This window comes from Micromonospora mirobrigensis, assembly GCF_900091555.1.
In the GTDB taxonomy this organism is placed as follows: Bacteria; Actinomycetota; Actinomycetes; order Mycobacteriales; family Micromonosporaceae; genus Micromonospora; species Micromonospora mirobrigensis.
The window spans coordinates 56,671-114,341 of the sequence record NZ_FMCX01000010.1; the positions used below are offsets into that span (position 1 = coordinate 56,671).

The 57,671-nt window shown below is 73.2% G+C and carries 47 protein-coding genes, 1 pseudogene and 1 riboswitch (2 of these 49 only partly in view); of the genes and pseudogenes, 22 read left to right on the plus strand and 26 right to left on the minus strand.

The window, feature by feature from the left end:
• The 3 genes from GA0070564_RS25700 to GA0070564_RS25710 all read right to left on the minus strand — a co-directional run.
• A protein-coding gene (locus tag GA0070564_RS25700; protein WP_141714867.1) for a hypothetical protein crosses the window boundary here: on the minus strand, positions 1–1,017 show its 5' portion. Its footprint begins 1,266 nt before the window's first position; 1,017 of the gene's 2,283 nt are visible here — the first part of the coding sequence; it begins with the start codon at positions 1,015–1,017; its stop codon lies off the left edge, out of view.
• A gap of 55 nt (positions 1,018–1,072) precedes the next feature.
• The gene (locus tag GA0070564_RS25705; protein ID WP_091614409.1) at positions 1,073–2,827 is read right to left on the minus strand and encodes a glycoside hydrolase family 3 protein; all 1,755 of its coding nucleotides are present in this window, start codon (positions 2,825–2,827) and stop codon (positions 1,073–1,075) included.
• Between the two features lie 63 nt (positions 2,828–2,890).
• The gene (locus GA0070564_RS25710; RefSeq protein ID WP_091614414.1) at positions 2,891–3,382 is read right to left on the minus strand and encodes a DUF3145 domain-containing protein; all 492 of its coding nucleotides are present in this window, start codon (positions 3,380–3,382) and stop codon (positions 2,891–2,893) included.
• Positions 3,383–3,698: 316 nt separating this feature from the next.
• Between GA0070564_RS25710 and GA0070564_RS25715 the strand changes: the two genes are divergently transcribed.
• Positions 3,699–4,028, plus strand: coding sequence for a hypothetical protein (locus tag GA0070564_RS25715; protein ID WP_091614417.1), 330 nt, complete (start codon positions 3,699–3,701; stop codon positions 4,026–4,028).
• A gap of 463 nt (positions 4,029–4,491) precedes the next feature.
• Here GA0070564_RS25715 and GA0070564_RS25720 read toward each other — a convergent pair whose 3' ends face one another.
• Entirely contained in the window at positions 4,492–5,109 is a 618-nt protein-coding gene (locus GA0070564_RS25720; RefSeq protein ID WP_091614422.1) for a carbonic anhydrase, read from the minus strand.
• A gap of 148 nt (positions 5,110–5,257) precedes the next feature.
• Here GA0070564_RS25720 and GA0070564_RS25725 point away from each other — a divergent pair, with 148 nt between their 5' ends.
• The 5 genes from GA0070564_RS25725 to GA0070564_RS25745 all read left to right on the plus strand — a co-directional run bounded on the left by GA0070564_RS25725 (position 5,258) and on the right by GA0070564_RS25745 (position 11,408).
• A complete protein-coding gene (locus tag GA0070564_RS25725) occupies positions 5,258–6,223 on the plus strand; it encodes an alpha/beta fold hydrolase (RefSeq protein WP_091614716.1) in 966 nt (321 codons plus the stop codon).
• Positions 6,224–6,273: 50 nt separating this feature from the next.
• Complete coding sequence (locus GA0070564_RS25730) at positions 6,274–8,385, plus strand: HelD family protein (RefSeq protein ID WP_091614426.1); 2,112 nt, start codon at positions 6,274–6,276, stop codon at positions 8,383–8,385.
• A gap of 105 nt (positions 8,386–8,490) precedes the next feature.
• On the plus strand, positions 8,491–9,405 hold the full coding sequence (locus tag GA0070564_RS25735; RefSeq protein ID WP_091614719.1) for a cation diffusion facilitator family transporter: 915 nt from the start codon (positions 8,491–8,493) through the stop codon (positions 9,403–9,405).
• Between the two features lie 153 nt (positions 9,406–9,558).
• A riboswitch (cyclic di-AMP (ydaO/yuaA leader) is annotated at positions 9,559–9,690 on the plus strand.
• A gap of 4 nt (positions 9,691–9,694) precedes the next feature.
• The gene (locus GA0070564_RS25740; RefSeq protein WP_091614429.1) at positions 9,695–10,804 is read left to right on the plus strand and encodes a coiled-coil domain-containing protein; all 1,110 of its coding nucleotides are present in this window, start codon (positions 9,695–9,697) and stop codon (positions 10,802–10,804) included.
• 121 nt (positions 10,805–10,925) lie between these two features.
• Positions 10,926–11,408: a hypothetical protein gene (locus GA0070564_RS25745; RefSeq protein WP_091614432.1), complete on the plus strand. Its 483-nt coding sequence runs from the start codon at positions 10,926–10,928 to the stop codon at positions 11,406–11,408.
• Positions 11,409–11,418: 10 nt separating this feature from the next.
• On the opposite strand, the gene GA0070564_RS25750 is transcribed toward GA0070564_RS25745, so the two are convergent.
• On the minus strand, positions 11,419–11,883 hold the full coding sequence (locus GA0070564_RS25750) for a hypothetical protein (RefSeq protein ID WP_091614436.1): 465 nt from the start codon (positions 11,881–11,883) through the stop codon (positions 11,419–11,421).
• A gap of 89 nt (positions 11,884–11,972) precedes the next feature.
• Positions 11,973–12,335 (minus strand): STAS domain-containing protein, encoded by a 363-nt coding sequence (locus tag GA0070564_RS25755; RefSeq protein ID WP_091614439.1) that lies wholly within the window; start codon positions 12,333–12,335, stop codon positions 11,973–11,975.
• 453 nt (positions 12,336–12,788) lie between these two features.
• On the opposite strand from GA0070564_RS25755, the gene GA0070564_RS25760 reads away from it, so the two are divergent.
• Positions 12,789–13,196, plus strand: coding sequence for a hypothetical protein (locus GA0070564_RS25760; RefSeq protein ID WP_091614443.1), 408 nt, complete (start codon positions 12,789–12,791; stop codon positions 13,194–13,196).
• 70 nt (positions 13,197–13,266) lie between these two features.
• On the opposite strand, the gene GA0070564_RS25765 is transcribed toward GA0070564_RS25760, so the two are convergent.
• Positions 13,267–15,981 (minus strand): cellulose binding domain-containing protein, encoded by a 2,715-nt coding sequence (locus GA0070564_RS25765; RefSeq protein ID WP_091614446.1) that lies wholly within the window; start codon positions 15,979–15,981, stop codon positions 13,267–13,269.
• 259 nt (positions 15,982–16,240) lie between these two features.
• Here GA0070564_RS25765 and GA0070564_RS25770 point away from each other — a divergent pair, with 259 nt between their 5' ends.
• Genes GA0070564_RS25770 through GA0070564_RS25780 form a run of 3 tightly spaced genes read left to right on the plus strand, consistent with a single transcriptional unit; the run spans position 16,241 to position 18,030 of the window.
• Positions 16,241–16,927, plus strand: coding sequence for a BON domain-containing protein (locus GA0070564_RS25770; RefSeq protein ID WP_091614451.1), 687 nt, complete (start codon positions 16,241–16,243; stop codon positions 16,925–16,927).
• Between the two features lie 60 nt (positions 16,928–16,987).
• On the plus strand, positions 16,988–17,485 hold the full coding sequence (locus GA0070564_RS25775; protein ID WP_091614456.1) for a redoxin domain-containing protein: 498 nt from the start codon (positions 16,988–16,990) through the stop codon (positions 17,483–17,485).
• A complete protein-coding gene (locus tag GA0070564_RS25780) occupies positions 17,482–18,030 on the plus strand; it encodes a DsbA family protein (protein ID WP_091614461.1) in 549 nt (182 codons plus the stop codon). The genes GA0070564_RS25775 and GA0070564_RS25780 overlap by 4 nt, the downstream gene beginning before the upstream one ends.
• Positions 18,031–18,050: 20 nt before the next feature.
• Here GA0070564_RS25780 and GA0070564_RS25785 read toward each other — a convergent pair whose 3' ends face one another.
• The gene (locus GA0070564_RS25785; RefSeq protein ID WP_091614465.1) at positions 18,051–20,783 is read right to left on the minus strand and encodes a helix-turn-helix transcriptional regulator; all 2,733 of its coding nucleotides are present in this window, start codon (positions 20,781–20,783) and stop codon (positions 18,051–18,053) included.
• Between the two features lie 208 nt (positions 20,784–20,991).
• On the opposite strand from GA0070564_RS25785, the gene GA0070564_RS25790 reads away from it, so the two are divergent.
• Positions 20,992–21,423 carry an SRPBCC family protein gene (locus GA0070564_RS25790; protein ID WP_425412536.1) on the plus strand — a complete coding sequence of 144 codons (432 nt, stop codon included), beginning with the start codon at positions 20,992–20,994 and terminating at the stop codon, positions 21,421–21,423.
• On the plus strand, positions 21,420–22,583 hold the full coding sequence (locus GA0070564_RS25795; protein ID WP_091614474.1) for a zinc-dependent alcohol dehydrogenase: 1,164 nt from the start codon (positions 21,420–21,422) through the stop codon (positions 22,581–22,583). The genes GA0070564_RS25790 and GA0070564_RS25795 overlap by 4 nt, the downstream gene beginning before the upstream one ends.
• A 1,043-nt stretch (positions 22,584–23,626) precedes the next feature.
• Here the strand turns inward: GA0070564_RS25795 and GA0070564_RS30035 are convergent.
• From GA0070564_RS30035 to GA0070564_RS25810, 3 genes and pseudogenes are all read right to left on the minus strand, one after another.
• Positions 23,627–24,286, minus strand: a pseudogene (locus GA0070564_RS30035) (hypothetical protein); the annotation flags it as partial.
• 80 nt (positions 24,287–24,366) lie between these two features.
• Positions 24,367–24,627 carry a hypothetical protein gene (locus GA0070564_RS25805; protein WP_091614482.1) on the minus strand — a complete coding sequence of 87 codons (261 nt, stop codon included), beginning with the start codon at positions 24,625–24,627 and terminating at the stop codon, positions 24,367–24,369.
• Positions 24,627–24,824 (minus strand): hypothetical protein, encoded by a 198-nt coding sequence (locus tag GA0070564_RS25810; RefSeq protein WP_091614485.1) that lies wholly within the window; start codon positions 24,822–24,824, stop codon positions 24,627–24,629. Before GA0070564_RS25810 ends, GA0070564_RS25805 begins: the two co-directional genes overlap by 1 nt.
• A 199-nt stretch (positions 24,825–25,023) precedes the next feature.
• On the opposite strand from GA0070564_RS25810, the gene GA0070564_RS25815 reads away from it, so the two are divergent.
• The 4 genes from GA0070564_RS25815 (at position 25,024) to serS (ending at position 29,780) form a co-directional block, all read left to right on the plus strand.
• Positions 25,024–25,992, plus strand: coding sequence for a helix-turn-helix transcriptional regulator (locus GA0070564_RS25815; protein ID WP_091614490.1), 969 nt, complete (start codon positions 25,024–25,026; stop codon positions 25,990–25,992).
• A gap of 93 nt (positions 25,993–26,085) precedes the next feature.
• Positions 26,086–27,270: a saccharopine dehydrogenase family protein gene (locus GA0070564_RS25820; RefSeq protein WP_091614493.1), complete on the plus strand. Its 1,185-nt coding sequence runs from the start codon at positions 26,086–26,088 to the stop codon at positions 27,268–27,270.
• Between the two features lie 46 nt (positions 27,271–27,316).
• A complete protein-coding gene (locus GA0070564_RS25825) occupies positions 27,317–28,381 on the plus strand; it encodes a DNA polymerase III subunit beta family protein (RefSeq protein ID WP_091614722.1) in 1,065 nt (354 codons plus the stop codon).
• 115 nt (positions 28,382–28,496) lie between these two features.
• The gene (serS, locus tag GA0070564_RS25830) at positions 28,497–29,780 is read left to right on the plus strand and encodes a serine--tRNA ligase (RefSeq protein WP_091614496.1); all 1,284 of its coding nucleotides are present in this window, start codon (positions 28,497–28,499) and stop codon (positions 29,778–29,780) included.
• Here the strand turns inward: serS and GA0070564_RS25835 are convergent.
• The 4 genes from GA0070564_RS25835 to GA0070564_RS25850 all read right to left on the minus strand — a co-directional run bounded on the left by GA0070564_RS25835 (position 29,767) and on the right by GA0070564_RS25850 (position 34,508).
• Positions 29,767–30,660 (minus strand): cytochrome c biogenesis CcdA family protein, encoded by an 894-nt coding sequence (locus tag GA0070564_RS25835; protein ID WP_091614499.1) that lies wholly within the window; start codon positions 30,658–30,660, stop codon positions 29,767–29,769. The two genes, serS and GA0070564_RS25835, sit on opposite strands and share 14 nt — an antisense overlap.
• A 6-nt stretch (positions 30,661–30,666) precedes the next feature.
• Positions 30,667–31,167, minus strand: coding sequence for a TlpA family protein disulfide reductase (locus tag GA0070564_RS25840; RefSeq protein ID WP_245670250.1), 501 nt, complete (start codon positions 31,165–31,167; stop codon positions 30,667–30,669).
• A gap of 387 nt (positions 31,168–31,554) precedes the next feature.
• On the minus strand, positions 31,555–33,021 hold the full coding sequence (locus tag GA0070564_RS25845; RefSeq protein ID WP_091614503.1) for an NADH-quinone oxidoreductase subunit NuoF family protein: 1,467 nt from the start codon (positions 33,019–33,021) through the stop codon (positions 31,555–31,557).
• Positions 33,018–34,508, minus strand: coding sequence for a ferric reductase-like transmembrane domain-containing protein (locus GA0070564_RS25850; RefSeq protein WP_245670252.1), 1,491 nt, complete (start codon positions 34,506–34,508; stop codon positions 33,018–33,020). Before GA0070564_RS25850 ends, GA0070564_RS25845 begins: the two co-directional genes overlap by 4 nt.
• A 268-nt stretch (positions 34,509–34,776) precedes the next feature.
• Between GA0070564_RS25850 and GA0070564_RS25855 the strand changes: the two genes are divergently transcribed.
• On the plus strand, positions 34,777–36,222 hold the full coding sequence (locus GA0070564_RS25855; RefSeq protein WP_091614506.1) for an alpha-amylase: 1,446 nt from the start codon (positions 34,777–34,779) through the stop codon (positions 36,220–36,222).
• Positions 36,223–36,534: 312 nt separating this feature from the next.
• Positions 36,535–37,254, plus strand: coding sequence for a L,D-transpeptidase (locus tag GA0070564_RS25860; protein WP_245670254.1), 720 nt, complete (start codon positions 36,535–36,537; stop codon positions 37,252–37,254).
• Positions 37,255–37,263: 9 nt separating this feature from the next.
• Here the strand turns inward: GA0070564_RS25860 and GA0070564_RS25865 are convergent, their stop codons facing one another.
• From GA0070564_RS25865 to GA0070564_RS25880, 4 genes are read right to left on the minus strand one after another with little or no spacing between them, the layout of a single operon-like run.
• The gene (locus GA0070564_RS25865) at positions 37,264–37,887 is read right to left on the minus strand and encodes a response regulator transcription factor (RefSeq protein ID WP_091614511.1); all 624 of its coding nucleotides are present in this window, start codon (positions 37,885–37,887) and stop codon (positions 37,264–37,266) included.
• Between the two features lies 1 nt (position 37,888).
• A complete protein-coding gene (locus tag GA0070564_RS25870) occupies positions 37,889–39,013 on the minus strand; it encodes a sensor histidine kinase (RefSeq protein ID WP_245670271.1) in 1,125 nt (374 codons plus the stop codon).
• Positions 39,014–39,051: 38 nt separating this feature from the next.
• Positions 39,052–39,864, minus strand: a complete 813-nt coding sequence (locus GA0070564_RS25875; protein WP_091614517.1) for an ABC transporter permease — start codon at positions 39,862–39,864, stop codon at positions 39,052–39,054.
• 1 nt (position 39,865) lies between these two features.
• Complete coding sequence (locus tag GA0070564_RS25880) at positions 39,866–40,783, minus strand: ABC transporter ATP-binding protein (protein WP_091614522.1); 918 nt, start codon at positions 40,781–40,783, stop codon at positions 39,866–39,868.
• Positions 40,784–40,930: 147 nt separating this feature from the next.
• Here GA0070564_RS25880 and GA0070564_RS25885 point away from each other — a divergent pair, with 147 nt between their 5' ends.
• Positions 40,931–41,785 (plus strand): alpha/beta hydrolase, encoded by an 855-nt coding sequence (locus tag GA0070564_RS25885; RefSeq protein ID WP_091614526.1) that lies wholly within the window; start codon positions 40,931–40,933, stop codon positions 41,783–41,785.
• A 15-nt stretch (positions 41,786–41,800) separates the two neighbouring features.
• Here the strand turns inward: GA0070564_RS25885 and GA0070564_RS25890 are convergent, their stop codons facing one another.
• The 6 genes from GA0070564_RS25890 to GA0070564_RS25915 all read right to left on the minus strand — a co-directional run bounded on the left by GA0070564_RS25890 (position 41,801) and on the right by GA0070564_RS25915 (position 52,442).
• On the minus strand, positions 41,801–43,882 hold the full coding sequence (locus tag GA0070564_RS25890; RefSeq protein WP_245670256.1) for a DEAD/DEAH box helicase: 2,082 nt from the start codon (positions 43,880–43,882) through the stop codon (positions 41,801–41,803).
• Positions 43,883–43,907: 25 nt separating this feature from the next.
• Complete coding sequence (gene brxD / locus GA0070564_RS25895) at positions 43,908–45,209, minus strand: BREX system ATP-binding protein BrxD (RefSeq protein ID WP_091614533.1); 1,302 nt, start codon at positions 45,207–45,209, stop codon at positions 43,908–43,910.
• The gene (pglZ, locus tag GA0070564_RS25900; RefSeq protein WP_091614536.1) at positions 45,206–47,920 is read right to left on the minus strand and encodes a BREX-2 system phosphatase PglZ; all 2,715 of its coding nucleotides are present in this window, start codon (positions 47,918–47,920) and stop codon (positions 45,206–45,208) included. Before pglZ ends, brxD begins: the two co-directional genes overlap by 4 nt.
• Before the next feature lie 49 nt (positions 47,921–47,969).
• Complete coding sequence (locus tag GA0070564_RS25905) at positions 47,970–51,770, minus strand: BREX-2 system ATPase PglY family protein (RefSeq protein ID WP_245670258.1); 3,801 nt, start codon at positions 51,768–51,770, stop codon at positions 47,970–47,972.
• A gap of 106 nt (positions 51,771–51,876) precedes the next feature.
• A complete protein-coding gene (locus GA0070564_RS25910) occupies positions 51,877–52,131 on the minus strand; it encodes a hypothetical protein (RefSeq protein ID WP_091614543.1) in 255 nt (84 codons plus the stop codon).
• Positions 52,128–52,442: a DivIVA domain-containing protein gene (locus GA0070564_RS25915; RefSeq protein ID WP_091614547.1), complete on the minus strand. Its 315-nt coding sequence runs from the start codon at positions 52,440–52,442 to the stop codon at positions 52,128–52,130. Before GA0070564_RS25915 ends, GA0070564_RS25910 begins: the two co-directional genes overlap by 4 nt.
• Before the next feature lie 317 nt (positions 52,443–52,759).
• On the opposite strand from GA0070564_RS25915, the gene GA0070564_RS25920 reads away from it, so the two are divergent.
• From GA0070564_RS25920 to GA0070564_RS25930, 3 genes are all read left to right on the plus strand, one after another.
• A complete protein-coding gene (locus tag GA0070564_RS25920; protein ID WP_091614551.1) occupies positions 52,760–53,977 on the plus strand; it encodes a helix-turn-helix domain-containing protein in 1,218 nt (405 codons plus the stop codon).
• A 78-nt stretch (positions 53,978–54,055) separates the two neighbouring features.
• Positions 54,056–54,613 carry a GNAT family N-acetyltransferase gene (locus GA0070564_RS25925; protein WP_091614554.1) on the plus strand — a complete coding sequence of 186 codons (558 nt, stop codon included), beginning with the start codon at positions 54,056–54,058 and terminating at the stop codon, positions 54,611–54,613.
• A 155-nt stretch (positions 54,614–54,768) separates the two neighbouring features.
• Positions 54,769–56,073 carry a hypothetical protein gene (locus tag GA0070564_RS25930; protein WP_091614557.1) on the plus strand — a complete coding sequence of 435 codons (1,305 nt, stop codon included), beginning with the start codon at positions 54,769–54,771 and terminating at the stop codon, positions 56,071–56,073.
• Positions 56,074–56,797: 724 nt separating this feature from the next.
• Here the strand turns inward: GA0070564_RS25930 and pglX are convergent.
• Positions 56,798–57,671: the 3' end of a BREX-2 system adenine-specific DNA-methyltransferase PglX gene (gene pglX, locus GA0070564_RS25945; protein ID WP_091614570.1), read on the minus strand. It continues 2,633 nt past the right edge of the window; 874 of the gene's 3,507 nt are visible here — the last part of the coding sequence; its start codon lies off the right edge, out of view — the gene reads right to left on this strand; it ends in the stop codon at positions 56,798–56,800.

The window sequence follows — 57,671 nt, forward strand, 5'->3', positions numbered from 1 at the left end:
GGCGAGGAAGAGCGTCACGAGCACCCAGGCGCCGCGGCCCAGCGGCGGCACGCCGCCGGCCCCGGGCCGGCCGAGGACCGAGGCGACGGCCGCGATCAGCGGCAACAGCAACACCCAGCTGTACGTCATCGACGGGCTGCCCCAGACGATGAACGTGGCCTGGGTGCCGAAGAGCTGCCGCACCCCGTTCTCGAAGCCGAACTCCCCGACGGTGAACATCAGTCCGGCCGCCACCACCCCGGCCACCGGCCGGCCGGAGATCCGCCAGCCGACCACCGCCACCAGCACGGCGGCCAGCGCACACCACGCCGGCACCACCAACCGGAAGAAGACCGTCGGCAGGTCCACCCCACTGACCAGACTCGACGCCGCCATCTGGGCGAACCCGAACCAGTGGTAGTGCAGCGGCTCCCCGGCCACCTGCGGCACGTCCAACGGCACCTGGTGCGTCGCCGCCCCGGCCAGCGACAGTTGGAAGGCCAGGTCGATGTACTGCGCCTGCCCCTGCGAGGTGGGCAGGACCGGGTTGAGCCGGAGGAACGACTCGCTGAGATAGCAGGTGAAGCCGGCGATCACCGCGGCCAGCGCCCACGCCCAGCCGGTCGGCACCGGGGTCGGGTAGCTGACCCGCCAGTGCCGGCGCAGCCGGGGCGCCACCGCGTACGGCACCAGCACGGCCAGCGGCCAGCACCACAGCCAGCTCCCCGCGTCCAACGCCAGGAACGCGGCCCAGGCCCCCAACTCCAGCACCAGCCCGACCGCGGCGCCCATCGCCAGGTCCTCGACCAGGGTGTGCGGACGCGAGCGCAGCGACCGGTAGACCAGCGTGCCGGGGAGTACCACGGCCAGCGCCGCGTAGAGCGTGTACCGGAGCAGGTCGACGGCGGGGGTGCCGGTGGCGAGCAGGATCGCGGCGACGACGGCGTAGCAGGCCCACGCCGGGGCGAGGCGGAGCGCGGCGGCACGGCGTGCGGTGGTGGCCGGTGCCACCTCGTCCCCGGTGGCGAGCGTCGTCACGGGGCCGGACGCTACCAGCCGGGCCGCGGCGTCGGCGGGCACCGACCGGCGTCGGTCAGCCGGCGCAGGTGGTGGCGGGCAGGCCACTCACCGGCACCGGGGACCGGCCGGTGGGACGGGCCTTCCCGGCCAGCACGGCGGCGAGCCCGTCCATCGACGCCCGGCTGGACGAGTAGGTGGCGAGCAGCGTCGGCGACGTCGCCCCGGCCAGCAGGTACGGGGTGTCCATCGCCACCGTGACCTTCGCGTCGGCGCGCAGGTCACCGGCGCCGTCGCCGTACCCGACCAGGTGCACGACCGTGCCCCCGCTCGGCACCACCTTCACCCCGGCGGCGGTCAGCGCGCGGGTGAGCAGGGCCCGGGTGTGGTCCCGCCCGCCGGAGGAGGTGACGGTGACCGGCCCGGCGACCTTCGCCCCGCAGGTCCCTCGCAGCTGGGTGACCGCGGCGGCGGCCAGCGCGTCCGCCGCCTGCTGGTGGGCCGGCGACGCCAGCGTGCCCAGCGCCGGGGCGGGCTTGTCGGCCAGCCGGAACTTCATGGTCAGCACCCGGGTGGCCGCCTCCACCAGGCGGGCCCGGGGCAGCGAGCCGTCGCGCAGCGCGGCGAGCAGCCCGTCGTACGCCTGGGTGAGGTTCGGGGTCATCAGGATCAGGTCGTTGCCGGCCTTCAGGGCGCGGACCGCGGCCTCGCCGGGCGACCAGCGCTTCGCCGGCGCCATGTTCATCCCGTCGGTGATCACCACGCCCTTGAATCCGAGCTGGCCGCGGAGCACGTCGGTGAGCAGCTTGTGGGAGAAGGTCGCCGGGGTGCCGGGGTCGACCGCCTTGACGTCGAGGTGGGCCGACATCACCGCCATCGCCCCGGCGTCGACGCCCGCGCGGAACGGCGGGAACGCGATGCGGTCCAGCTCGGCGCGGGACTGCGGGACCACCGGGAGGTCCTTGTGCGAGTCGGCGGCGGTCAGCCCGTGCCCGGGGAAGTGCTTGACGCTGGCCGCCACGCCCGCGGACTGGAGGCCGCGGACCGCGCCGGCGACCTGGGCGCCCGAGCGCTGCGGGTCGGCGCCGAAGGAACGGGAGCCGATCACCGTGCTGCGGGTGGCCAGCACGTCGGCGACCGGCGCGAAGTCGAGGTTGATCCCCATCGCGGCCAGTTCGGAGCCGGCGGCCCGCCAGGCCGCCTCGGTCAGCTCCGGCCGGCCGGCCGCTCCGGCGGCGAGCGGGCTGGGCAGGGCGGTGACGCCGTCGGTGATCCGGGTGACCACGCCGTACTCCTGGTCGGTGCCGACCAGGAAGGGGGCGGCGCCGGCCGGCAGCCTGCCCGCGGCCGCGCGCAGCCCGGTGGTGAGCGCGTGGACCTGCCGCGGGTTGTCGACGTTGGTGGTCTCCTGGTTGCCGGAGGTCGGGTCGTCGGCGCTGAAGCCGACCAGGATCACCCCGCCCAGGCGGTACTTCGCCACCATCTCGGCGGGGGTGTCCACCCCGGCCATCGCCTGGTTGCCGGCGGCCGAGCCGGGCGAGACCTCGGTGGCCGAGCTGCCGTACGCGTAGGGCATCAGCACCTGGCCGACCAGGTCCTCGTCGGCGAGCCGGCCGACCAGCGCGGTCGCCCGCGCGGCCGGGTCGCCGGGCGACGTCGGGATCGGCGTGGGGCTGGCCGGCGCCGCGGTCGAGGGCGCCACGGTCGAGGGTGTGGCGGTCGGCTCGGCCGACCGGGGTCGCTCGGCGCCGGTGCAGCCGGAGGCGAGCAGGGCGGTCAGTGCGGCGAGCGCGACGCCGACGCGTCGCGGGGTGGTCGACACGCGGCTCATCCCACCAGCCTTCCGCGTACCGGGGCAACTCGGCCACTCCGGTGACCGCCGGAGCACCTGACTTCAGCCGACCCGGGTGAGCAAGGTCACCGGGGCACCGTCGCCGGCGTAGCGGTACGGCTCCAGTTCGGCGTCCCATGCGGTGCCGAGCGCCTTGTCCAGTGCGTGCGCCAGCGCCTCTGGGGCGCGGGCGGCGGCCATGATCGCCCGCAGCCGGTCCTCGCCGAGCTGGATGTCCCCGCCCGCCCCGACGGCGGCCCGGAACAGGCCGCGCCCCGGCACGTACATGTAGCGCTCGCCGTCGGCGCCCGGGCTGGGTTCCTCGGTCACCTCGAAACGGATCATGGGCCACTGCCGGAGGGCAGCAGCCAGCTCGGCGCCCGTCCCCGGGCGACCGGTCCACCCGCACTCGGCCCGGCGGGCGCCGGGGTCGACGGGCTGTGCCGTCCACTGCAGGTTGACCGGCGCGGCGAGGACGCGCGCGATCGCCCACTCGACGTGCGAGCACACGGCGAGCGGGGTCGAGTGGACGTATACGACGCCACGCGTTGGCACGGTGACCTCCCGGAGAGCGAGGTGCGTCTTCCCCTACGACCTCGTCACCGCGGTGGTATCCGCAACACATGATGACTCCTGTGACGGATGGTGCGCCAGAGAATCGGAAAATTCGCCGGGTGGAATGCCGGGACGGTTCACCCGGTTGAGCTGTCCGGACGGGCACGATGACCAGCCGGGTGTCGTGGTCGTGTACAGTTCAGTCGGCGGGTTGTGCCGCCGCACATCTTCGCGGGCCGAGGCTCTCGCCGGAGCGTCGCCCGCACAGCCCCCGGACGTTTCTGCGTCCTCCCGTACGTCTGCAAGGAGTACCTCCGTGGCGAGCAACACCTCTAAGACCGCGCGCGCGTCAGTCCGGGCCGGCCAGGCTGGCCAGGGTGGCGCCCTCAGCGTGCTGGGCGAGTTCAAGTACCTCATCCCGCTCAACGGCGGCAAGCACGCCTACGTGCGGAACCTGACCAACGGCAAGACCGCGCACCTGCGCACCGACTCCGAGGCCTTCGTCGAGGAGATCCGGGTGCTGGCCGCGGCCGGCCACGCGACCAAGATCCGCGCCGAGATCAACAACCTCAACGCCGCCCACCCGGGCGACGGCTGGGACGCCACCGAGAAGCGCCTCGTCGAGGCCGGCGTCTTCGAGGGCTGAGCCCTCCCCCGCGACACCACGCACCGCCCGTCGGGTCTCCCCGGCGGGCGGTGCTGGCTTTTGCGGCCCCCGCAGCCACCAGACCCACCGAAACTCTGGTCGCCTCCCGCCCTCCCCGAAGGCCGCGATGTGACGTGCACAAGGTGCACAGCACCCGAGAACCGACAGCTTGGCCGCGACGGAGCATGTCGGCCGCTGGCTTGGTCATCGGTGCTCGGCCCGGCCCGGCGCGGCTGGGGAAGAGCCGGCGACCCGCTCGGGCGGTCTGGGGCCGGTTGTCCGGATCGCAGACCTTGGACACTTACCGTTCACCACGAACAGAAACTGTCCAAGATCCGAAACGGCCCACGCGGGCGTACCCGAAAGATGCGCGACTGACGGCCGGCAGCCCAACCACGACGGGCTCGGGGGCGAGCCCCCGAACCCCCGAGCCCCCGAACGCCCGAACCTCCGCCGAAGCAGGTCAGTCGGCCAGGAGGGTGACCTCACCGCTGGCCAGGTCGTAGCGGGCGCCGACCACGGCCACCGTCCCGGCCGCCACCGGGGCCGCCAGCAGGGCGTCGCGGCGCAGCGCCTCGACCGTCCGCCGGACGTGCCGGCGGATCGCCATCGGGTGCACCTGCGGGTCGTCCACGCCGACCTCGAGCACCGCCGGGGTGATCTCGTCCACCAGGTGGGCCAGCGAGCCACCGGGGCGCCGGCCGGTGCGCAGAGCGTCGACCGCCGAGGCGACCGCGCCGCACCGCTCGTGCCCGAGCACCATCACCAGCGGCACCCCGAGCTGCCCGACGACGTACTCGATCGAGCCGCAGACCGCCCGGTCCAGCACGTGACCACCGGTGCGGATCACGCAGATCGACCCGAACGTCTGGTCGAAGATCGCCTCCAGCGGCACCCGCGAGTCGATGCAGCCGAGGACCACCGCGTACGGCTGCTGGTCGCCGGAGGCGCTGGCCGCGGCGGCGGTGACGTCGTGGCCGTGCACCGGCTGGCCGCTGACGAAGCGCCGGTTGCCGCTGAGCAGCTCGGCCAGCGCGGCGCGGGGCCTACCACCGGCCGCCGGTCCGGGTGGGGTCGGCATGGGTCAAGCGTGGTCAGCGATCCGATCCGACGCGGTACGAACGCGAATCTTCTCACCGGCACGGTTGGCGTGCTCTCATGACGGGTAGCCGGTGTTACCGCCGGGTATCCCGGTGGTGACGTTTCCGGGCGGCCCTGGGGAGGTGGCGATGCCGGAACAGGTGGAGGTCCGCCTCCCGGACGACGTACGGCTGCACGTCGAGACGTCCGGCCCGGCGGACGCCGAACTCACGGTGCTGCTGCTGCACGGCTGGACGCTGGACGGGCGGGCCTGGCACCGGCAGCTCGCCGAGCTGCGCGAACGGTACGGCGACCGGGTGCGGGTGGTGACCTACGACGCCCGGGGACACGGGCGGTCCAGTTGCATGGCGCTGCGTACGGCGACCGTGGAGCAGCTCGGCGACGACCTGGCGGCGGTGCTGGACGCGGTCGCGACCGACCGGGTGGTGCTGGTCGGGCACTCGCTCGGCGGCATGACGATCATGGAGTACGCGCACCGGCACCGCGAGCACTTCGCCGCCCGGGTCGCCGGGCTGGTCTTCGTCTCGACCACCGCCGAGGGGCACACGCACACCGCGTACGGGCTGTCGCCGCGGATCACCCGGTTGATCCGGCTGGCCGAGACCACCGGGGCCGGGGTGCTGGCGCGCTGCGGCGCGTGGCGGCCACCCCGGGCCCTGCTGCGGGCGATCCGGCCGAGCATCCGCTGGGTGCTCTTCGGTGACCGCTGCGAGCCGACCGACATCCGGCTGGTCACCTCGGCGGTGGCCCGGGCCTCGCTGCGCTCGATCGGCGGGTTCCGTGCCTCGGTGGGCACCCAGCACCGGCTGGACACGCTCGCCGAGCTGGGCCGGCTGCCGGCCGCGGCGCTGGTCGGCGACCGGGACCGGCTCACCCCGCCGCCGTGCGCCCGGTCGATCGCGGCGGCGCTGCCGACCACCGAGCTGACGGTCTGCCCGGGCGCCGGGCACATGCTGATGATGGAACGGCCCGACGAGGTCAACTCGGCCCTGCTCGGGGTGCTCGGCCAGGTGCTGGCCGCCGGGCGCTCCCGGGCCCGGCGGGCCGGAGCCCGCCGCCGTCGTGCCGGGCATGCCGTACCCTCACCCGGTTGACCTGGCGCGCGGCCCCGCGCCGCCCGCGGCCGTCCGGAGGAGCAGGTACGTTGACCGACCAGACCACCCTGGAGCAGGAGATCGCCGTCGAGCAGCGGCATCTCGACCGGGTGTACGCCCGCCTGGCCGAACTGCGGCGCTCCGCCGTCAGGGCCGAGCGGGACGGCTACCGGCTGGCCCGGGTGGGCAACTTCGGCGCGCTGGTCGAGCGGGACGCGATGGTCTTCCACGCCGCTCAGCGCCGGCACGTGCTGGACGCCGAGCACGAGGGGCTGGTCTTCGGCCGGCTGGACCTGCACGACCGGCGGGTGCTGCACGTCGGGCGGTTGGGCATCCGCGGTGAGGACGCCGAGACGCTGGTGGTGGACTGGCGGGCGCCGGCCGCCGCCGCGTTCTACCAGGCCACGCCGGCCGATCCGCGCGGCGTGGTGCGGCGGCGCACCATCCAGTCCTCGGGCGAGAAGGTGACCCGGATCGAGGACGACCTGCTCGACCCGGCCGCCGCCCCGCCGGAGATGGCGGTGGTGGGCGACGGCGCGCTGCTGGCCACCCTCTCCCGGGCGACCGGCCACGGGATGCGGGACATCGTGGCGACCATCCAGCGGGAGCAGGACGAGGCGATCCGCTCCCCCGGCTCGGACGTGACGATCGTCTCGGGCGGCCCGGGCACCGGCAAGACGGCGGTGGCCCTGCACCGGGCCGCGTACCTGCTCTATTCCGACCGCAGCCGGTACGCCGGCGGCGGCATCCTGGTGGTCGGCCCGTCCACGGTCTTCGTGGAGTACATCGCCTCGGTGCTGCCCTCGCTGGGTGAGGAGACCGCCACCCTGCACTCGCTCGGCACCCTCTTTCCCGGGATGAGCGCGACCCGTACCGACCCGCCGCAGGTGGCGGCGGTGAAGGGCTCGCTGCGGATGCGGCGGGTGCTGGAGCGGGCGGCCCGGGACGCGGTGCCGGACGGCCCCGGCGAGCTGCGGCTGCTCTACCAGGGGCAGTTGCTGCGGTTGGAGCGCCGGGAGCTGGACGGCATCCGGGACCGGACGTTGTCCCGGGGGGCGCGCCGCAACGAGGTGCGCCGGGCCGCCTTCGACGCGGTGCTGGCCGCGCTCTTCGCCCAGGCCCGCCGGCTGGGCGTGCCGCGCCTGCCGGAGCAGCCCACCTTCGAGGACGAGATCATCGAGCGGCCGGAGTTCCGGGAGTTCCTCAAGGCGTGGTGGCCGCGGCTGCACCCTCGGCACGTGCTGGGCTGGCTGGCCCGCCCGGACCGGCTGCGCCGGTACGCCGGTGGCGTGCTGTCCCGGTCGGAGACGGAGCTGCTGGTCGGGGCGTACCGGACGCTGGACGCCGAGGGGCTCACGGTGGCCGACGTGGCGCTGCTGGACGAGCTGGACGCGCTGCTCGGCAGGCCGGTGCGCCGGAAGCGGCCGAAGCGGGACCCGTACCAGCTGGCCGGTGGGGTGCGCGAGCTGAGCACCCACGCCGACCGGCAGCGGGCCGCCCGGGAGGCGGCCCGGGAGCGGCCGGAGGACTACCGCGACTTCGCGCACGTGGTGGTCGACGAGTCGCAGGACGTCTCGCCGATGCAGTGGCGGATGGTGGGCCGGCGGGGCCGGCTGGCGTCCTGGACGGTGGTCGGCGACCCGGCGCAGACGGCCTGGGCGGGTGACCCGGAGGAGCTGGACCGGGCCCGGGACCAGGCGTTGGGGCGGCGGCGCCGGCACCGGTTCACGCTGACCACCAACTACCGCAACTCGGCGGAAATCTTCGCGGTGGCGGCGGCGGAGATCCGCCGGCTGCACCCGGACCTGGCGCTGCCCACCGCGGTGCGCTCCACCGGCGTGGATCCGGTGCAGCGTTCGGTGCCGACGGCGGAGCTGCCGGCGGCGACGGTCGAGGCGGTCACCGCGCTGCTGGGCGAGGTGGAGGGGACGGTGGGCGTGATCGCGCCGGTGCCGCGCCGCGACGAGGTGGCCGGCTGGCTGGCCGGGGTGTCCGATCCGCGGTTGCAGGTGGTGAACAGCCTCCAGTCCAAGGGCATGGAGTACGACGGGGTGGTGGTGGTCGCGCCGGGCGAGATCCGGGCCGAGCCGTCCGGGGTACGCACGCTCTACGTGGCGCTGTCCCGGGCCACCCAGCGGCTGACCGTGCTCGACGCGTCCTGATCAGGCGGGCTCCGGTGCCGGTCGGGGAGCCGACCCGTCAGTTGCACATATTGCGATGTGAACATAGATTGGGCCGCGTCCGCGACGGGGACGGAGGGTGTGGGCGTGGGCGCAGGTCATGACCACCAGGGCGCGGTCAGCAACGCCGCGCACCGCCACCGTGGCCGACTCTGGGCCGCCTTCGGCCTGCTCACCGCGCTGATGGTGGTCGAGGCGGTGGCCGCCTTCGCGACCGGCTCGCTGGCGCTGCTCTCCGACGCCGGGCACATGTTCACCGACGTCCTCGGCATCGGCATGGCCCTGGCGGCGATCACCGCGACCCGCCGCGCCGCCGCCGACCCGCAGCGCACCTTCGGCCTCTACCGGCTGGAGGTGCTGGCCGCGCTGGCCAACGCCGTGCTGCTCTGCGGGGTCGCGCTCTACGTCCTGGTCGAGGCGGTCCGGCGCTTCGGCGACGCACCGCAGGTGCTGGCCGGGCCGATGCTGGTGGTGGCGGTGGCCGGCCTGCTCGCCAACCTGGTCGCCTTCGCCCTGCTGCGCCCCGGGGCCCAGGAGAGCATCAACCTGCGCGGGGCCTACCTGGAGGTGCTCGGGGACCTGCTCGGGTCGCTCGGCGTGATCGCCGCGGCGCTGCTGATCGCGCTGACCGGCTGGTGGTGGGCCGACCCGGTGGTGGCGATCGCGATCGGGGTGTTCATCCTGCCCCGCACCTGGCGGCTGGGCCGGGCCGCCGTGCGGATCCTGGTCCAGGCCGCCCCGGACCACCTCCAGGTGACCGCCGTGCACGACCGGCTGGCCGCGGTGCCCGGGGTCGCGGAGGTGCACGACCTGCACGTCTGGACGCTCACCTCGGGTATGGAGGTGGCGTCGGCACACCTGACCATGGCGCCCGGCGCCGAGGTGGGGACGGTGCTGCGGGCCGCCCGGGTGGCGCTGCACGAGGACTTCCGGATCGACCACGCGACGTTGCAGGTCGAACCCGGAGCGTCAGAGGGCGCCTGCGGTTCGATCGAGTGGTGATTAGCGCAGGCTTAATTCTTCCCGGCTATCGTGGCCTTATGCCCCATTTGCAACTCTTGCCCCGCGCGTCGCGGGGAGCCGCGCCGAGTGCGGCCGTCGGCACGCCGGTAGGCTCGGCCACGGCCTCCGCCGGGCGGCGCCCTCCGGCGCCTGCGGCGGCCGCCGCCTAATCGCCCGCCATGGCGAGCCGGGGAACCACGTCCGTGGGGTGCATCCGCGTCAGCGGTAGGGATCTTCCGTCCCGAACCCGTCAGCTAACCCGGTCGGCGGCTGACGGAAGGACATGTGCATGCCAGTAGTGGGCCCCGTACGACGTACCGCCGCCCGGGTGGCGGCCCTGATGGTGGCGACGCTCGCCCTCGGCGCCGGCGTCGACCCGGTCACCCCCGCCCTCGCCGCCCCCGCCGTCGGCCCGCTCGCCGCCGCTGCCGCCGCCAAGGCGCCCAACGGCGACGACGAGGGCGGCACCGAGAAGCTGCGCGAGCAACTCGACGCCGCCAGCAAGGGCTGGATCGACGCCCGGACCGCGCTGGCCCGCTCCACCAAACGGCAGAAGGACCTCGGCGTCCAGCTCAAGGCCATCGAGGGTGAGCTGGGCGTCCGCGACGCCAAGGTCGGCGAGATCGCCGGGGTGGCGTACCGGACCGGTCGGCTCGGCACCGCCGCGGTGCTGCTCGACAGCGGCAGCCCCGACGCGTTCATGGAACGCGCCGCCACGCTCGACCAGGTGGCCGCCAACGAGGACCGGGCGCTGCGCGGACTGCTCGACACCCGGGACCGGGCCAACCGCACCAAGATCGCCCTGGACACCGAGATCATCGAGCAGCGCAAGCAGGTGCTGGTGATGGCCAAGCGCAAGCAGCAGGCCGAGCAGGCCCTGGAGGTGGCCGCCGCCGAGGCCAAGCGGGAGGCCGCCCAGCGCAGCACCTCCTCCGGCGGGAACGGCACCCGCGGCACCTCCACCGCCAACGCCGACCCCGCCCCGCGCAACTCCGACGGCTCCTGGCCGTCCGAGTCGTGCAGCGTCGACGACCCCACCCCGGCCGACGGCTGCATCACCCCGCGCACCCTGCACGCCCTGGAACAGGCCAAGGCCGCCGGCTTCACCCGGTACGTCTCCTGCCACCGCCCCAGCGGCTCCGGCGAGCACCCCAAGGGCCGGGCCTGCGACTTCGCCGCCGAGAAGGGCGGCTTCGGCGGGGACGCCACTGGCGGGGACAAGACGTACGGCAACAACCTGGCCGCCTACTTCATCCGCAACGCCGACCGGCTCGCCGTGCTCTACGTGATCTGGTACCGGCAGATCTGGCTGCCCAGCAGCGGGTGGAAGTCGTACAGCGGGGCCGGTGGGGACCCGTCCAGCGACCACACCAACCACGTGCACCTGTCGGTCTACTGACCGATCCGGCCGCCGCGTACCCGCCTCCACGGGTGCGCGGCGGTCCTACGCTCCGGGACGTACGCCGGGTGTCGCCGCCCGGACCACGACGTCACGGCACCGGCCGGCGAGCATCGGGCACATGAGCCGACTCTCCCCCGCCGGGCGCAAGGCCCTGCTCACCCTGCACCTGGTCACCTCGTTGGGCTGGCTCGGCGCGGACCTGGCGCTGCTCACCCTCGGCCTCGCCGGCTGGCGCGGCGCCGAGCCGACCGTGGTCTATCCGGCGGCCGGGCTGCTGGTGACGTACCTCTTCGCCCCGCTGAGCGTGCTGGTCTGGCTGGTCGGCGTGGCCAGCGCCGTGCTCACCCCGTGGGGGCTGCTGCGCTGGCGGTGGGTGCTGGTCAAGCTGGTGCTCACCACGGTCATGCTGGGGCTGGTCCTGCTGCTGCTCACCCCGCGGCTGCGGGCCGTCGGCGCGGCGGCGCCGCACCTCGACACCCACGACCGGGTCGACCTGATCGTCCCGCCGGCGATCTCCACCGGCCTGCTGCTGGTCGCCACGGTCGTCTCCACCCACAAGCCGTGGGGCCGGCTGCGGCCGGCGGTCCGGCGACGGGCCTGACCGTCGCCGGTCAGCCGGCGGCCGGGGCGGCGTCCTCCCCCAGCGCCGCGCCGAGCCGGGTGGCCAGCGCCAGGTGCGCCGACCGGGCCTGGCGGAAGGCGTACGCGAAGAGCGGCGCGGGCGCCGAGAGGGTGATCTCGACGTCGATCCGCAGCAGACCGCCGGGCTCCGGGCGCAGCCGGGTGTGGTTGCGTACCGTCGTCGCCGGTTGCTGCCGGGCCACGGTGACGATCTCGTCCTCGGTGGCGACCAGCACGTCGGCCTGGTAGGTGACCGGGAAGTGCAACGGCCCGACCGCCAGCCGATCGGTGATCGCGTAGCTGGCCCGGGCGCCGGGGCGGGGCGGCAGCCGGCGGACCCGGACGATCAGGGGATGCAGCTCCCCCTGCCGGGTCAGGTCGCTCAGCAGCGCCAGCGCGTCCGCCGCCGTGCACCGCGCCTGGACGGTGTAGCCGAACGTGTCCCGCGTGAGCACGGAGTCTCCCCCACTGGTAGGTGGCCCGATCCTCGCCCACCCACCCGCGTCCTGGCAACGGCCGTCCGGCCCGGCACGGGTGCGGGGACTCAGGCCCCGGGGAGCACCTCGGGTCGCGCGCTCTCGGCGAAGTACGGCTCGGGGGCGCCGAAGAGACCGAGCAGCCCGGTGACCCAGAGCTGCCGGTGCACGAACCGGCTGGGCTGGGTGACGACCAGCTTCACGCCGCTCACCCCGGCCGTCTGGAAGCCGGCGACCATGGCGCTGATGCCGACGGAGTCGATGAAGGTGACGAGCCGCATGTTCAGCTCGATGCGGGTGGGACGGCTCTTCGCCAGCACCTCGGCGATCGCCTCGCGCACCTCGTACGCGGTGTCGACGTCGACCTCGCCACGCGGGGCGATCTCGACGACACCACCCGACAGAACCGACTTCACGATCGACAGGCTCACGCGAGCACCTCCACCCGCCCTCTCGGGGCGCCTCATCAGTACGCGGGCCGCGACCGAGAGTATTCCTCCGACGGCCTCGGTCGCCACCCCCAGGGGATGAGCAAATTCGCGGACCGGGCACACCGGGTGCGCTCCGGAACGACGAACGTCCGTCCACGGGACCAACGACCCGACCGGGCCGCTCGATCCGCCGCACCAGGGTAACGGTGCCGTCCCGGGGGTTCGCGCCACCCAGTCTCACCGGCGCGTCCCGCCTGCGCATCCGGGTTTTCCCCGGGGATCCGGCCGGTCGCGTGGCCGACCCGGGACCGGCCGCGCGTCGAAGCGTCGCCGGATCGGGTTTGCGTGCCACCATCGGTGGGCACAGGCGCAGGAAGCGAAGCGTGACGCGCCGGAAAGAGGTCGTGGTCCGAAGTGGCCGGCCGGCTTCGGCACCCCCGAGGAGGTAACCCCATGTTCGGAACGACCCTGCTGGACCGCCGCAACAAGCCCGAGCGGATCGCCGACCAGGCGTGGCAGCACCTCACGTCGGCCGTCACCTCGGCCGGCGACAGCGTCCGGGACACCGCCCGGTCCGCCCGCCGCAACGGGTTCGACCTGGCCGACGGGGCCGGTGACCTGGTCGGCTCCGCGGCCGAGGAGGCCCGCCGCCGGGCCCTGCTGGCGTTCGACGCGCTCGCCGGCCGCCGGCCGGCCCTGCCGTGGACGCTGCTGATCAGCGCCGCGCTGGTCGGCGCCGCCATCGGCTGGGCCGCCGGGACCGCCGCGCGCGCCGCCGGCAGCCAGGGCGACCGGCACGTCGACGAGATCGAGTTCGTCGACGTCGACCGGCCGAACTCCCCCGTGGGCACCGACGGCTGATCCGACCGGACGCGAGGCCCGACACGGGTGCGGGGCCCGGGCGGTTCGCCCGGGCCCCGCTCGGCGTCGCCTATCGGGCGACGACGGCCGTGCAGGTCAGCGCGGGCACCGGGTTGGCGCCGCTCCAACTGCCCAGGAAGCCGAACGTGGTGCTGGCCCCGGCGCCCAGGGCGCCGTTCCAGCCGGCGTCGCGCACCACCACCTGGCCACCGGTCTGGGTGTACGTGCCGTTCCAGAGCTGGGTGAGCTTCTGGCCGTTGGCGTAGTTCCAGGTCACCGACCAGGAGCTGGCCGGCGAGCCGCCGTTGCGCACGGTCACCTCGCCCTGGAAGCCGCCGGCCCACGAGTTCGTCACCTGGTACGTCGCCGTGCAGCCACCGGCCGGCACCGGGGTGGTCGGCGTGCCGGTGGGCGAGGGCGAGGTCGTCGGCGAAGGTGAGGTCGTCGGCGAGGGCGAGGTGGTCGGAGACGTGGTCGGCGAGGGCGACGTGGTCGGGGACGGTGTGCCGCCGAGCGGGTCGGCCACCAGGATGCCCCGCCCGTTGGTGCCCAGGTAGACCCGGCCGTAGACCCGGGGGTCGCCGGTCAGCGCGTCGCCGGCGTTGCCGTACTGGTGCTGGTCGTCGTTGATCCGCACCCAGGTCGCCCCGGAGTCGTCGGACCGGTGGACGCCGGGCCGGCCGTCGACGGTGCCGATCACGAAGACCGTCGGGTGGGTCCGCCCCGGTGCGGCCTTGCCGAAGCCGACGTTGCCGGCGGCGCTCACGGCGGCCAGTTTGGTGAAGGTGGCGCCGCCGTCGGTGGAGCGCCACAGCCCGCCGGAGCCGGTCAGCCAGAGCTCGCCCTGCTGACCGGGTACGGCCTTGAACCGCCCTCCCGAGGGCAGGCCGGTGGCCGCCGACGCGGTGAAGCTCGCCCCGCCGTCGGTGCTGGCGTAGACCTTCCCGCCGCTGAAGCCGTAGAACCGCTTCGGGTTCACCCGGTCGGCGGCGATCTGCGCGTTCGCCGGGATGCCGGTGGCGGCGGTCCAGGAGGTGCCGAAGCCGGCGGAGATGAGGACCGCCGCGCCGGCGTCACCGGGGGCCCAGAGGAACCGGCTGCCGTCCGCCGCCGCGGCGACCGTGCCGCCGTTGCTGAGTCCGGCCGGCTCGGTGCCCTGGAACCAGGTGGTGCCGCCGTCGGTGGAGAAGGCGACGTGGCTGTCGCCGGGCCGGTCGGCGTCGGCGAAGCTGCCGGCGCGGACGATCACGTTCGGCTTCGTCTCGGCGTAGTCCAGGTCGTGCGGCCCCCAGCCGGGGTTGGTGTACGTCCAGCCGGGCACCTCGTCGAGGTCGTCGTGCCGGAAGCCGGCGATGTCACCGAGGGCGCTGAGCAGCGGCGCGCCGGAGGGCGGGCTGATCAGGTCGAGGACGGCGGTCTCCTCCAGCCCCTTGACCATCGGCCGGATGGTGAACTGACCACCGGTGTCCCACCTGGTGAGGTCGGTGGTGCCGTAGACGGTGGCGCCGGTGCCGTACATCATCCGGTTGGAGTCGAACGGGTCGATCTCGATCGACTCGTTCATCCAGCCCAGCTTCGGCGAGGTGTCCGGCGGGGCGGGGTTGGCGTTGCCGAAGTTCAGCCAGGGCACCGAGGAGGCGTCCATCTTGTAGCGGAAGCTGCGGTTGGGATAGCCGGCCCAGTCCCAGATGCGGGTCCAGGTGGCGCCGCCGTCGGTGCTGCGCCAGAAGACCGCGTCCGGCCACCAGGAGACCTGGGTGCCCACCATGAGCGTGTTCGGGTGCTGCCGGTCGATGGTCAGGCCGGAGTAGCCGAAGGTGTCGTCGGTGCTGGTGGAGGGGACCGGGCTGATCCTGGTCCAGCCGCCGGTGGCCCGGTTGAACTTCCAGACGTCGCCCTTGCCGCCGTCGTACGGGCCGCCGGTGTCGCTGGTGGCGAGGTAGAGGTAGCCGCCGACCGGGTCCACCACCCCCTTGTGCGGGATGAACCCGGTGGGCGCGCCGGGCAGCGGCTGCCAGGTGACGCCCGCGTCGGTGGAGCGGTAGACCGGGTTGGCCTTGTCGGCGACGCCGGCGTAGATGGTCTTCGTGGCGGTGCCGGCCGTACCCGTGCTCCTGTCGAAGCTGACCCAGACGACGCCCTGGTTGTCGGCGCCGGTGGACGGGTAGTTGCCGGCGTTGGGGAAGCTGGTCACCCTGGCCCAGGTGACGCCGGAGTCGGTGCTGCGCCACAGCCCGTTGCCGCTGGGGGCGCCGAGGTAGAGCACGCTGTTGCGGTTGGGGTCGACGACCAGCCGCTCGCCCATCCCCCGGCCCGGCATGTTGCCGCCCAGGTGGAACGGCAGTTCGCTGGCCTGCCAGGTGGCGCCCTTGTCGGCGGAGCGCAGGACCGCGCCGTTGTTCGGGTCCCAGCCGTTGGTGTACATGCCGGCCGCGACGTACACCCGGTTGGTCTGCACCGGGTCGGTGGCCAGGCTGACCACGCCGTTCCAGCCCCACCTGTCGCCGCCGACCCAGTCGAGCAGCGGGGTCCACGACTGGCTGGCCTGCTCCCAGCGGTAGGCGCCGCCGATGTCGGTGCGGGCGTAGATCAGGTTCTTCTCGGTGGGGTTGAAGACGATGCCGGGGACGAAACCGCCGCCGTCGATCCGGACGTTGCGCCAGGAGTACGGCTCGGCGGCCGCCGCGGCGGCCGGTGCGGTGGGGGCGGCGGTGAACTGGACGGCGACGACTGCCGCCGCCACGGCCAGCGCGGACGTGACCGCGCCGGCGAGACCTCTGCGCATCTGCGCTTCCTCTCGGTTGAACCCGTGTGGTGGGGACGGGAGGCGACGACGACCGTGCCCGGGTGGTGTCGTCGCGCGGGGAGCTGCCCAGGGCTCCCGGTCGGCGTGCTGGCTCCCGCAGCCGAGGGGCATTCACCCTAACCGTTCTCCGGCCCGTTATGGAAGCGCTCCCACCGAGCGGGTTCACCCGCTCCGGGCGAGGGCGGCTCACCCAGGGCGGCGGCACGATCGGCGCCGGACCGACCCGGAAGGAGCCACCATGGCCACCTCGATCGTCACCCGCACCGACCAGGACATCCAGAACGACGTCCTCGACGAGCTGACCTGGGAGCCCCGGGTGTCCCCGCACGAGATCGGGGTGACCGTGGCCGAGGGCGTCGTGACGCTCACCGGCTGGGTGGACAGCTACGCCAGGAAGTGGGCCGCCGAGCGGGCCGCGCATCGGGTGGCCCGGGTGCGGGCGGTCGCCAACGACCTCACCGTCCGGCTGCACCCGGCGGCCGAACGCACCGACGCCGACCTCGCCCTCGCCGTCGAACGCACCCTGGAGTGGGACGCCTTCGTGCCGGTCGAGCGGATCGAGGTGACCGTCGCCGCCGGCTGGGTCACCCTGCGCGGCGACGTGGACTGGGAGTACCAGCGCCGGGCCGCCGAACGGACCGTCGGCCGGCTGACCGGCGTACGCGGGGTGAGCAACGGCATCGCGGTGCGCCCCGCCGCCCGTGCCGACCGGACCGGCGCCGCCGAGCTGCCGGACCGGATCGTCGACGCGCTGCTGCGCAGCGGGGCCACCGAGGCCGACCGGGTGACCGTCCGGGTGCACGGCGACACCGCGGTGCTGGCCGGGCTGGTCCGCTCGGTGCCCGAGCGCGACGAGGTGGAGCGGATCGTCTGGTCCGCCCCCGGCATCCGCGAGGTGCACAACCACCTCGCCGTCGGCGACTGAGCCGAAACCACCCCGCCGGGGTGAGCCGCCCTCACCCGGCCGGGCGGCAGGGTGGGAGGCATGACCGAACTACACGGCCTGATCCCCGCCGGGTCCGCCGCGCCGGACTTCACCCTGCCGGCCACCCCGGAGGGGCACCGGACGGGTCCCGGGCGGTACGCCGGCCGACCGGTGGTCCTCGCCTTCTATCCCGCCGACTGGAGCCCGGTCTGCTCCGACCAGATGTCGCTGTACCAGGCGGCGCTGCCGGAGTTCGAGCGGTACGACGCGGCGCTGCTCGGCGTCTCGGTCGACGGCATCTGGTCGCACCGGGCGTTCGCCCAGCAGCGGGGCATCACCTTCCCGCTGCTGGCCGACTTCGAGCCCAAGGGTGAGGTGTCCCGCCGGTACGGCGCGTACACCGGGCAGGGCGTGTCGGCCCGGGCGCTGGTGGTGCTCGACCCGGCCGGCACGGTGGCCTGGAGCCAACTGTCACCCGACGACGTCAACCCGGGCGCGGACGGGATCCTCGACGCGCTGGAGCGGCTCGGCGCCGATCGGCGGGTGACGGCCCGATGACCACGCCGTTGCAGATGACCGCGAAGCTGCGTACCCCGGTCGGCGGGCGGGACCACGTGCGCGGTCCCGTCGACGCGCCGGTCACCCTCGTGCAGTACGGCGACTTCCAGTGCCGGTTCTGCGGGGCCGCGTACCCGAACCTCGTGGAGCTGGGCCGCCAGCGCGCGGACGTGGTGCGGTTGGTCTACCGGCACTTCCCGATCGCCAACGTCCACCCGTACGCGGAGAGCGCCGCCGAGATGGCCGAGGCGGCCGCCCGCCGGGACCGGTTCTGGGAGATGCACGACTGGCTCTACGAGCACCAGGACCAGTTGGACCCGGTGCACCTGTCGCTGGGCGTGGCGCAGCTCGGCCTGCCCGCCGACGAGCTCGCCGCCGAGGTGGGCCGGCAGGAGTACGGCGACCGGGTGCGCCAGGACTTCGTCAGCGGGATCCGCAGCGGGGTGAACGGCACGCCGACGCTCTTCGTCGACGACGTCCGCCACGACGGCGGGTACGACCTGGCCGAGCTGCTCGCCGTGGTCGACGCCGCCGCGAACGCCTGAGCGCCGCCGCCGGGCCCGGATCAGATCAGCCGCAGCTCACGGGCCCGGCGGACCGCGTCCCGACGACGGGTGGCGGAGAGCTTCCGATAGATGTTGCGCACGTGGGTCTTCACCGTGTTGACCGACAGCGACAACTCGGCGGCGATCTCCACGTTGGACAGGATGCTCTGCAGGTAGCGCAGGATGGTCAGCTCCCGCTCGGTGAGCGGCTCGTCCAGCACCGGCCCGCCGGCACCGGCGGATCGTTCACCGACGGACCGGTCAGGGACGTCTCCGCTGTGCTCGTCGGCGCTGCGGACCAGGTCGCTCACCGTCGACCAGTGCGCCGTGCCGGTGTCCAGGTGGGCGGCGAGCAGGTCGCGCACCTCCTCGTCGGCGCGGGTGAAGAGCCGGCGGAACCCCTCCGGTCCGGCCAGCGCGAGCACCCGCTCCAGGATCCCGCCGGCCCGCCGGCCGTCGCCGCCCCGGTGGGCCAGCACCGCCTCCAGCAGCCCGGCGTCCAGGCGTACCGGCAGCGGCCAGTCACCGGCCGGTGGGGCGTCCCAGGCCGGCAGCACGTACCCGGCCGCCCGCGGGTCCCCGGCGCGCAGCTCCGCGCGGGCCAGCGCCACGCCGAGCGCCGGGTCCGGCGGGTCGGTGCCACGGTCGGCGAGCAGGGCGCGGGCGCCGGCCGGGTCGCCCCGGGCGCTGTCCAGGTCCGCCTCGGCGGCGAGCAGCCAGTGCCCCAGCTGCCCGGCCGCCGGCCGGTCACCGAGCCGGTCCCGGGCGGCCACCAGCAGCCGGTGCGCGGCGGCCGGGTCACCGGCGTCGCGGCGCAGCCGGGCCCGGCAGAGCGCGGCCAGCGCAGCGACGGTCGGTCCGCCCTCCGCCGGGCCGACCACGGCGAGCCGCGCGGCGGCCTCCTCCGGCTCGTCCCGGTGCACGGCCACCAGGGCCAGCGCCAGGTGGGCGTGGGCGCAGTCGGCGCGGCAGGACCAGCCCCGGCAGGGCGGCATGGCCAGCGCCTCCCGCGCGGTCCGCTCGGCCGCGCGCAGCTCACCCCGGACGGCGGCCAGCAGCGCCTGCCGGCTGGCGCAGACCAGCTCGGTGCGCTGCCGCCCGGCGGTCCGGGCCGCCGCCAGCGCGTCGTCGAAGGCCGCTGCCGCGGCCGGCAGGTCCCCCTCGTCCAGCGCGACCAGGCCGAGCGCGGTACGGGCCACCGCGCGGACGTCGGCGTCCTCGGCCGCCCCGGCCCGCGGGTCGTCGACCGGTCCCGGCTCGATCCGGGTGGCGAGCAGCCGGTCGGCCGCCCGGCGTACCTCCGCCGGGTCGCCGGCCGACCGGACCAGGGTGAGCTCCAGCGCGGTGGCGAGTCGGCGGAACCGGTCCCGGCGGGGCGCGGCCAGCGTCGCCGCCGCGGCCACCGCGTCGCGCAACCGGTCCGCGGCGGTCGTCGGGTCGCCCGCGTACGCCCGCTCGGCCGCCGCGGCCAACGCCAGTTCCGGGTCCCGGCGCACCGCCTCGGCCGGCGGGGCGGCGGGCGGCGACCCGGCGGCGTCCTCCCGGTCGTACGGGACCAGGTCCGGCCAGCGGGCGATGAACAGCTCGGTGGCGTCGTTCCACCGACCGGCGGCCAGCAGGTGCCGCAGCGCCTGCGCCGGCCGGCCGTTCCCGGCGTACCAACCCGCGGCCCGCCCGTGCAGGTCACGCAGCTCGTCGGCGTCCAGCCGGCCCAGCTCGGCGCGGAACAGGTCGGCCAGCAGCGGGTGGCAGCGGTACCAGGGCGGGTTGCTGTCGTCGCGGTGCAGAAAACCGCCGTCGCGGGCCAGGCCGGCCAGCACGGTGGCGGAGTCACCCCGGCCGGTGAGCGCGTCGGCCAGGTCCGCGCAGACCGCGTCGGCCACGGCGGTACGCGCCAGCAGCTCCCGGTCCCCGTCGACCCACCCGGCCAGCACCTCCTGGCGCAGGTAGCCGGCCACCTCCGGCTGGTCCCCGCCGAACCGCTCCACCCAGCCGCCCGGGTCCGGCCGGTCGCGCAGCGCCAGCGCGGCCAGCCGCAGCCCGGCCGGCCACCCGCCGGTACGCTCCCGCAGCCGGCGTACCGAGGCGGCGGGCACCGCCACCCCGTGCGCGGTCAGCAGGTCGGCCACCTCGTCGTCGGTGAAGGCCAGCGCGGCCGGCCCGAGCTCGGTCAGCTCACCGGCGAGCCGGAACCGGTGCAGGGGCAGCGGCAGGTCGCTGCGCGCCCCGACCACCAGGCGCAGCCGCTGCTCGGCGTGGCGGAGCAGGAACTCCAGCCCGGTCAGCGCCGCCGGGTCGGTGATCCGGTGCAGGTCGTCCAGGACCAGCAGCACCGGTCGCTCCCGGGCGGCCAGCGCGGCGGCGAGCAGTTCCAGCTGGTCGGGGCGGGGTGGCCGGTCCGGGACCGGGGCGTCCTGGTCCCCCGCGTCGGACACCGCGCCCCGCAGCGCCGCCGCCAGGTATGCCCAGAACCGCTCCCCGGTGTCCCCCACCTCCACCGACACCCAGGCCGGCGCCCGGTCCTCGGCGGCGGCCCGGGCCCACGAGGCGAGCAGGGTGGTCTTGCCCCAGCCGGCCGGGCCGGTCACCACCGTCACCGGCCCGGCCGTCCCGGCGTCGAGGCCGGCCAGCAGGCGGGGTCGGAGCAGCACCGGTTCGGGCGGCGCCGCCGGCGCCAACCGGGAGGCCAGCAGGGGTGGCGCGGCCCGCACCGGCTCCCGCGCCACCCCGACCCGGCTCCGTTCCACCGGCATCCGGCCTCCCCACCCGACGCTGCGCCCCCCGGTCCCCGTGCGGCGAGCGGTTACCCGGCCCGGCCCGGTTCACCCCTTCGGGGGGAGCCCGCTTCACCCGGGCCCGGCCGAGGATGGGGACGTACGCGGGCGACGGCCGCGCGTGACCGGCCGCCCGCGGTGTCTCCGGGACCGCCCCGGACGACGCGCGGAGGGACAGGTGGTACGCATGGGACGGCTGGCCCACGGCGGGACGGTGCTCGCCACCGCGGCCGCCGGCGCGGTCCGGGCGTTGGTCGTACCCCGGCGGCGGCGGCCCACCACCGGGCCGGACCGGCGGCCGGCGCGCTGGCAGGTGGTGACCGTGGACCGCCCACCCGAGCAGGTGCTGCCCGGCGGCCGGTGGCCGGAGCCGCTGCGCCCGCTGGACGGCGCGGTGGAGCTGTACCTGCGTCCGGCGCCCGGCGGGCGCGGCACCGAGCTGTCGGCCCGACCGCTCGGTGGCCGGCCGGAGCTGCCCGGGATGGCCGCCCACCTGGTCGGCGACGACCCCGGCCTGCTGATCCGGGAGACGCTGCGCCGGGCGAAGCAGTACGTGGAGACCGGCGAGGTGCTGCGCGCCGACCGGTCCCGGCTGGACCGCCCGGTGGTGCGCCGGTGAGGGCGCTGTGCTGGGAGGGCGCCGGGGCGCTGGCGGTACGCGAGGTGCCCGACCCGGAGCTGCGCAACGCGGCCGACATGATCGTCCGGGTGCGGCGCAGCGCCACCTGCGGCGCGGACCTGCCCCTGCTGGCCGGCCGGACCCCGTTCCTCGCCGCCGGTGACGTGCTCGGGCACGAGTTCCTCGGCGAGGTGGTCGAGGTCGGCCCGGAGGTACGCGAGCACCGCCCCGGCGACCGGGTGGTGGTCTGCGCGGCGGTCTCCTGCGGCTCCTGCTGGTACTGCCGGCAGGGCCTCTACGCCAGCTGCGACAACGGCAGCACCATGCCGGCCCGGGCGGAGGCGGCGTGGGGACAGCCCACCGGCGGCTGCTACGGCCATCCGAGCGCCCTGGGCGGCTTCGCCGGCAGCCACGCCGAGTACGCCCGGGTGCCGTACGCCGACGTGGGCGCGTTCACCGTGCCCGAGCCGCTGGACGACCACCGGGCGGTCTTCGCCTCCGACGCGGCGCCCACCGGCTGGATGGGCGCCGAGCTGGGCGGGGTACGCCCCGGCGACGTGGTGGCCGTCTGGGGCGCCGGAGCGGTCGGCCAGTTGACCGCCCAGGCGGCCCGGCTGCGTGGCGCGGCCCGGGTGATCGTGATCGACCGGCACCCGGAGCGGCTGCTGATGGCCGAGCTGCACGCCGGCGCGGAGACGCTGCACTTCGAGCGCACCGACGTCCCCGCCGAGCTACGCGAGCGCAGCGGCGGCCGGGGCCCGGACGTCTGCGTGGAGGCGGTCGGCACCGAGCCCGACGGCGCGGCGACCCGCTCGCTGGCCGACCGGCTGGGCGACGTGGGCCGGGCGGAACGACCGCTGGCCGTCCGGGAGGCGGTGCACTCCTGCCGCAAGGGCGGCACGGTGGTGGTGCTCGGCACCTTCTCCGGGTTCGTCGACACCTTCCCGCTGGGCTCGGTGATGCAGAAAGGGTTGACCCTGCACGGCGCCCGGCAGCACGGGCAGCGCTACATCCCGATGCTGCTGCGGCTGATGGCCCGCGACCAGTTGACCACGGAACACCTGGCCACCCACCGGCTGCCGCTGGAGCAGGGTCCGGCCGGGTACGAGCTGTTCCGGGACCGGGCCGACGGCTGTGTCCGTACGGTGTTCGCGCCGTGAGCCGGGGTTGACACGACTGACGGCCGAGGTGGGACGGGCGTGCGGCGGTGCCGCTGCGGTCGGGTCGATCGCAGCGGCACCGCCGGGTTGTCAGCGGGTTGTCAGGTGACGATGTTGATGGAGTTCTTGGTGACGGGGAGGTCGGCGCAGCCGCCGTAGCGGTAGGCGTCGTCGGTTACTCCGCCGAGGCGGAAGTTGTAGAGGTTCCAGGTGGACCCGCTGGTGCAGTCCTGGCGGTAGGTGCCGAGGTCGGCGTATCCGTCGGCGTTGAAGTCGGCGGTGACGGGGATGTCGTGGCAGCCACCCCAGCGCACGTCGGTGCGGATGGTGCCCTGGTATCGCACGTTGTAGGTCTGCCACGTGGATCCGGTGGTGCAGTCCTGCCGGTACAGGACCAGGTCGTCGTGTCCGTCGCCGTTGACGTCGCCGGTGCTGGGGATGTCCTTGCAACCGCCCCAGCGCAGGTCGGTCTGGATGGCGCCCTTGAGCCGCACGTTGTACATCTGCCACGTCGACCCGGCGGTGCAGTCCTGCCGATAGAGCACCAGGTCGTCGTATCCATCACCGTTGACGTCACCGGTCAGGGGCAGGTCCTTGCAACCGCCCCAGCGCAGATCGGTCTGGATCGTGCCCTTGAGCCGAACGTTGTACATCTGCCAGGTCGACCCGGTGGTGCAGTCCTGCCGGTACAGGACCAGGTCGTCGTATCCATCACCGTTGACGTCACCGATGCTCGGGATGTCATTGCAGCCACCCCAACGCATGTCACCGGTGGTCTGGACACCGCTGGCGCCGTTCTTGATCCACCACGTCGACCCGACGGCGCAGTCCCGGCGGTAGATCGCCATGTCCGCCACACCGTCGTTGTCGAAGTCACCGGTCAGCGGGATGTCGGACGACTTCCCACCCCACTTCTCATCGGTGTAGATGTTCACCCCTCTCTTCCAAGAGCGGATGTTCCACAACGACCCGTTCACCGGATCCGGCCGGTACAACGCCAGATCACTCGACCCATCACCATCGAAGTCAGCCGTCGCTCGGTTGCGCCACTGTTCGACCGTTTCGCCGCGAAGGACGCTCAGTAGTGCCACCTTGTTGTCCATGCTGGTGGTCTTGTCCCGGTCCTCGCTGAGGTGGATGTGCCACAGGTGCGAGGGATCGGAACTCACGTCGCGGTCGTAGCGGAAGTCGTAGCCCTCGACGCCGCTGTCGGTGTCGGCCTGCCCGTAGAATTCGCGCCACCCGTCCATGCGCGGGTCGTTGGGATTTCTGCCCGAGGCCAGCAGTCGCTGGGAATAGCGGGAGATGGCGCTGTAGTCGGCCGCCGTGGCGGCGAACCGCTGCACCGGCTGCGCGTCGAGGGTTGGGCTGCTGGCCGGGGCGAAGCCCTGGGCATCGGGGAACGTCCAGTCGTATGCGGCGGCCTTGTCCGACGGCCCGCCCTGGTCCTCCTGGTCGCGGACGGAGTAGTCGTTCGTGGCGTTTCCGGCGCGGGTGTTGTGGTAGCCGGGCTTGTTGGCGTAGATGCCACCGTTTTGGCTGCCGCTCTCCAGGCTCAGCAGCTGACCCATCAACCAGTCTGATGCGTCGGTCGTGAAGCCGGTACCCGCTTGGGCGGGTGGATTGGAAACCAGCAGAACGCCGGCGAACAGAACCATCGAGGCCGCTACTCGCAGACCGCGATGCACTACGGATCCATACATGCGTGACCCATCTTTGCTGGAATGGAGGCGGGGCCCCCGGTGAATTGACACGACGCGCTGCTGGTCGGCCGTGGCCGCCCCTAAAGTAGGCGCCACTGACGCAGTTCGGTCGTCGACGAGAGAGTGAGATTGATGAGCCGGCGCAGGATCTCGTCGGACTCGATCTGATTCGTGGCGAGAATGAACGCACCGATCCTGAGGTATCCCTGGCCGGGTACGACGCGGAGGTGTTCGACTCGGAAGATCGTCGAGCGGCAGCGCCACAGCAGCCGGTACATCAACTCCGAGTCGAATTCCGCCCGTCCGTCCAGCGGTGCGACGCGAGCGGTGGAGAGGTGCATCAAATGGCCAGAACGCTTTCCTCCGATCCGCCGCCGAAGTCGTTCGGGGGGACACCCCAGCCAAAACCGGCCAGGCTTTCGGTCAGATCCGTCGACGCCGAGATCATGATTATCTGAACGACCGCCAAGGCCACTGCAACGACAAGGAATACTCGGGGGGCGTGCACGCCGAGATCGATTATCCACCGGTTCGACATCGCTTCTCCAAGCTGTTTCGGGAGTTCAATCGGGTAGCGCTGTCAGCCACTCAAGGATCTCGGACTGCTCAACCGAAGTCAGTAGCCGGGACGTGGCGCGATACCGCCTGGCGTGATTGCGCCGTGCTGTGGCGCGGGGTAGCGGACCGATCCCTCAGCGTTGGAGGATGAGCCCGGGTTTACACGGGGAGGAATACGGATGTTGGCCAATCTCGGACTGTCTAAATGGGACGAATCGGTGTATCTCGCGATGCTCCACCTGCGCCAGGCCGGTGTGGCGGCCCTTGCCGAGCACCTGTCGGCGGACGAGTCCACCGTCCGCAGCTCACTGGACCGGCTCATCGACCTGGCGCTCGTCCGCACCCACGCCGACGGGCTGCGCGTCGTACGGCCACAGGCTGGACTGATGTCGCTGCTGGCCCAGGCCGAGGCGGAGATCGCGGTGCGGCAACACCAGATCGAGGCGACCCGGACGACGATCGCCAGCATCGCCAACGAGTTCTCCGCGCAAGGACGCGGCGAACCGGTCGTCCGGCTGGAGGGCATCGAGGCCGTCCGCGACCGGCTTGCCGAACTCGCGTCCGAGGTGGAGCGGGAATGCCTCTCCTTCAACAGCGGTGGCGCGCAGGCTCCGGACACGATCAGCGCGGAGCAGCCCCTCAACCAGGCCACGCTGGAGCGAGGGGTACTGATCCGGGACGTGTATCAGGAAAGCTTCCGCAACGATCCCGGCACCCTGGCCCACGCGCGGTGGATGGCGCGGCTGGGGGGACAGTGCCGGACGGTGCCGACGCTGCCGATGCGCCTGGTGATCGTCGACCGCCGCACGGCCCTGGTGCCGATCGACCCGGCTGATCCACGGGCTGGCGCGTTGGAGATCCAGACGCCGGGGGCGGTGGCTGGTCTTGCCGCCCTCTTCGACCAGGTGTGGGATTCCGGCCGGCCACTGGGCGAGGCGCCCCCGCGGGACCAGGATGGCCTGAACGGGCAGGAGCGGCAGTTGCTGAGACTGCTCGCGGAAGGGCACACCGACGAGTCGGCGGCCCGGAAGTTGGCGGTGTCGACCCGCAGCGTGCAGCGGATCATGACGGCGCTGACCGAACGGCTCGGCGCGGTCAGCCGCTTCCAGGCCGGCGTCGAAGCCGCTCGTCGCGGTTGGGTCGGCTGAGCGGCCCGGGGAAGCCAGCGGCGGTCCGCCCTCCACCGGTACGGGTTCGTGGGCGAGGCAGTTTCCGGGAGCCGGTGGTGGCACACTCGGCGGATGGCTGACGACCGCGCGTACGACCTCGTCCTGTTCGGCGCGACCGGGTTCACCGGTGGGCTCACCGCGGAATACCTGGCCCGGCACGCCCCGGCGGGTCTGCGCTGGGCGCTGGCCGGGCGCAACCCGGCGAAGCTGGCCGCGGTCCGGGACCGGCTGGCCGCGATCGACCCGACCTGCGCCGACCTGCCGCTGCTCACCGCCGACGTGACCGACCCGGCCTCGCTGCGGGCGGTGGCCGAGGCGGCCCGGGTGGTGGCCTCCACGGTCGGCCCGTACGTGCACCACGGGGAGCCGCTGGTCGCCGCGTGCGCCGCCGCGGGCACCGACTACCTGGACATCACCGGCGAGCCGGAGTTCGTCGACGCGATGTACGTCCGGCACCACGCCGAGGCGGTCCGCACCGGCGCGCGGCTGGTGCACACCTGCGGCTTCGACTCGATCCCGCACGACCTCGGGGTGTGGTTCACCGTCAAGCAGCTGCCGGCCGACGGGCCGATCAGCGTCGACGGGTACGTCCGGGCCGGCGGGAAGTTCTCCGCCGGCACGTACCACTCGGCGCTGACCGCGTTCTCCCGGATGAAGGAGACCTCCCGGGTGGCGAAGGAACGCCGGGCCGTCGAGCCCCGGCCGGAGGGCCGCCGGGTCCGGGCGGTGCCCGGCAAGGTCGGCCGGTCGGCGGACGTCGGCCGGTGGGCGGTGCCGCTGCCGACCATCGACCCGCAGGTGGTCCGCCGGTCGGCGGCGGCCCGCCCGGAGTACGGCCCGGACTTCCGCTACCGGCACTTCGCGGCGGTGAAGCGGCTGCCCACGGTGATCGCGGCCGGGGTGGGCATGGGTGGCCTGCTCGGGCTGGTGAAGGTGCCGCCGGCCCGCCGCTGGCTGCTCGGCCGGCTCGCCTCCGGCCAGGGGCCCAGCGCCGAGCAGCGGGCGAAGTCCTGGTTCAAGGTCCGGTTCGTCGGCACCGGCGGCGGCCGTCGGGTGGTCACCGAGGTGGCCGGCGGCGACCCGGGCTACGACGAGACGGCCAAGATGCTGGCCGAGTCGGCGCTCTGCCTGGCGTGCGACGACCTGCCCGCCACGTCGGGCCAGGTCACCCCGGTGACCGCGATGGGTGACGCGCTGCTGCACCGGCTCACCAACGCCGGCCTCACCTTCCGCACCCTGGAGGCGCGGCCGGCTTGACCCTCGAGCAGGTTGAGAGCCCAGGATCAGGGTCGTGGAGAGCGAACTGCGCAGCATCGGCGAGCTGGCCCGGGCCAGTGGGCTGACGGTCAGCGCGCTGCGGTTCTACGACCGCAGCGGGGTGCTGGCCCCGGCGCTGGTCGACCCGGTGACCGGCTACCGCTGGTACGCCGAGGACCAGGTGGCCCCGGCCCGGCTGGTGGCCGGCCTGCGTCGGGTCGGCATGCCGCTGGCCGGGATCGTCGAGGCGTTGCGGCACCGGCACGAGCCGGCGGTGGTGGGCGCCCTGCTCGACGCGCACCTGCGCCGGCTGGAGGACGGCCTGGCCGACGCGCGTCGGGAGCTCTTCCGGATCCGTACGCTCATCGATCCCGAGGAGGAACCGATGACCACCCACCTCGTGCTGTCCCGCGCCGACCTCGCCGCCGCCGTTGACGCGGTCCGCTTCGCCGTCGGCGCCGACCCGGAGCTGCCGGCGATGGCCGGCGTGCTCCTCGACGTCGAGCCGGACGGGGTGCGGCTGGCCGCCACCGACCGGCACCGGCTGGCCATCGCCCGGGTCGGCGCCGAGGTGACCGGGCCGCCGGTGCGGTTCCTGGTTCCGGTGGCCGCCGTGGACGAGTTGCGCGCCCTGCTCGACGTCGAAGGCCCACGGGCGCGGCTCACCGTGACCCCGGACGGGCTGACCGCCGAGGTGGCGGGCTGCGAGGTGCGGGCCGTCCCGCTGCCGTACGACTTCCCCGACCTGCACCGGCTGCTGCGGGAGGTGGTCTCGGCGGTGCCGGCGCACCGGGTGCCGCTGGACGTGGCCGCCCTGCGGGCCGCGCTGACCGCCCCCGACGTGCCGGTCCAGGTCCGCGAGCACGAGGGCAACCCGTACGAGGTGACCGTGCTGGGGCTGGCCGATGGCGGCCTGCGGGTGCTGGCCGGCGACGATCCGGACCCGGGCGTGCTCCGGGTCGGGGTGAACCGGCACTACCTGCTGGACGCGCTGGACGCGGGCGGGCCGGGGCAGCTGGTGCTGGAGCTGGACGGCCCGATCGCCCCGCTGGCGGTCCGCCGCCCCGGCGACGGGGACGCCTTCTCGATCCTGATGCCGATCCGGCTCTGACCGAGCAGGGGAGCCGGCTCTGACGGCCCGCTGACGGCGATCTCGGCGGCAGGGGCGGCGACGGTAGCATCTGGGGGTCTGAGAACGAGTCCCCGGACGGAGGCGTACGGAGCGCATGCTCGACATGGAGTTGATCCGGAAGGATCGCGAGGCGGTGGCGACCGCGCTGGCCAAGCGTTTGGATCCGGCCGAGGTCAGCCGGGCCCTGGACGAGATCCAGCGGCTGGACCAGGAGCGACGCGCCCTGATCACGGGGATCGACGCCGAGCGGCAGCGCCGCAAGGCCGAGGCCCGGGCGTACGCCGAGGCGAAGCGGGCCGGCCGGGAGCCGGAGCAGGCCGCCCCGGACGGTGAGCGCAAGCAGCTGGCCGAGCTGGAGTCCCAGCTGGACGAGGTGCAGGCCCGGCTGCGGGACCGGATGGCCGAGCTGCCGAACCTGCCCGCCGAGGACGTGGTGCCCGGCGGCAAGGAGGCCAACCGGGTGGTGCGCACCTTCGGCGAGCCGCCGGCGATCGAGAAGGTACGCGACCACGTCGAGCTGAGCCGGATGCTGGGTCTGGTGGACCACGAGCGCGGGGTGAAGCTCGGCGGTTCCGGGTTCTGGATGTACACCGGCATGGGCGCGCGGTTGGAGTGGGCGCTGCTCAACTGGCTGGTCGAGCGGAACATCGAGGCGGGCTACGAGTTCCTGCTCCCGCCGCACCTGCTGCTGGACACCGCGGGCTTCGCCGCCGGCCAGTTCCCGAAGTTCTACGACGACGTCTACCACCTGGACCGGGAGTCGGCGCCGCGCGGCCAGTTCCTGCTGCCCACCTCGGAGACGGCGATCCTCGGGGCGTACCAGGACGAGATCCTGGAGACGGCGAAGCTGCCGCTGAAGGCGTTCGCGTACACGCCGTGCTACCGGCGGGAGGCGGCCGGCTCGCACTCCGACGAGCGGGGCACGGTCCGTGGCCACCAGTTCAACAAGGTGGAGATCTTCCAGTTCACCCTGCCGGAGCAGGCGGACGCCGCGCTGACCGCGATGGTCGCGCACGTGGAGGGCCTGGTCGAGCAGCTCGGCCTGCACCACCAGACCAGCCTGCTGGCGGCCGGCGACGCCAGCGCCTCGATGAAGAAGACCCTGGACATCGAGGTCTGGATGCCGAGCACCGGCAAGTACAAGGAGGTGTCGTCGGTCTCCTGGGCCGGTGACTACCAGGCCCGCCGGGCCGCGATCCGTTACCGGGAGCCGGGCGGCAAGCAGACCCGTTTCGTGCACACCCTCAACGGGTCGGCGCTGGCCACCAGCCGGCTCTTCCCGGCCATCCTGGAGCAGTTCCAGCAGGCCGACGGTTCCGTGGTGGTGCCCGAGGTGCTCCGGCCCAAGCTGGGCACCGACCTGCTCACCCCCCGCTGACCCGCCGCGACGTGCGGGGCCCGGTCCGCCGGCCCCGCACGTCGTCGCCGTCCGTCGGGGTGCGGCGCCTCAGCGCGGCGACGAGCAGCAGCCCGGCCAGGGCCACCGCCAGCACCGCCGGCCCGGCCGCGGCGAGGACGGCGGTCAGCGACCGTTGCAGCCGGGCCGCCCCGGCCACCACCGGGTCGCCGAGGACGTCGTGCCGGCCCAGGGCCAGCCGCACCTCGTACCAGCCGTACCAGGCGACGTAGCCGCCGGCGACCAGCAGCACCAGGCCGCCGAGCCGGGGCACCAGGGCGCCGACGCGGCGCAGCCGGGCCACCACAGAGCCGCGGACCAGGGCCACGCCGAGGGCGGCCACGCCGACCACCAACCCCATCCCGATCGCGTACGCCCCGAACAGCGCCAGCCCGCGCAGCGTCGACCCGGCCCGCAGGCTGGTCACCACGATCGCCAGGAACGGGCCGATCGTGCAGCTCAGCGAGGCCAGCGCGTACGCCGCGCCGAAGAGCGCCATCGACGCCCAGGAGCGGGTGAGCCGGGGCGCCCGCACTCCGGCCCCCGGACCCGGCAGCTTCCGGCCGGCGAGCAGCCAGCAGCCGAGCGCCAGCAGCAGCACCCCCAGCCAGACGGTGAGCCAGGGCAGCCGGGGCCGCAGCCAGCCGGCCAGTGGCGCCAGTGCCAGTCCGAAGGCGCCGAAGACCACGACGTACCCGGTGGTCAGCCCGGCGGTGGCGACCAGCGCGCGGCGGACCGCGCCGGCCCGTTCGGCGGGCCCGGCGACCAGCAGCGACAGGTACGCCGGCAGCATGGCGAAGCCGCACGGGTTGACCGCGCCGAGCATGCCGGCGGTGAGCGCCAGCAGCAGCGGGGTGCCCACCGGCGGTCAGCCGGCCAGCTCGGCGACCCGCCGGGTCAGCGCCTCGCCGTCGAGGAAGCCCCGGTGGACGACCCGCCCGTCGCGGTCGAGGACGACGAAGGTGCTCTGCTCGACCACCTCGAACCGGCGCCACAGCTCCCCGGCGTGGTCGTCGAGCTGGGTGGTGCCGGCCAGCTCGAACTCGGTGACGAAGTCCTTCATGGCCGGTCGCTCGCCGAGCCCGGCCACGCCGATGATCGGCACGGTGTCCCGGTACTTCGGGGCGATCTCGGCGACCGTCCAGGCCTGGGAGGCGCAGGTGGCGCACCAGGGCGCCCAGAACCAGAGCACCACCGGCCGGCCGGCGAGGCCGGCGGCGGAGAAGGCGCCACCGTCCAGGGTGGTGCCGGTGAACCGCAGCGTCGCCGGCGCGGCGGCGGTCAGGGCCGGCGCGGCGGTCGGGGCCGGCGTGATACCCACCGGGCCGGTCGGGGCGGTCGGGGCCTCGCCGACCGCGCAGGAGGTCACCCAGACAAGCGCGGCGACCAGCCCGGCGGTGGCCCGGAGGGCCGAACCGCGCAGGGCCGAATGCCGGCGCGGCGCCGGCCGGGTGGGAGGGTGGGGACGATGTGCAGAGCGGGCGGATAACCCGGTCGGAGCCTGTCGAGCTGATGTCGTGAACGACTCAGGCCTCCGGTCGGCGGTGCCGGCGGGGCATTCCGCCCCGGGGTCGCTGGCCGGATGGTGAGTCGTCTGCGACATCAGCTCGACAGGACGTTCGGTGGAAGACCTCCCGTCGGCTGAGCGGCCCACCGGTGTGGCACGGGCGGCGGCGGGGCCGGCTGGGCGGACCACAGGTGTGGTCCGGGCGGCAGGCCGGGGCGTGGGCATCCGGGGCTCCTCTGCGGGTTCGTGCTATTCGGCCTTGGCCAGCCGGAGCGCCAGCTCGGGGCAGACCTTGACCGCCTTGAGGGCGCCCTCGCGCAGCCAGGTCGGGACCGGGGTGGGCGGGAAGGCGGGATATCCGTTGCCGTCGAGCCGGATGAAGTCCGGCACCACGTGCGCGCAGAGCCCGTGCCCGTCGCACCGGGACCAGTCGAGGGTGAGCCGCTGCGGGTCGGCGTCCGGGGCGCCGGGCAGCCCCATCACACCCTTGACCCGCCGGCCGCAGCCGTCGCCGGTGGTGTGCAGCCGCAGGTCCTCGGCGAAGACCTCGACCGCGGAGAGCGCGAATCGGGCCGTACCGTCGGGGTGGCTGCACGCGCCGCGGCCCCGCACGTCGGTGGCGGCCGCGCGGACGATCTCCACCGGCGCGCTGCCGGCGACCGCCAGGTCGACGGCGCGGGCCAGGTCCGGCAGGCCCATCTTGCACGGTCCGCACTGTCCGGCGGACTCGCCGGCCAGGTAGCGGACCACCTGCGCGCTCTCGCCGAGCGGGCAGGTGTCCCGGCCCAGCGGGACGATGATGCCGGCGCCGAGAGTGCCACCGACCGCGGTCAGCCCGGCGCGGGAGACCTCGGCCCGGTCGGCGGCCTCCGGGGTGATCCACTTGCCGTGGTAGCCGCCGGTCAGGATGCCCGGGCCGTCGGGCACCTGGCAGAGTTCGAGGATCTCGCGCAGCGGCGTCCCCGCCGCGCACTCGACCACGGCGGGCCGGCCGGCGGCGCCGGTCACCGTGAGCAGCACCGTGCCGGGTTCCGCGTCGGTGCCGAGCGCCGCGTACTCGTACGGCCCGAGCCGGGCGGCGACGGCGAGCTGGGCGTACGTCTCGGCGTTGGAGAGCAGGGTGGGCAGACCGCCCACACCGGAGTCGCTGGACCGCTTCTTGGTGCCGGGCGGGATGTGCGGCAGCCCGTTGATCCCGTTGACCAGCGCGCCGCCCTCCCCGGAGATGAACCGGTGCGGGACGGTGACGATGCTGGTCGGCACCGGCATCCGCCGTTCCTCCAGCGCCTCGGTCAGCGACGGCCGGGCCACGTCGTCGTCGGAGACCCCGATGACGATCTCCTCGGCGTCCAGCGCGTACGCGGCCAGCGCGGCGCCGTCCAGCACGAGGTGCGGCGCGCGGGTGAGCAGCACCTTGTCCTTCCAGCTGGCCGGCTCCCCCTCGGTGGCGTTGACCACCACCACCGCCGGGGCGTCCTGCCGCTGGCAGGACTCCAGCACCGCGCGCAGTTTGCGGGCGAACGGGAAACCGGCCCCGCCCTTGCCCTTGAGCTGGACGCCGTCGACCAGCCGGAGCAGGTTCGCCGGCTCGATCGGGCCGATCGGGCCGTGCACCTCCTCGTGGGCGGCCAGGTCGAGCCGGCCGAAGTCGGCGAACCCGGCGGTGAGCCGGGCCTCCCCGACGCAGGCCACCGGCGGCACGGTCGTCCGCATCACTTCGCCTCCCCGCGCAGCCCGGCCCAGTACGCCCCGTCGACCGCCTCGGCGCTGGCCCGGCGACGGCGGCTGGACCGGCCGTCCCCGGCGGCCCGCCGCGCCCGGCGCGAGGCCAGGTCGACAAGCGTGGGGGTGTCGTCGACGGGCAGCTCGTCCGGCAGGTAGCGGGCCGGCGGGCGCCAGTAGTCCGGCTCCTCGGGCACGTCGTCGTCGAGGCTGTGCCGGCCGGCGGAGACCGGCTCGACCGACAGCGGCGCCGAGGCCTCCCAGCGGCGCGGGCTGTCCCACGGCTCCTCCGGCCCGGTCCGGCGGGACCGGCGGGCACCGGAGGTCGGGGCCAGGTCGCCCTCGTCGGGCGGGACCGGGTCGTCGGCGTACCGGGTGCGTCGGCCCGGGGAGACCGGCGCGCTCTCCTCGGCCCGTCGGGCACGACGCCCGGTGGAGACCGGCACCAGTTCCTCGTCCCGGCCCGGTCGCTCGGCGGCGCGAGCGGCCCGGACCGGCTGGCGCAGGCTGCCCGGCTCGGGGACCACCGGGACCGTGAACCGCTCCGGGTCGCGGCGGCGGGCCGGGGCGCCGGCGCCGGCCCACGAGGTGGCGGTGGTCTCCGCCCAGCCGCCCCGGGCGCCCTTCTCCTGGCGGGTGTCGGCGTCGGCCCGGCCCCGGCCCAGCCGGGTGAGCAGGCCCCGGGCGCCGGCCTCCTCGGCGGGGCGGGCGGCCATGGCCCGGTTGCGGGCGGCGGCCTGCTGCTGCTCCCGACTGCGCCGGCCGACGTGGACGGAGAGCCGGACCAGCAGGGCCACCACCACCAGCAGCCCGCAGGCCAGGTAGCTGAGCACCACCCAGGACTTGGCGGCCCGGCCGGCGTTCAGGCCGTGGAGCAGGGCGAAGGGCCAGGAGAGGTACGCCATCGAGTGCAGCGACCGCCACACCCACTTCGGGCCGACGCCGGCGAAGCGGGCCCGGATGACGCCGGTCCAGAGCACGCTGACCATGAGGAAGGCGGCCACCGTGCCGAGCCCGACGTAGAGGCCGCGCCCGCCGAGGAAGGGCAGCACGGCGTCGGTGGGGCCGGCCCGCCCGATGGCGATCTTGGTGATCACGTGGAAGACCAGGCCGGCGACGCCCAGGACACCGGTGGCCCGGTGCGCCGACTGGAGCAGCACCCGGTGCCGGATCTGGAGCACCAGCCGGTCGGTGGCGAGCAGGCCCATCATCACCGTCAGGCTCAACGAGACCAGGGCGACGACACCGGCGAAGAACTCGGTGAAGAAGAAGCCGTACGCGTACATGGTGGCGCCCTCGCCGGTGAGCTCGACGCCCGCCCAGAGCAGGGCGAGAGCGGAGCCGACCAGCAGCGCGAGCGCCGGCCGGGACAGGGTACGCACGCCCCGGCTGGTGCTGGTGGTCCGGACGGTCACCGCCTTCTGGTTCTGCTGTCCCCGGCCCATCTGCTCCTCGATCGTCAACTCGCGGCGGCGCCCCACCGGCCGACCCTGCTCCGTCCAGCAGTACGCACGCCGACCGTGAACGGATCAGCGTCGGTGGGAATTTCTCGGCCGGATCGTCGAACCGCCCGGTCGCGGCGCGCGTGTAGCACCCCGCGCAACGACGGATGTCCATCCGTTGACAGCCCTTGCAACGCGCTTGTAACCTTGCCGAAAATTTTCAGTCCGGTCTGCAAGAAGCCGGCACTGAAGAACCCTCCCCCGCGCACGCACCACCACCCCGTCCCCCGCACCCCCAGGAGTACCGATGCATCAACGTCGATGCCGCTCGGCGATCCTCGCCCTCGGCGCGATCGCCAGCCTGCTCGTACCCACAGCCGTGGCGGCACCCCCGGCCGTCGCGGCGACCCCGGGCACAAAGAAGGTCATCGTCCAGCTCTTCGAGTGGAACTGGACCTCGGTGGCCAGCGAGTGCACAGGAGTGCTGGGCCCGAAGGGCTACGGCTGGGTGCAGGTCTCCCCGCCGCAGGAGCACGTCAATGCCGCGCCGTGGTGGGTCTCCTACCAGCCGGTCAGCTACCGGATCGAGTCCCGCAAGGGCACCCGGGCGCAGTTCCAGTCCATGGTCAACACCTGCCACAACGCGGGCGTGAAGGTCATCGTGGACACCGTGGTCAACCACATGTCCGGCCAGGAGAACGGCGGCACCGGCTGGGCCGGCACCAGCTACGGCCACTACAACTACCCGGGCACCTACGGCTCGCAGGACTTCCACTACTGCGGGCGCAACGGCAACAACGACATCGTCAACTACAGCGACCGGTACGAGGTGCAGAACTGCGAGCTGGTCAACCTCGCGGACCTGAAGACGGAGTCGGACTACGTCCGCACCCGGCTCGCCGCGTACATGAACGACCTGCTCTCCCTCGGCGTCGACGGCTTCCGGATGGACGGCAGCAAGCACATGCCGGCCGCCGACATCGCCGCCATCAAGAGCAAGCTCTCCCGCTCGGCGTACCTGGTACAGGAGGTCATCTACGGCGCCGGTGAGCCGGTGCAGCCGACCGAGTACACCGGCAACGGCGACGTGCACGAGTTCCGGTACGGCAAGGACCTGGCCCGGATGTTCAACAGCGAGCGGCTGGCGTACCTGAAGAACTTCGGCGAGGCGTGGGGCTACCTGCCCAGCAGCCAGGCGGTGGCCTTCGTGGACAACCACGACACCCAGCGCGAGGGCGGGGTGCTGACATACAAGAACGGCGGCGCGTACGCCCTGGCGAACGCGTTCATGCTGGCCTGGCCGTACGGCACCCCGGCGGTGATGTCCAGCTTCTCGTTCAGCAACAAGGACCAGGCGCCGCCCTCGGACGCCAGCAACCGGATCACCAACACCACCTGCTACGCGGGCTGGGAGTGCGAGCACCGCTGGCGGGTGATCGCCAACATGGTCGGCTTCAACAACGCCACCCAGGGCGCCGGCGTCAGCAACTGGTACGACAACGGCTACCAGCACATCGCCTTCAGCCGTACCGGCAAGGGCTTCCTGACCATCAACGACGAGGACTCCGCGATCACCGGCCGCTCGTACTACACCGGCCTGCCCGCCGGCCGGTACTGCGACGTCGTCCACGGCGACTTCAGCAACGGCTCGTGCAGCGGACCGGTGATCACCGTGGACTCCAGCGGCTGGTTCGCCGCGACCATCAACGCCCACGACGCGGTCGCCATCCACGTCGGCGCCCGGCTGCCCTGACCCGGCTGGTCGACCCGATCCGGCCGACCGTCCGACCCGGAGCCCCCGTACCGCCCCCGCGGCGCGGGGGCTCCGCCGTGCCGGTTGTCGGCTCGGGAGGGCGTACGCTCGCTTAGAGTGGTTTCGTGCTCTTTGCCCGGTTGACCTCGCGCTGGACGCTCGGCTGGCTGCTCGCCGCCCTCGGCGTACCCCTGGTGCTCGCCGCGGTGCTGTTCGCCGGCCGGCCGTCGCCCCCCCGGACACCCGACGGCCCGGCCCACGCCGCCACCCACCGCGGCCCCGGCCACCCCGAGCCCGACCGGGTCGGAGTCGGTGCCGGCCGCGGCGCCCGCGCCGCCCGGCCTGCCGGTGATCGACTACGCCGCCGCGCCCGCCGGTTTCCCGGCCGACCCGCACCCCGGCGACACCCGGCCGCTCACCCAGGGGCTCGCCCCCACCCGGAAGATCCCGGTGTACGACGCGCCGGGCGGCCGGCCGCTGGCCTTCCTCGCCCCCACCATCAGCGACGTCCCGCTGACCGTGCCGATCGCCCAGCGGCGCACCGGCTGGACCGCGGTGCTGCTCCCCTCGGCCAACCGCCGGCTGGCCTGGGTCCCGCCCACCGGCGGCTGGACCACCGTCGCCCTGCCCGACCAGATCGTGGTGGAACGCCGCCCGCACCGACTCACCTGGTTCCACTCCGGTCGCGCCGTGCGGTCCTGGCCGGTCAGCCTCGGCATGCCCGGCCAGGAGACCCCGCTGGGCCGCACCTTCGTCCTGGGCCGCACTCCCCCGCCGGAGGAGGTCTACGGCGGGGTGGACATCTTCGCCCTCGGCGCGGTCCCCGACGACCCGGACGCCGTCCCCACCGGCCTGAAGGGAGCGCACATCGGCCTGCACAGCTGGCACGACGACGACACCCTCGGGCGCAACGTCACCAACGGCTGCATCCGGCTGACCCGCGGCGCCCAGCGGCTGCTGCTCGACCGGGTGCCGCCCGGCACCGGCCTGCTCGTGGTCGACCAGCTCCACACCCCGCCGGCCACCGCCTGAGCGGCCGGCTCACCGGCCGAGCAGCCAGCCGTTCTCCTCGGCGATCCGCACCGCGTCGGCCCGGTTGCGGGCCCCGGTCTTGCCGATCGCCGCCGACAGGTGGTTGCGCACCGTGCCCTCGGAGAGGTGCAGCGTGCGGGCCAGCTCGGCGACCGTCCCCCCGCCCCGGGCGGTACGCAGCACCTCGGTCTCCCGTTCGGTCAGCGGGCTCGTCCCGGCGGCGAGGGTCTCCGCGGCCAGGGTCGGGTCGACCACCCGCAGCCCGGCGCGCACCCGGCGGACCGCGTCGGCGAGCTGCCGGGCCGGGGTGTCCTTGACCACGAAGCCGTCCGCGCCGGCCTCCATCGCCCGGCGCAGGTAGCCGGGGCGGCCGAAGGTGGTCACCACCAGCACCCGGCAGCCGGGCACCGCGGCCCGCAGCGCGGCCGTCGCGGCGATCCCGTCCAGGCCGGGCATCTCCACGTCGAGCAACGCCACGTCGGGCGAGGTGCGTCGGGCCTCGGGGACCACCTCGTCGCCGCGCCCCACCTCGGCCACCACCGTCAGGTCCGGCTCCAGCGACAGCAGCGCGGCCAGCGCTCCCCGGACCAGCGCCTGGTCGTCGGCGAGCAGCAGCCGGATCGGCGCGTCCATCTCAACCCTCCCCGTCGGGCACGGCCACCCGCAGCAGGAAACCAGGGCCGTCCGGCCGGCGGCCGACGGTGACGGTGGCGTCCCACCGGCGGGCCCGCTCGCGCAGCCCCACCAGGCCGTGCCCGGCGCCGTCGGATCCGGGGGCCGGGCCGCGGCCGTCGTCGCGTACCTCCACCGCCGTCGCGGTCACCCGGATCTCGCAGCGCCGCGCGCCGCTGTGCCGCACCACGTTGGTCACCCCCTCCCGGACCGCCCAGCCGAACAGCTCGTCGCGCTCCGCGGGCAGCTCCGGCAGGCCTTCCGGCAGCTCCGCGCGGATGCCCGCGGCGGTCAGCGCCGAGCGGGCGCCGGCCAGCTCGGTGCCGAGACCGACCCCGCGGTACGCCCCGACGGTGCCCCGCACGTCCGCGAGGGCCTCCCGGGCCAGCCGCTCCACGTCGGCGATCTCGGTGGCCGCCCGGGCCGGGTCGAGCTCCAGCAGCCGCCCGGCCAGCTCCGCCTTCACCGCCACCACGGTCAGCGAGTGGCCGAGGATGTCGTGCAGGTCGCGGGCGGTGCGGGCGCGCTCCTCGGCGACGGCGAGCCGGCGGATCTCGGCCTGCGCGGCATGGAGCTCGGCGTTGCGTTGGGCCAGCCGGCTCACCCCGAACATGGCGAGCGCGGCGAGCAGCACGGCGAAGAGGATCGTGCGCTCCGCGCCCCAGCCGGGCACCAGGAGGCCCAGCAGCATCGGAGTGACCGCGGCCAGCAGCACCACCACGACGGCCGGCCGGGTCGGCAGCAGGAAGATCGCGGCGGCGGCCACGAAGACCAGGGTGGACATCCACTCGCCCCCGGTGCCAGGGATGCCGGCCAGGCCGAGGGCGAGCAGCCCACCGAGGATCGCCCAGGCCCGGCCCGGCGGGATGGGCCGGGCGGACCGGCGCATCAGCCGGCCCCACTCGAAGGCGAGGACGTAGCCCAGCCCGAAGGCGACCAGGGTGGCCACCCCCAGCACCCGCCGCCACACCTGCTCCTGGTGCAGCGCGGCGTCCAGGGCGGTGTTGAGGAAGATCAGCCAGACCGCCGCCAGCAGCCATCCGGTGAACCGCCAGCGGTGGCTCACCGGATAGGGGTCGTCGGGCATGAGCTTCACGGCGCCCACGCTAACCCGGGCCGGCCCGCTCAGACCCGGGTGGTGTCCCGGCGGAACAGCCGGGCCGCGCCGAGGGTGAAGAACGCCGTCCAGCCGGCCAGGTTGCCCAGCGCCGCCCAGTCCATCCCGTTCCCGGTCAGCGGGGCCCGGGCCAACTGGCCGACGCCGTACACCGGGGTGAACTTCGCGATCTGCTGCATGACGTGCGGGAGCAGCTCCAGCGGCAGGAACAGGCCGCCGAGCATGGCCAGGATGGCCAGCGCCGGGCCCATGAACTGCATGACGTTCTCGGCCGGGGCGAGGTAGCCGACGAAGAGACCCAGCGCGGCGAAGACCAGCGAGCCGAGCCACGCGACGAGACCGGACGTCACCCAGATGTAAGCGGGCAGCCGCACCCCGGAGGCGGCGCCGACGGCGAACTCCACGACCACGCCCAGCAGGCCCAGGACCATCGCGGTGACCACCTTCGTCCCCACGTACGCGGCCGGCCGTAGCGGGGTGAGCCGGAGCTGGCGGCTCCAGCCCAGCGCCCGTTCCGTCGCGACGGCGGCGCCGGCGCTGGTGGTGGCCACCATGGCCGCGTAGACGGCGAGGCTGATCATGATCCAGCCGGTCACCGGCAGCCCGTTGTCGAGCCGGTCCCCGCGCGAGGGGAGACCGAAGAGCAGGAAGAAGACCGCCGGCATGACGAGGATGAAGATCAGCGTGCGGCGGTTGCGCAGCACCCGGCGGATCTCGATACCGAGCACGGCGGCGGAGAACCCGCCCAGGGCGGGCGGACGCCGGTCCGCGCGGGAGGTCGGGGTCGGCACGGTGGTGGCGGGCGAGGCGGCAGAGGTCATCTCAGGCTCCCGTGGTCAGCGCGGCGGTCGGGGCGTCGGTGGTGAGGGCGAGGAAGGCGTCCTCGAGGTTCCGGGAGGTGATCTCCAGGTCCCGGGCGGCGGTCCGGGTGAGCAGGTACCGGGCGACGGCGTCCGAATCGTCGGTGCTCACCAGCACCGCGTCACCGCGTACCTCGACGGAACGGACGGCGGGGAGAGCGGCCAGCGCGGCCTGGTCGGCCCCCGGGAGGGTGGCGCGCACGACCCGCCCGGCCGCCAGGTTCTTGATCTCGGCGGTGGTCCCGTCGGCCACCACCCGGCCCGAGCGGACGAGCACGATCCGGTCCGCGTACGCGTCCGCCTCGTCCAGATAGTGGGTGGCGAAGAGGATCGTCCGACCGGAGCGGGCGTCGGCGCGGATCGCCCGCCAGAAGTCCCGGCGGCCCTCCACGTCCATGCCGGTGGTCGGCTCGTCGAGCACCATGAGATCGGGGTCGGGCAGCAGGGCCAGGGCGAAGCGCAGCCGTTGCTGCTGGCCGCCGGAGCACTTCCCCACCTGGCGGTCGGCGAGGTCCGCGATGCCGGCCCGGTCGAGCACCTCCCCCACCGGGCGGGTGTGGCCGTAGAACTGGGCGGTCATGCGTACCGTCTCGGCGACGGTGAGGTCCTTGAGCAGGCCACCGGTCTGCATCACGGCGGCGACCCGGCCGAGCCGGACGGCGTCGGCCGGGGTGCCGCCGAAGAGCCGCACGGTGCCGGCGTCGGGGCGGGCCAGGCCGAGCAGCATGTCGACCGTGGTGGTCTTGCCGGCGCCGTTCGGGCCGAGGAAGGCCACCACCTCACCCGGGGTGATGCGCAGGTCGAGCCCGTCGACGGCGGTGACCGGTCCGAAGGTCTTGGTGAGTCCGGCCAGCTCGACGGCCGGTGCGCTGTCTGTCATGTCAACCATGCTGCGGGCGGGCGCGGGCCGGTCCCCGGAGCGCGCATCACCTTCCGACCGTGACGTTTGTCAGGGGTGCCGTCCGGCGGGAGTGACCCCGCCCGGGCCGGGTAAGCGACTCCCCCACCGCACACCGGGAGGCCGGCAATGAGCGCACCCACGGCGCGGGTCGACACGATCGTGCTGATCCACGGACTCTGGATGACCTCGCGCAGCTGGGAGAGGTGGGTCGACCGGTACGCGGCGCAGGGTTTCCGGGTGCTCACCCCCGCCTGGCCGGGGATGGACCGGGAGGTCGAGGAGCTGCGGGCCGACCCCACCCCGATCGCCGCGCAGCGGATCACCACCATCGTCGACCACCACGCGGCGATCATCGGGGAGCTGCCCCGGCCGCCGATCGTCATGGGCCACTCGTTCGGTGGGCTGATCACCCAACTGCTCCTGGACCGCAAGCTCGGCGCGGCCGGCGTCGCCGTCCACCCCGCCCAGATCAAGGGGGTGCTGAAGCTGCCGCTGGCCACGCTGCGCTCCTCGTACCCGATCCTGCACAGCCCGGCGAACCGGGACCGCGCGGTGCCGGTCACCCGGGAGGAGTTCCGCTACTCCTTCGGCAACACGGTCAGCCAGGAGGAGTCCGACGCCGCCTGGGAGCGGTACGCCGTCCCCGGCGCCGGTCACGTCCTGTTCGAGGCGGCGTTCGCCAACCTCAACCCGCACGCGGCCACGGCGGTGGACACCAAGCGGGCCGATCGGGCCCCGCTGCTGCTGACCGCCGGCGGCGAGGACCACGTGGTGCCGCCGTCGGTGGTGTCCGCCAACGCCAACCTCTACCGGGGCTCGACGGCGATCACCGGCTACCGGGAGTACCCGGGCCGGTCGCACTTCGTCGGCGGCGAGCCGGGCTGGGAGGAGGAGGCGGACTTCGCGCTGGAGTGGGCGGTGGAGGCGGCGAACCAGTACTCGCCGACCGTGGTCAGCGAGATGCCCGACCGCCGTCGCTGACGCCGTGGAGACCACTCAGAGAGCGACGAATCGTGCCGGCTCGCGAAGCACGGTGGCCGCACGGTCCAGATCCGCGAGCCGCGCAGCCAGTGTCGCTATGGCCAGGCGGGACGGCAGCGCCGCATTGAACTTCAAACCCGTCAGTGCCTTCTCGTCAATCTCGGGCAGGCACAGCCGGTCCGCCGCGTCTGCGGTCAGCAACCTCCAGTCCTGCGGGGTGAGGTTCTCCCGCAGCCTGATGCTGCTGTCGTCGAATCTCTCCACCGGATCGACGACCTCGCCGAGAGTCGCCGTCAGGGTGGCGTTTGCGCGGAATCCGGCCCAGGTCCACCACCTCAGGTCACCGTGCTTGTCCCGCACGATCACCGTCCCACCCGGATGCACCAGGTGTGACCTTTCCGCCCGGTCATCCGCCAACCGGTTTTGGGCGCGTCGGGTGATCGATACCGACGGGTCCACGCCGAGCAGGACTTCCCGCATGGCGCGGTTCAATTCGAAGCTCAGGTACGCCCAGCCGCTGCCGCGCCATCGGGCTCGTCCGCCACCGTCGGCCGGCTCCACGAAGCACCGCCGCCTGCGCCAGTCGACGTAGGTGACGCGCCAGCTGCGACCGCCGAGCAGCAGCCGACGTTCGCCCCGCACCTGCTCGGTGAGGAGGCTCGGGTCGATCCGGCCGAGTTCGTTGCGCCCGGTGAGCACGGTGAACTCGGGGGGCCCGGTGAAGACGGCGGTCAGGTCCATAAAGTGCCGGCGGCCGAAGCGCTGCTCCGCGGCCGGGCCGATGAACAGCATCCCTCCGTCCTGGTCGAGGTAGCCGTGCTCGACGAGATGGCGAACGATCGGACCGGCGCTTTCCCCGAAGGGGCCGAGGCCGTTCCAGGCCTGCATCCAGAGTTGGTCGCCGACCTGGTGTTCCTGCAGGCAGAAGGCCAGCACCTGCTGGGCGACGACGTGTCGTGGCTCGGGCGGCGCGCTGACCGGCTCCACCCAGCCCCTAGACCAGAGCAGCAGCAACGCCGCCGCCTCGGTCAGCGCGTCGCCGCCGAGGGTCAGGAAGAGGCAGTTGCGGCTGCTGCCGGGCCGACGGCCGGTGCGGCCGAGTCGTTGGAGGAACGACGCGACCGTGGCCGGAGCGTCGATCTGGATGACGCGGTCCAGGTCGCCGACGTCGATGCCCAGTTCCAGGGTGCTGGTGGAGACGATGACGCAGTCCCGTGCCTCGCTGAACGCCTGCTCGGCGCGGCGCCGCTCGTCGAGGGAGAGCGATGCGTGTGAGAGGAACGTGGTGACGCCCTTCTCCCTCAGCAGTTGGCCCAGTTCCTCCACGGTCTGTCGGGACTCGCAGAAGACCAGACGCTTCTCTCCCCGGTGCAGGCCAGCGATCACCGTCGCGGCATTGGTGAGGGAACCGACGTAGTCCAGCTCGATGTCACCGGGCGGCGGACGATCGGTGACCTGAACGGGTGCCAGGTCCGGCGCCACCACCTCGGCCGGCCGGTGTCCCGCTCCAGACCCCTGCAGCCAGGTGAGCAGCTGTTCGGGGTTGCCGACGGTGGCGGACAGCCCGATCCGCTGCAAGGGGCGACCGGCCACTCGGCTCAGCCTTTCGAGCACGGCCAGCAGATGCCACCCCCGGTCGTCGCCGGCGAAGGCATGCACCTCGTCGACGACGACGGCGCGCAGGTCGGCGAAGAAGAGCCGGTGGTCGACCTTCGTGCTGACCAGCATGGACTCCAGCGACTCCGGCGTGGTGAGCAGGATGTCGGGACGTTCGTAAAGCACCGTCCGGCGGCGGGAGGAGCTGACGTCGCCGTGCCAGAGGGCGGCACGCCGGCCGAGCCAGCCCGCGTACCGCTCGATGCGGGGCTGGAGGTTGTTGAGCAACGCCTTCAGCGGGGCGAGATACAGCACCGAGGTTCCTGTCCACTGTTGCTCCGCCATTCGGGTCAACAGCGGAAAGAGGGCCGCCTCCGTCTTGCCGCCAGCGGTGGGAGCAAGAAGCACGGCGTCGACGCCGTCCCTAACCGGGGTGACGGCGGCATGCTGCATGGGGCGCAGGTCACGCCAGCCGAGCGTGTTGACCAGGTGGTGCAGCACGACCGGGTGAAGGTCCGGCGGCATGTCAGATCGGCAATTCGATGTCGTCGGCGGAAGCGGCGTTGCGTTCAACCGCCGTCAGCTCGTCGGCCCGCAGGGTCAGCTCGTAGTGCTGCCGGGGGTCCCAGTCCGCGAACTGGTCGACCCGGTCGAACACGTCGGCTACGAGTTTCTTGAGGTAGATGCGGGGTGCCACGCCGACCTGCCCGGCGAGCGCCCCGGTGACGGCCCTCGCCAGCAGCCGCAGGTAGTCGTCGTCCACCCGGGCCCCGACCTGGGCGCTGCCGTAGATGTCCCGGACTCTGCCACCAAGTTCCACGAGAGCATCGACGGTGAAGCCGGGCAGGCGCAACTGGGCGGCCCGAGGATTGTCCCAGCGAGCTTCCGGGCCGAAGTGGGTGGCGAGCCGCTGGGCGAGCGGCGCTAGGCGCTGGACCCCCTGCGGGCCGTCGAAGAAGGCCGGCGTTCCGGTGATCACCAGCATGAGCCCCGGAAACCGGTCCGCGTGCACCTCGTCGATGAGCTGCCGAAGCGAGTTGAGCGCCTTGTCACGGGCGTCGGAGCGCACCCGCTGCAGGGTTTCCACCTCGTCGAGCACCAGCAACAGACCCGGATGCCCGCTGTCGCGCAGAACGGTGAGCAGGCCCCGCACGAAGCTCAGCGCCGCGAAGTGGTCGAGGTCTCCCTTCACGCCGGCGGCCCGACGGGCCGACGCGGCGACGTGCGGCTGACCACCAAGCCAGGCGGCGAGGCCATCCGCCGTGCCGTGGTCGCCGGCGGCGATCGCGCTCCGGTACCCGCGCAGGGCGGCTGCGAAGCCCGGAGTGCTGCGCGAGATGTCCCCGAGCCGACGTTCCAGCAGCTCAGCTACCGCCCGGTCGAGGGCCTCCGCGTCGTCCTCGGCGATCGCACCGTCGGCGAGCGCATCCTCTTCGAGCGCATAGATCCAACCATCGAGCACGGGCCGGAAGGCGCTCGGCGTGAACTGCTCGGTGCTCAGGTGCTCGACCAACCGGCGGTAGACGGTCTCCATCCGGTGCAGGGGCGTCTCCAGTTCGGAGATCTGCACCTCGGCAGCGGCCAAGCCGCGCCGCTTGGCGCGCTCCGCCAACCAACGGGTGAAGAACGTCTTCCCCGCGCCATACTCGCCGCGAACCGCCTTGAAGACACTGCCGCCGCCGACGACCCGGTCGAGGTCGTCGTCCAGCGCGGCGATGAAGCGGTCCAGGCCGACTGCGAGGGCGTCGAGCCCGTTGCTCGGGACGACGCCGCGCCGCAGCGCATCGACGATGTCTCGTCGACGGCGGGCGGAGATCTCGACCGTCACCGCGACTCCAGCTCGAACTGCTCGACCAGCAGATCCCGATTGAGGTGCACCGTACGACCGTCCGGGTCGAGAGTGATCACGGGGTAGCCCTCGACCTGTAGCAGCCGGCGCAGCGCCGTGACGGTGCCGTTGATGCGGTGGGCCGGCACCCCGGCTCGGGCGGCCAGGGTGTCGACCGTGGCCCGGCCGCCGCCGTCAATCAGGGTGCCCAGCAGGGCGGCGACCCGCTCGTCGGCCAGTGGCGTCCGGGGGTCGCGTCGCTGGGCGTACCGTTCGCTGGAGAGCAGGGCCGTCACCAGCTCCGGCACTGCTTGTTCGGGCGGCGGCGCCGAGGCGACCACCGGCGCGGCGGTGACCGGTACGAGGTCGAAGAGGCCCTCGGGCTGCGGCTCGGCGGGACGCCTGGCACGACGGCGGCCGGCCGTCGCGCTGCCCGACGACGGCTGCGCGGTTTCGGTCACCGGTTCCCGCCACCAGTCCGGGCTGGCCACCGGAGCGCCGGCCCAACCGGGCACGGCGAGGTCGTCACCGGCGGTCAGCACGAGCAGCGGGATCACGGCCTCCGCCGGTGCGGCGCCACCGTGGTAGCCGGCCTTGCGCGGGCCGTAGCGCACCTCCTCACGCCACGGCAGGACGACGCTGCCGCCACCCAGCAGCACCCGGCTGCCGGTTACCGCGACCTCGGCGTCACCGGCGGGGCTGCTTGCCGGACGCCACCGGTTCTCGTTGCCGGCGCTGGGCAGGACGACCGACTCCGGCCCCCGGTCGACGACGTGGCCATGGTCGGAGACGATGACGACGATCCGGTCGGCGGCGGAGGCGAGCAGATCGTCCACGGCGGTGATGGTGTCCTGCCCCCAGACGGCGGTGCCCGGGTCGCTGCGATCCAAGGCGTCATCGATGGCGTTGATCACCGCCGCGACCACCGGGGTCGCCGGGTCGCCGAGCGCGGTCAGAACCTCCGGGTCGAGGGCGGCGCCGGCTCCGGCGCGCAGCGCCTTCTTGTGCAGCAGTCGCCCGGTGGGGAACCGCTCCTTGAACGCCTTCTGCTCGGCCTGCTGGCCGCCAACCGCGAGCCGGCCACTGAACAGGCTGCACCGGCTGGCCTCGGTGAGGGTGGGAAGCGCCGCCAGCACCCCGGTGCGGGGGCCACCGGCGGGGGTGAGTTCCACCCAGGTGCCGCTGCGAGTGATCGACTCGGCCAGTTCGGTGGCCGCGGCGACCCCCATGCCGTCCAGCACGAGCAGCAAGACCCGGCGGCCCTCGTCGATGATGGGCTGCACCACCCGATCGAGCACGTCCTCCACCCGCAGCAGAGCCCCCGGCTCGGCCTCGGCCTTGGTGGCGGCGGCGAGCAGGACGGCGAACTGCTGGTCGTGCCGAGCACGCCGGGCGTCCACGGCCTGGTGAAGCAGTCGGTACGCCTCGGCGACCTGCGGATCGGGGTCGCCGGCGAAGACGTCCAGTCGGGCCCGGTCCACCCATCCGTCCTGCCGGACCTGCCGGTGCAGCGCGTCGAGCAGGGTGGCCGGTGCCGGTGCATCGGCGGTGTGCAGCCAGCGCAGCAGCCGTACGGCCATCCGGGCGGTCTCCAGCCGGCGGTACTCGGCGGCCCGGTGCGCCTCCACGGCGGCGAGGGCCGTCTGCGCCCGGGCAACCATGCCCGGGACGGGTGATCCACCGGCGGGGACGGCGAGTCGTACGGCGTCGGCGAAGGCGCGCAGCCGCTGGGTGAATCCGCTGGGCAGCACCGTGGAGGCGCCGAGCAGCCCGGTGACGCCGATCTCACGGGCGATGGCCTCGGCCCGTCGCAGCAGCCGTACCGCCTCGTCCCGGCCGTCGTCCCCGGAGTCGAACGTCCGGTAGATCCACGCCTCGGCGGCCCGGTGTAGCGCGTCCGCCTGCTGCGGGCTGAGCCGCAGGCCGCCGAACCAGGGCTCCAGCCGGGTCCGGCCGACCGCCGCCTCCACCTCACTGGTTCCGGCCCTCTCGGCGGGCCAGAGCAGCCCGGCCAGCAGGCCGAGTGGGATGACGTCCACCCCGTGCCCGGCTCGCACGGCGGCCATGACGGGCCCGGCGAGCCGACCGGCGGTGCCGGTCAGATACGTGGTGACCCCGTCGGCGACGGTGTCGGGCAGGGTGGTGAACCGCAGTTGCCGGCGGGCGTCGGTGCTCCACTGCACCAGGCCGCTGTCGTCGAGCTCGGTGGGAGGCAGGTCGAGCAGTTCCGAGGCGAGGCTGCGCAGCGCGTGGTCGCGGGTGAGGAACGCGCCGGGCGGGGCGGGCCAGCCGTCCGGCGGGGCGTGGTCGGTGAGCGCGTCGGCGACCCATCGGCCGACCCGTACCAGGGTGGGATCGAGGTGCCGGACGCCGCCGAAGATCTGCCGGACCACGTCCCACGGATCGATCTTGCGGACGGTCTGCTTGCTGAGGTGCGCGAGGACGCCGTCACCCAGCTCGCTGTCGGTCAGCTCGGTCAGTAGCACAAGCCGTTCTCCGTCGGCGCGGTCGTGCAGTGCGGCACGGGCGGCCAGCGGCGTCGGGCAGGGCACCACCCGGACCCGCGTACCGCCGACGGTGAGCACCGGGTCGGGCAACGGCTCGGGGCGGGCCGTCAGCGCGATGGCGTCAGCCTGGTCCGCCTCCGCCAGCCACGCCTCGACCTTGCGGCGGACCGCGTCCGGCTGGGTGGCGCCGACCGGCGTGCTCACCGGCCCACCTCGCCGGCCACGGCGTCCGGACGGGTGCGGGCGGAGCAGCTCACCGGACCTCCCAGGTCACGATCACCCGTCGGCCGGCGGCCACCTCGGCCGCGATCTCCGCGGAGACCTTCTGCCATGTCTCGGCGTCGACGACCTCGTAGCGACGGGCGACGAGGGTATCCCCGTCCACCGGCACGATGGCCGTTCCGCCCACCGGCCGGGTGTCGCCAGTGTCGGTCGGGTTGTCGGCGGGACGCTCGTCGCCCGGCCGCCTGACCGGGGGCACGACCGAGGGGCCCGGCCCGGGAGGCTGATCGCCGGGCGGCGTGACGACGGGCGGCTTCGGCTTCGGCTGTTCGGCGGCGAGCAGTGCCGCCGACGCGTCGACGGCCGTACCGAGGGCGGTGATCAGGTCCTGCCCGTGCTGCTCGCGCCGGGCGACCTCGCGAAGCCGCTCGATGATGCCCCGTGCCTGGTCGTCCTGCGCCGCCCGGGAGGAGATGGCCTGCAACAGCGGCCACTGATGGGCCTGCGCCAGCGCCCGAGCGATCGCACCGGCCTGGGTTAGCACCTCGCCGACGGCCTGGTCGTCGACGTCGCCGAGGTCGGCGCGCGCCACGGTCTCGACCAACACGACGTCGTCGCGTTCGCTGGCCACGTCGGTCACGAACCGGGCGCCCCGCCGCGCGGTGGCGAGCCGCCCTGTCGGCGCGTCGACGTCCAAGCCGAGCACCGTGGCGTGGGCGGTCAACGCCTCCACGAGCGCGGTGGCCGGCGTCTTCCGCGCGTCGGCTGCCTCGCGTAGGGCCTTCGCCAGCACGCCGAGGTTGGCCGGCGTACGCCAGACGGGCAGCACCCCGCCGAAGATGGCCGCCCCGCGGCTCACCGCGTCCGTCCACGCCTTCTCGTCGGGCATCGGCGGGTGCCGCAGCTCCAAGTCGTCCCGTACCCCGGCGAGATGGGACACATCGATCTTGACGCCATGCTGATACCAGGCGAGCTGCTGGTCCAGCGCGAAGACCATGATGATCAGGTTCTGCAGGTCGCGGTCGAAGCCGAAGGCGGCGGGCTCGTCGATGAGCCGGCGCAGCACGTGCACCGGGAAGTGCTCGGTGTAGTTCTCGTTGGCGGCGGCCTGGAGCAGGTGCTGACTCCACCGGCAGGTGGAGGTGGTGAGCACGTACCGGCCGTCGATCAGCTCACCGAGGCGCAGGTTGTTGCAGACGCGGCGGAGGGTGCGCTGGTCGGTCGGGTTCGGCACGCTGACGCCCCGCGCCGGGTCGGCGGCGGCCTGCTTGGCGTACTCCAGAATCTTGTTCAGCTCGCCGCGGGTGACGGGCTTCTCGTCGTCCGGCATGGCGGGGCGGCCGGGGTAGGACCAGGCGAGGAGTTCGCCGGTGAGGTTGGTGAAGGCGTCGGCGAGGGTGCCGCCGCGCGGATCACCGACGTGCAGGCCTTCGGCGAGGGTGTGGAACACGCCGATGCTGTCGTCCTGGACGTCGGAGCCCTTGGAGGTGGCCGACCCGTACGCCTGCATGAGCGCGCTGAGCAGGGTGCTGCGCAGCTGCGACTGCCGCTGCTGGAGGTAGACCCGGCCCTGCTGCCGGTCGGCGATCGACCAGTCCGCGGCGAGGGAGTTGAGCCGGTCCCCGGCGCCGTTGCCGAGCAGATAGTTGATCTTCGCGAGCTGGCCGACCTTGCCCATCACGTCATCGGTCAGATAGAAGGGCAGCCAGAAGACGGTCCGGGAGCCGCGTTCCAGCCGTTCGATCCGAGCCCGGTCGGCGCTGCGCTCGTAGCCCTGGGGGTCGAACGGATAGTCGATCACCACCCGCCACGCCTCGCCGGTGGCGATGAGGGCCGAGACCGGCATGGTGTCGGGGTCGCGGACGTTGCCGAACTTCACCTGGACGGTGTGCGCGCGACCGCGCCAGGGGCGGGAGTAGAGCAGCTCGCCGAGCTGGCCCTCCGCCCCGGTGATATTCAGTTCCGCGGTGACGAGTTCCCGGATGAGCTGCTGCCGGACGCCGGTGGTGGTGGCCTCGTCCTCGGGGACCAGGTCGAGCAGCTTGTCGAAGTCGACGGTGTGCAGCTTGAGGCTGACCACCGGGTCGGGGGTCTTGGTGAGGTGCAGCTCGCCGGCGGCGTCGGCGACCCGGTTGAGCCGGTTGAGCACGATGGTGCGCTCGTAGCCGGGGATCGGCGAGGTGATCGAGCCGAAGTTCAGCGCGTGCAGCTTGCCGGCGGTGAGGTTGTGCAGGGCTGGCACGTCGGGCACCAGCGCGCCGAGCAGCACCGTCTTGATCAGCTTGTCGTCGAGCTGGAACTGCTGGTGCCCGGCGGCCTGGTCCTCGCCGATGCCGTTGAGGTTGAGCAGGATCGGCCGCAGCTTCTGCGTGTAGAGGGTGCGAGCGGACTGGAAGAGCTGCTTGAGCTTGGGCCGGTCGGGCAGTTCGCCGTGCAGGACGAGGGGGTCGAAAAGCGCGGCCACCCCGATCAGGTCGTTGACTCGCAGCGTGTCCCGGCGGGCGACCAGCAGCTCGGTCATCACCTTCAGCGCGGTGCGTTCCCGCTGCAACGCCTGCGACAGCGCGACAAGGGTGGCGACCAGGGCCGGGGAGAACGGGTAGAGCTTGCGGAAGGCGGCGGCGTCGGAGCCGATGCCGGCGTCGCCGTACTGCGCGCCGAGCAGCAGCGCGTCCCACACCTCCCGGTTGCCCTTGACCGCGTTGAAGGCGTTGTCGATGATCGTCCGGCCGGCTTCGTCGGTCTTGAGGAGCCGCCGCTCGGTGATCTCGGGCAGGTTGGTGTCCTCGAGGACGATCTCGCCGAACCGGCCCTGGACGCTGCGCATGACGTGCGCGAGCGCCTCCCGCTCGGTGCCGCCGACCTGGGGGCCGAGGAAGTCCTCCAGGTTGCGCTGCCGGGCGACGAACGAGATCAGCGGCAGCGGCCGGCTGGCGTCGGCCGACTCGACGAGCTTGTTGAGCTTGGCGCCCTCGGTGTTGACGAAGACGTGGTCGCTGATCTTCGTGGAGAGCCAGAGGATCAGCTCGTCGAGGAAGAGCACCAGCCCGTCGTACCCGAGCGATTTGGCGTGCCGGGTGATCACGGCGAGACCGGCGTCCAGGTCGAGGTATTCCCCGCTGCGGACCGCGCCGGTGTAGAACGTGCTGGTCAGCGCGCTGACCAGGCGGTCCCGCTGCTCGGTGCCGGGCGGCGCGGCGGCGGCGGCGGCGTACATCTCGGGGGTCCAGCCGGCGGCCTGGGCACGCAGCGCGGCGAGGGAGAGACCCCCGCCAGCCGCGGGCGTGCCGCCGCCATCGCGCAGCGCGGCGAAGAAGGCGTCGTCACCCATCCGCTCGCGCAGCCGCGCGGCGTCGTCGAGCAGCGCGTCCGACCGGTGTACGGCGGGGACGGGCGCCTCCGGGTGCAGCCGGGTGATCTGGTTGAGGTAGCCCTCCAGGATCGCCTGCTCGACGGAGCGCGCGTCGAGCATGTGGAAGGTGAGGGTGAGCAGCTTGCGGCCCCGCAGCCAGGGGTCGGCGGCGAGGACCGGCTCGGCCAGGCCGCGCACCTCCCGCGCCTCCGGGTTGTGCTGGAGGATCTCCCGCAGCACCGCCATGAAGTGCGACTTGCCGGAGCCGAACGAGCCGTGCAGGAAGACCGCCTGCGACCGGCTGGTGGTGACGGCGTGCCCGATCCGGCGCAGCGCGTCGGCGAAGTTCTCCCGGAGCTGGTCGGTGACGACGTACCGGCGCAGATCGGCGCCCTCGGCGGCGCGGACCACGAAGTCCCCGTCGCCGACCGACGTCGGGATCTCGATCACGTCCCGCAGCAGGGTCATCTCGCTCCTCACGCCACCGCTCCCCGTGACACCGGCGTCACCGGCGACCCGCCGATCGTAAGGTTTGTAAGGTTCAGGTCCTAGTCCACCCCGTTGCCGGGTGGTGCGTCGTCCCCGCTCAGCGCCGCCTCGGCCGCCGGGAGCACGCGCCGTCGTGGTCGGGCCAGAGCCGACACCGCCGGCCATCCGGCATGTTCCGGTCACAGAAGACCCAGTGACGGGAGTTCTGGTCGTCCTCCGCCGAGACGGTGGTGCCGCCGGGGTCGACCTGCGGCAGGATCTGCGTCCAGTGCGCCACCACCCGGGCCAGCCGCTGCGCGGAGAGCAGATCGTTGGTGACCACCGGCAGGTGGATCATCCAGCGCTCGGTCACCGGTCGTACCCCCGCTCGTTGCGCTCCCGGGCCTGCTCCGACTGCCAGCGGCGCAGCGCGTTCTTGATCCGGTCGGTCTCCCCGCGGCTCTGCGCCAGCGCGTCGTAGACGGCGGCCAGGTCGCCGGCGACCCGGTCGAGGAACTCCCTCACCTCCCGCGGGTCGAGCCCGCGCCGGCCGAGCCGGGTCGACAGGATCTGCCGGTCAAGCACCTGCCAGGGGCGCAGCGGATGGTAGGCGGCCGAGCGGTAGCAGGCCGATCCGAGGACCGACCGCTGGCGACGCCGGATACGCCGGAGGAAGACGCGCATGACAGGACCTGCCTCTCACCGTCGAGATCGAACCGTGGAAGGGGCGGGCCCCCCGGCCCGCCCCGCACCGACGGACCCACCCCGGCACCTGCCACCGCAGCCTTCGATCAGCAGTACGACAGCAGGGCAGCTCCGTCGGCCGGCTCTGCGGAGTGAACGGGCTCGCACCGAATGCCCCCGTCCCTCCGGCGATGGGCACTCGCACCTTCTGGTATAAGCCATGGACATCGACCGACTTGGGTAGCATGCTCGCTACGTTGTGCTCCGGGCACCCGTGAGCTGTGGGCCCACATCACAGCCCACGCTGAGAGGGCGAGATGAACGATTTCGGAGACATACTCAGGCAGCACCGCACAACAGCCGGCTGGTCGCTGCGGAAGTTCGCCGAGCTGACGAGATACGACTTCGGCTACCTGGGGCAGATCGAGCGGGGCATCCGCCCCGCCAGTTCCGAGGTAGTCGCCGCCTACGACCGGGTTTTGGGCGCTCATGGCGCACTTGAGACCGCGTACGCGAGCAGGCAGGCAGGCGATAAGGACATGCGGAGACGGTCAGTACTTCAGGCGATGGGTGCGCTCGCCGCAGTACCCGCCGTGGATCGATTGGTCGGCTGGGAAGCTCTGCGGCAAGGGCTCAGCGCCGCTGTCGACGTCGACTTCGACGAGTGGATGGATATCGTCGCCAGCTACGGGCGCGGCTACTATCTCCAGCCGCACGACCAGTTGATGGCCCAGCTCGGTCGGGATCTGATCGTGTTGCAGCATCAGCTCGCCGCCGACAACGGGCAGCGTCGACCGATGCTACTGCGAGCAGCCGGTCACCTTTCGGTGATCGTCGCGCTCAGCCTGGTCGCACAGGGACACGCAATGCTGGCGAAACGGTGGTGGACCAGCGCGCAGCGGGCCGCAGACGAGTCCGGTGACGCGGAGACGCGGGTGCTCACCCGCGCCTGGAACGTCGTCAACGGCTGCTACGACGGACGCTCACCGACCGCCGTCGTAGCGCTGTCCGAAGAGGTGCTGCCGCTCGTGGACGCGACCCCGTCAGCGGCTACTTGTGGGCTACTTGCCGGGCACGCCCAGGCGCTGTCTCTCGCTGGTCGACACGACGATGCGGTTGTCGCCGTGCGACGCCTGGCCGAGCATGTGGACGCACTACCCGCCGCAGTAACCGCCGAGGTGGAGTCGCTGTGGGGGTGGCCCGAGCATCGACTGCGGCACACGGAGTCCTGGGTGTACACCCACGCCGGTGACCAGCGGGCAGCCATAGCGGCGCAGGAACGGGCGCTGAAGCTGTACCCGGCGTCGCAGGCGCGGCTGCGCACCCAGGTACAGCTACACCAGGCGGCGGCACTGATCCGGGACGGGCACATCCCTGACGGGCTACGCATGGCTGCCGACTTGCTCGACCAGCTTCCCCGCGAGCAGCAGAACGAACTCGTGCGGGCAGTGGCCCGTCAGGTGGTTGCCGCCGTGCCCGAGGGCGAGCGGCGGCGGCCGGTGTATGGGGAGCTCGTGGAACGGGTGCGGACGTAGCTCCACCGGTCCACCCTGTTGAAGGTGTGCGCCGCGACGTAAACATCCGTTGGGCATTAGCTGCGTAGCATCCGGAATATGCTCGCCTACACCACCCACCGTCCTGACTCGGCGACGCGCATCTTCGCAGCCCTCGGCGACCTGTACGCGGTCGTCTACGCCGAACCGCCGTACAGGGAAGGGGCCGAGGAGATCAACCGTTTCCGCACATGCCTGCCGGACCAGGCCGCCCGGCCCGGCTTCACCCTCATCACAGCCGAGGACGACGGAGACCTGGTCGGGGCGACGTACGGGTGGACCATGCCAGCCGGCACCTGGTGGTCCCGCGCCGACACTGACCCGCCAGCCGAGGTACACGACGCCGACAAGATCGCCGTCCTGGAGTGGATCGTCCACCCACAGCGCCGCGGTCAGGGAATCGGTGCCGCGCTGATGAGCAGGCTCCTGCGAGAACGATCCGAGCCATACGCCACCCTCGCGTCCGACCCGCGGTCCCGGGCCCGCGCAATCTACGCCCGCAACGGATGGCGACAGGTAGCGCGTTCTACTCTCCCCTGGGGGCCTCCGATGGATCTGCTAGTTCTCGACCTCCGCCGTCCGACGGTCCGAAACTCCGCGAACTGCTCACCTTTTTGAACCGGTTCGGCCAACAGGCGGTCCCGTCCTCCCCTTCCGCCGAAGCCGTGGTCGCTCTTCGTCGGGAGCGTCAAGTAGGGGACGCTCGACCATCATGTCTGACGCATTGCTGACTTAGCCAGCCTGCTGACGTGCTCGGGTGACAGCATTCGCGGATGGCCTTCTCATCCTTTGTGGCCGGTCAGCCGCCAGCGCTCTCCACAGCCGGGACGTACGAGATCGAGTCGAGTTGGAAGCTGGCCGACCTGGTGGGCGAGGAGTTTTTCCACAAGACGCAGCGCGTGGTCGACATCCATCCAGTGCCGGAGCTGGAGGCGGGTGTGACACAGCGCTCCGTCAGCCCCATGGAGCTACTGCTCGGCCTGGGTAAGACGACGAGCGCTCTACCGGGCCTGCATGTGGCAGGTGCAGCCGGTGTGCCTGGGCTCGCCGCGCTCCGCACCGCCAGTCGATGGGCCATCATCCGATACCTGTGGGCCTTCGCGGAGGCTCGCCCTGCTCTTCGGCTTTCGGCACTGACAAGTCAGGTCCGTAGCCACCAGCGCTCGCTCTTCTCCGAGCATTTCGGGATCGCCGTCGCCACCGACCTGGTGGAGCAGTTGATCCTCACCGAGCCCGCCCATGTGGTCGACGCGGACGCCGTGAGCTACGACGCGATCCTCGGGCCGGCGATGGGTGGCCTGGGATCTCACAAGCCGGACTACTTCTGGTACAACATGCGCGGCAGGGACTTGACCGACGTTGTGGTGCTGGAAGCCAAGGGCAACAGTTCAGGGCGACGGCTGAGCATCCTGCAAATGGCCCGTGGCGTTGAACAGGTACTCGTACCGAAGGCCGTCCCGGGCGCTCGCATGCGGCGGATCGTGATCGGTGCCTGCCTGGCAGGCAAACGGATCAAAGGCTTTGCCCTAGAGGTCGGCGAGCCTGACGACGAAACCCGCGAAGACATTGCGATAGCGCTCGCGATGGAGGAGGCGGGGGTCAGGCCCCGCTCCCGGGATCACGAGCGTTCAGGCTGGATCTCGGCCGACTCGGTCGCAGCCCCCGTCGACCGAGATGAGGTCGTACGTGAAGCAGAAGATCTTGATCAAGCGCGTCTCTTCGCATTCGCTGGGTTGACCTCAGAGCCAGTAGGGCCGCTGCTACACGCAGACCGTCAGGCTGCTGGCTCGTTGGATGTCGTCGACGTCGACGACACCTCATTCCGGTGTGAAACTTCTTTGATCAACCTCGGTGGTCGTTACCTGAGCGTGCGGACAGGTGTGGCCGAAGACGTGCTCTCCGCGCCCGGTGACACCGAGGCCGATCTTGAGCAACGCCGCGCTCGTTATGCGGAGCGCCGGCCGGGCAGGAATTCCTACGCGTTCAGGACCGGCCGGTCCTGGAGCCGCCCCCAGGAAGATCTGACCGTAGTGACGTCGGCGGACGGGTGCATGCTGTCGCTCTCCCTGCTCGAATAGGCAGGAGTTGCCCCTACGGCGATTACGCGGCGTCGCGATGACTGACCCGCGTCAACCTGTCCAATGCTTGCTGGGCCGTGTCGAGCCCACGCCTCAGCTCAGTCACCGGGTCGGGAGCTTGACCCGCTGCCGAGACAGCCGCGGCAACCCACTCCCTGATCAAGGCCGACATGGGTACACCTCGGGCTTCCGCCAGCGCCTTGACCATCGCATCAAGTTCGTAGGGCAGCCGTACCGGTCTCACGACGGAGACAGGCGCGTCGGCCGGCGGCAGGGGAGGCGCCTCGACCGGCTCCGGCAAGCCTGCGAGGTCGGTCGACTCCAGCCACCTACCGACGTCCTCGACGTAGTCGTCCGCTGACGGCAGACGGTCTTCTCGGCTCATCGCCCTGCCTCCCATCGGTCGTACCCCTGCGCCTCGCCCTGGCTCATCTCGCGCGCCCCGACGATCCACCAGTCAAGGTCTTGTACGTGCCGGATCACAACGATCAAGCGACGGCCTGCGCCTGTTCGACCCCACACGGTGAGCACGTCAATGCCTCCCGGACCCCTCGCCGGACGCGGCCACCGGACCCCACCGTTGAGGATCTGCATGACCTCGTGCGGCTCGATGCCCTTAAGGGCAGCCAGCGCCGCTGCTAGCCACTCGTAACCCACCCCGCCATCGTATACGCGCTGTATACGGCGGCGAAGGCTAACAGCGATTCCGTGACGACGAATTCGGCTACGGGAGCTCCGGCACACCTCGCAGCAGTGCCAGGGCCGAGCGGTCGGAGCTGAGCTGCGCCAACTCGCCGTCGATGAAGGTGGTGAAGAAGGCGGCGGGTGAACCCATGTAGGCCGCCTGCTCGTCGCTGTGCCACTGGTGCACCCACGGCTCGATCTCCACCAGGCCCGCGAGCAGCGGCAGCAGTTGCTCCGCCGGCCACGCCTCCTGCGTCTTGCGGTCGAGGTACACGCTGGCGAGCGCCTGCGCCTGGGCGAGATGGTCCCACCCGGCCCAGCCGAGCAGTTCGCTCCCGTCGCTGTCCCGCCCCGCTTGCGGGTACGAGATGAATCGCTCCTTGGGCACGTCCAGCTTCCCGCGCGCCCGCCAGTACGACGGCCGCGTGAAGTCCGCCGAGGTGTACTTCGGCGGCACCGGAATCTCGACCTTCTCCCCCGCGTCCTCCCGGCGCTGCAGCGCCCACGTCCGCTCCCACTGCGCCCGCTTACGCAACCCGGCCGGCTTGTACCGCTGCGCCGGCAGATACGGCACATGCTCGTCGGCGATGAGCAGGCCGAGCGTTTTCGTCAGGTTGTAGTTGTCGTGCCCGACCCACAGGTCCAGCACCGCCCGGAAGTCGTGGTCACCACCGACCCGGTCGGCGAGCTGCGCCACCGACAACGGCATCGGCTGCCCGCCCCACAGCTCCGGCGCCTCCAACCGGTCGAGCAGCCAGGCCCGCAACGCGACCGACTGCATCTTCTCCCACCCGCCCGTGGACCAGCGCCGCTTGCACTCCGGCCGCTCGATCAACCCGATGTGCCGATTCTCGGCAATGGTGGCGATACGCCGCTCCACCAGCGACCGGTACTCCGCCGGCCAGTGCGGCTGC

Bases quoted from the DNA above. Each gene is read 5' to 3' on its own strand.
- GA0070564_RS25805 (WP_091614482.1), bottom strand. From the start codon at position 24,627: ATGCACCTCTCCACCGCTCGCGTCGCACCGCTGGACGGACGGGCGGAA.
- GA0070564_RS25915 (WP_091614547.1), bottom strand. From the start codon at position 52,442: ATGCGCGTCTTCCTCCGGCGTATCCGGCGTCGCCAGCGGTCGGTCCTC.
- GA0070564_RS25810 (WP_091614485.1), bottom strand. From the start codon at position 24,824: ATGTCGAACCGGTGGATAATCGATCTCGGCGTGCACGCCCCCCGAGTA.
- serS (WP_091614496.1), top strand. From the start codon at position 28,497: ATGCTCGACATGGAGTTGATCCGGAAGGATCGCGAGGCGGTGGCGACC.
- GA0070564_RS25920 (WP_091614551.1), top strand. From the start codon at position 52,760: ATGAACGATTTCGGAGACATACTCAGGCAGCACCGCACAACAGCCGGC.
- GA0070564_RS25770 (WP_091614451.1), top strand. From the start codon at position 16,241: ATGGCCACCTCGATCGTCACCCGCACCGACCAGGACATCCAGAACGAC.
- GA0070564_RS25930 (WP_091614557.1), top strand. From the start codon at position 54,769: ATGGCCTTCTCATCCTTTGTGGCCGGTCAGCCGCCAGCGCTCTCCACA.
- GA0070564_RS25815 (WP_091614490.1), top strand. From the start codon at position 25,024: ATGTTGGCCAATCTCGGACTGTCTAAATGGGACGAATCGGTGTATCTC.
- GA0070564_RS25745 (WP_091614432.1), top strand. From the start codon at position 10,926: ATGAGCCGACTCTCCCCCGCCGGGCGCAAGGCCCTGCTCACCCTGCAC.
- GA0070564_RS25865 (WP_091614511.1), bottom strand. From the start codon at position 37,887: ATGGACGCGCCGATCCGGCTGCTGCTCGCCGACGACCAGGCGCTGGTC.
- GA0070564_RS25870 (WP_245670271.1), bottom strand. From the start codon at position 39,013: ATGCCCGACGACCCCTATCCGGTGAGCCACCGCTGGCGGTTCACCGGA.
- GA0070564_RS25765 (WP_091614446.1), bottom strand. From the start codon at position 15,981: ATGCGCAGAGGTCTCGCCGGCGCGGTCACGTCCGCGCTGGCCGTGGCG.
- GA0070564_RS25720 (WP_091614422.1), bottom strand. From the start codon at position 5,109: ATGCCGACCCCACCCGGACCGGCGGCCGGTGGTAGGCCCCGCGCCGCG.
- GA0070564_RS25885 (WP_091614526.1), top strand. From the start codon at position 40,931: ATGAGCGCACCCACGGCGCGGGTCGACACGATCGTGCTGATCCACGGA.
- GA0070564_RS25740 (WP_091614429.1), top strand. From the start codon at position 9,695: ATGCCAGTAGTGGGCCCCGTACGACGTACCGCCGCCCGGGTGGCGGCC.
- GA0070564_RS25820 (WP_091614493.1), top strand. From the start codon at position 26,086: ATGGCTGACGACCGCGCGTACGACCTCGTCCTGTTCGGCGCGACCGGG.
- GA0070564_RS25775 (WP_091614456.1), top strand. From the start codon at position 16,988: ATGACCGAACTACACGGCCTGATCCCCGCCGGGTCCGCCGCGCCGGAC.
- GA0070564_RS25760 (WP_091614443.1), top strand. From the start codon at position 12,789: ATGTTCGGAACGACCCTGCTGGACCGCCGCAACAAGCCCGAGCGGATC.
- GA0070564_RS25880 (WP_091614522.1), bottom strand. From the start codon at position 40,783: ATGACAGACAGCGCACCGGCCGTCGAGCTGGCCGGACTCACCAAGACC.
- GA0070564_RS25925 (WP_091614554.1), top strand. From the start codon at position 54,056: ATGCTCGCCTACACCACCCACCGTCCTGACTCGGCGACGCGCATCTTC.
- GA0070564_RS25705 (WP_091614409.1), bottom strand. From the start codon at position 2,827: ATGAGCCGCGTGTCGACCACCCCGCGACGCGTCGGCGTCGCGCTCGCC.
- GA0070564_RS25875 (WP_091614517.1), bottom strand. From the start codon at position 39,864: ATGACCTCTGCCGCCTCGCCCGCCACCACCGTGCCGACCCCGACCTCC.
- GA0070564_RS25785 (WP_091614465.1), bottom strand. From the start codon at position 20,783: ATGCCGGTGGAACGGAGCCGGGTCGGGGTGGCGCGGGAGCCGGTGCGG.
- GA0070564_RS25790 (WP_425412536.1), top strand. From the start codon at position 20,992: ATGGGACGGCTGGCCCACGGCGGGACGGTGCTCGCCACCGCGGCCGCC.
- GA0070564_RS25780 (WP_091614461.1), top strand. From the start codon at position 17,482: ATGACCACGCCGTTGCAGATGACCGCGAAGCTGCGTACCCCGGTCGGC.
- GA0070564_RS25725 (WP_091614716.1), top strand. From the start codon at position 5,258: ATGCCGGAACAGGTGGAGGTCCGCCTCCCGGACGACGTACGGCTGCAC.
- GA0070564_RS25855 (WP_091614506.1), top strand. From the start codon at position 34,777: ATGCATCAACGTCGATGCCGCTCGGCGATCCTCGCCCTCGGCGCGATC.